The sequence below is a fragment of the Streptomyces sp. NPDC005302 genome (assembly GCF_040607345.1).
GTDB lineage: Bacteria > Actinomycetota > Actinomycetes > Streptomycetales > Streptomycetaceae > Streptomyces.
Genome location: NZ_JBEXGN010000010.1, coordinates 55,396 through 113,066, shown reverse-complemented (window position 1 = coordinate 113,066; position 57,671 = coordinate 55,396). Strand labels below are relative to the sequence as shown.

General features: G+C 72.9%; 30 protein-coding genes and 1 pseudogene (2 of these 31 only partly in view). 14 read left to right on the top strand and 17 right to left on the bottom strand.

Features of this window, described 5'->3' with window-relative positions; all coding sequences use genetic code 11:
• The 3 genes from ABZT74_RS17275 to ABZT74_RS17265 form a co-directional block, all read right to left on the bottom strand.
• Positions 1-1,357, bottom strand: partial view of an ABC transporter ATP-binding protein gene (locus tag ABZT74_RS17275; protein WP_356435770.1) — the 5' portion only. Its footprint begins 494 nt before the window's first position; only the first 1,357 of its 1,851 coding nucleotides appear in the window; the start codon lies at positions 1,355-1,357; its stop codon lies beyond the left edge, outside the window.
• Positions 1,354-3,048 (bottom strand): ABC transporter ATP-binding protein, encoded by a 1,695-nt coding sequence (locus ABZT74_RS17270; protein ID WP_356435767.1) that lies wholly within the window; start codon positions 3,046-3,048, stop codon positions 1,354-1,356. The genes ABZT74_RS17275 and ABZT74_RS17270 overlap by 4 nt, the downstream gene beginning before the upstream one ends.
• A gap of 152 nt (positions 3,049-3,200) precedes the next feature.
• On the bottom strand, positions 3,201-4,559 hold the full coding sequence (locus ABZT74_RS17265) for a SidA/IucD/PvdA family monooxygenase (protein WP_356435764.1): 1,359 nt from the start codon (positions 4,557-4,559) through the stop codon (positions 3,201-3,203).
• 85 nt (positions 4,560-4,644) lie between these two features.
• On the opposite strand from ABZT74_RS17265, the gene ABZT74_RS17260 reads away from it, so the two are divergent.
• Positions 4,645-5,592 (top strand): methionyl-tRNA formyltransferase, encoded by a 948-nt coding sequence (locus ABZT74_RS17260; RefSeq protein ID WP_356435761.1) that lies wholly within the window; start codon positions 4,645-4,647, stop codon positions 5,590-5,592.
• 62 nt (positions 5,593-5,654) lie between these two features.
• Positions 5,655-6,482, top strand: a complete 828-nt coding sequence (gene argB / locus ABZT74_RS17255) for an acetylglutamate kinase (protein WP_356436099.1) — start codon at positions 5,655-5,657, stop codon at positions 6,480-6,482.
• Positions 6,483-6,575: 93 nt separating this feature from the next.
• On the opposite strand, the gene ABZT74_RS17250 is transcribed toward argB, so the two are convergent.
• The 3 genes from ABZT74_RS17250 to ABZT74_RS17240 are packed head-to-tail and all read right to left on the bottom strand — an operon-like array spanning position 6,576 to position 9,601.
• A complete protein-coding gene (locus ABZT74_RS17250) occupies positions 6,576-7,457 on the bottom strand; it encodes an ABC transporter ATP-binding protein (RefSeq protein ID WP_356435758.1) in 882 nt (293 codons plus the stop codon).
• Between the two features lie 4 nt (positions 7,458-7,461).
• Entirely contained in the window at positions 7,462-8,574 is a 1,113-nt protein-coding gene (locus tag ABZT74_RS17245; protein ID WP_356435755.1) for an iron chelate uptake ABC transporter family permease subunit, read from the bottom strand.
• A 1-nt stretch (position 8,575) separates the two neighbouring features.
• Positions 8,576-9,601 (bottom strand): iron chelate uptake ABC transporter family permease subunit, encoded by a 1,026-nt coding sequence (locus tag ABZT74_RS17240; protein ID WP_356436095.1) that lies wholly within the window; start codon positions 9,599-9,601, stop codon positions 8,576-8,578.
• 189 nt (positions 9,602-9,790) lie between these two features.
• Between ABZT74_RS17240 and ABZT74_RS17235 the strand changes: the two genes are divergently transcribed.
• The 4 genes from ABZT74_RS17235 to ABZT74_RS17220 all read left to right on the top strand — a co-directional run bounded on the left by ABZT74_RS17235 (position 9,791) and on the right by ABZT74_RS17220 (position 34,183).
• The gene (locus tag ABZT74_RS17235) at positions 9,791-32,050 is read left to right on the top strand and encodes a non-ribosomal peptide synthase/polyketide synthase (RefSeq protein WP_356435752.1); all 22,260 of its coding nucleotides are present in this window, start codon (positions 9,791-9,793) and stop codon (positions 32,048-32,050) included.
• A gap of 111 nt (positions 32,051-32,161) precedes the next feature.
• Positions 32,162-32,377, top strand: a complete 216-nt coding sequence (locus ABZT74_RS17230) for an MbtH family protein (protein ID WP_355876299.1) — start codon at positions 32,162-32,164, stop codon at positions 32,375-32,377.
• 7 nt (positions 32,378-32,384) lie between these two features.
• Positions 32,385-33,959, top strand: a complete 1,575-nt coding sequence (locus ABZT74_RS17225) for an amidohydrolase (protein ID WP_356435749.1) — start codon at positions 32,385-32,387, stop codon at positions 33,957-33,959.
• Complete coding sequence (locus ABZT74_RS17220; RefSeq protein ID WP_356435747.1) at positions 33,956-34,183, top strand: hypothetical protein; 228 nt, start codon at positions 33,956-33,958, stop codon at positions 34,181-34,183. Before ABZT74_RS17225 ends, ABZT74_RS17220 begins: the two co-directional genes overlap by 4 nt.
• On the opposite strand, the gene ABZT74_RS17215 is transcribed toward ABZT74_RS17220, so the two are convergent.
• Positions 34,159-34,332 carry a hypothetical protein gene (locus ABZT74_RS17215; protein WP_356435744.1) on the bottom strand — a complete coding sequence of 58 codons (174 nt, stop codon included), beginning with the start codon at positions 34,330-34,332 and terminating at the stop codon, positions 34,159-34,161. The genes ABZT74_RS17220 and ABZT74_RS17215 overlap by 25 nt on opposite strands.
• A 326-nt stretch (positions 34,333-34,658) precedes the next feature.
• Positions 34,659-35,237, bottom strand: a complete 579-nt coding sequence (locus tag ABZT74_RS17210) for a hypothetical protein (protein WP_356435741.1) — start codon at positions 35,235-35,237, stop codon at positions 34,659-34,661.
• Between the two features lie 92 nt (positions 35,238-35,329).
• On the opposite strand from ABZT74_RS17210, the gene ABZT74_RS17205 reads away from it, so the two are divergent.
• Positions 35,330-35,827: an NUDIX domain-containing protein gene (locus ABZT74_RS17205; RefSeq protein ID WP_356435738.1), complete on the top strand. Its 498-nt coding sequence runs from the start codon at positions 35,330-35,332 to the stop codon at positions 35,825-35,827.
• Positions 35,828-35,851: 24 nt separating this feature from the next.
• On the opposite strand, the gene ABZT74_RS17200 is transcribed toward ABZT74_RS17205, so the two are convergent.
• A complete protein-coding gene (locus ABZT74_RS17200) occupies positions 35,852-36,733 on the bottom strand; it encodes an alpha/beta hydrolase (RefSeq protein WP_356435735.1) in 882 nt (293 codons plus the stop codon).
• Positions 36,734-37,001: 268 nt separating this feature from the next.
• Between ABZT74_RS17200 and ABZT74_RS17195 the strand changes: the two genes are divergently transcribed.
• Together ABZT74_RS17195 and cynS are read left to right on the top strand one after the other, a co-directional pair.
• Positions 37,002-38,984, top strand: coding sequence for a BTAD domain-containing putative transcriptional regulator (locus tag ABZT74_RS17195; protein ID WP_356436093.1), 1,983 nt, complete (start codon positions 37,002-37,004; stop codon positions 38,982-38,984).
• 192 nt (positions 38,985-39,176) lie between these two features.
• Positions 39,177-39,619: pseudogene (cynS, locus tag ABZT74_RS17190) on the top strand (cyanase).
• Positions 39,620-39,763: 144 nt separating this feature from the next.
• On the opposite strand, the gene ABZT74_RS17185 reads toward cynS, so the two are convergent.
• The 6 genes from ABZT74_RS17185 to ABZT74_RS17160 form a co-directional block, all read right to left on the bottom strand.
• Positions 39,764-42,172, bottom strand: coding sequence for a glycoside hydrolase family 3 N-terminal domain-containing protein (locus ABZT74_RS17185; RefSeq protein WP_356435732.1), 2,409 nt, complete (start codon positions 42,170-42,172; stop codon positions 39,764-39,766).
• Positions 42,169-44,103 (bottom strand): cellulase family glycosylhydrolase, encoded by a 1,935-nt coding sequence (locus ABZT74_RS17180; protein ID WP_356435729.1) that lies wholly within the window; start codon positions 44,101-44,103, stop codon positions 42,169-42,171. The genes ABZT74_RS17185 and ABZT74_RS17180 overlap by 4 nt, the downstream gene beginning before the upstream one ends.
• 71 nt (positions 44,104-44,174) lie before the next feature.
• Positions 44,175-45,221: a LacI family DNA-binding transcriptional regulator gene (locus ABZT74_RS17175; RefSeq protein WP_356435726.1), complete on the bottom strand. Its 1,047-nt coding sequence runs from the start codon at positions 45,219-45,221 to the stop codon at positions 44,175-44,177.
• On the bottom strand, positions 45,218-46,045 hold the full coding sequence (locus ABZT74_RS17170) for a carbohydrate ABC transporter permease (protein ID WP_356435722.1): 828 nt from the start codon (positions 46,043-46,045) through the stop codon (positions 45,218-45,220). Before ABZT74_RS17170 ends, ABZT74_RS17175 begins: the two co-directional genes overlap by 4 nt.
• Positions 46,046-46,061: 16 nt before the next feature.
• On the bottom strand, positions 46,062-47,003 hold the full coding sequence (locus ABZT74_RS17165) for a sugar ABC transporter permease (RefSeq protein ID WP_356171608.1): 942 nt from the start codon (positions 47,001-47,003) through the stop codon (positions 46,062-46,064).
• 52 nt (positions 47,004-47,055) lie between these two features.
• Positions 47,056-48,345: an ABC transporter substrate-binding protein gene (locus tag ABZT74_RS17160; protein WP_356435720.1), complete on the bottom strand. Its 1,290-nt coding sequence runs from the start codon at positions 48,343-48,345 to the stop codon at positions 47,056-47,058.
• A gap of 1,159 nt (positions 48,346-49,504) precedes the next feature.
• Between ABZT74_RS17160 and ABZT74_RS17155 the strand changes: the two genes are divergently transcribed.
• From ABZT74_RS17155 to ABZT74_RS17145, 3 genes are all read left to right on the top strand, one after another.
• Positions 49,505-52,552 carry a glycosyl hydrolase gene (locus ABZT74_RS17155; protein WP_356435717.1) on the top strand — a complete coding sequence of 1,016 codons (3,048 nt, stop codon included), beginning with the start codon at positions 49,505-49,507 and terminating at the stop codon, positions 52,550-52,552.
• A 280-nt stretch (positions 52,553-52,832) separates the two neighbouring features.
• On the top strand, positions 52,833-53,261 hold the full coding sequence (locus tag ABZT74_RS17150) for a DUF5959 family protein (protein ID WP_356435714.1): 429 nt from the start codon (positions 52,833-52,835) through the stop codon (positions 53,259-53,261).
• 116 nt (positions 53,262-53,377) lie between these two features.
• On the top strand, positions 53,378-53,527 hold the full coding sequence (locus ABZT74_RS17145; RefSeq protein WP_356435711.1) for a hypothetical protein: 150 nt from the start codon (positions 53,378-53,380) through the stop codon (positions 53,525-53,527).
• Positions 53,528-53,565: 38 nt separating this feature from the next.
• On the opposite strand, the gene ABZT74_RS17140 is transcribed toward ABZT74_RS17145, so the two are convergent.
• A complete protein-coding gene (locus ABZT74_RS17140) occupies positions 53,566-55,074 on the bottom strand; it encodes a hypothetical protein (protein ID WP_356435708.1) in 1,509 nt (502 codons plus the stop codon).
• Positions 55,075-55,456: 382 nt separating this feature from the next.
• On the opposite strand from ABZT74_RS17140, the gene ABZT74_RS17135 reads away from it, so the two are divergent.
• Positions 55,457-56,695: an MFS transporter gene (locus ABZT74_RS17135; RefSeq protein WP_356435705.1), complete on the top strand. Its 1,239-nt coding sequence runs from the start codon at positions 55,457-55,459 to the stop codon at positions 56,693-56,695.
• Between the two features lie 35 nt (positions 56,696-56,730).
• On the opposite strand, the gene ABZT74_RS17130 is transcribed toward ABZT74_RS17135, so the two are convergent.
• Entirely contained in the window at positions 56,731-57,339 is a 609-nt protein-coding gene (locus tag ABZT74_RS17130) for a TetR/AcrR family transcriptional regulator (protein ID WP_356435702.1), read from the bottom strand.
• Positions 57,340-57,505: 166 nt separating this feature from the next.
• On the opposite strand from ABZT74_RS17130, the gene ABZT74_RS17125 reads away from it, so the two are divergent.
• Positions 57,506-57,671: the 5' portion of a DUF1801 domain-containing protein gene (locus ABZT74_RS17125; protein ID WP_356171621.1), read on the top strand. 287 nt of this gene lie beyond the right edge of the window; 166 of the gene's 453 nt are visible here — the first part of the coding sequence; it begins with the start codon at positions 57,506-57,508; its stop codon lies off the right edge, out of view.

Below are 57,671 nucleotides of genomic sequence, written 5' to 3'. Positions count from 1 at the left end.
GGTCCTCGGCGAGCGGCCCGGCGAAGACGTGCGTCTCCTGGGTCACCAGCGCGACCGGCAGCCCGCCGTCGGGGAGTCCGGAGCCGGCCAGCCGGACCGAACCGCCGGTCGGCCGGTGCACGCCCGCGATGAGTTTGGCGAGGGTCGTCTTCCCCGCGCCGCTCGGCCCGACGAGGGCCACCCGTTCCCCGGTGCGCAGCGTCAGGTTCACGTCCCGAAGGACGGGCCTTCCGGGCTCGTAGGCGTGGTGGAGGCCGGTCACGGTGACCGTGCCGGGCTCGTCGTCCGCGGGGCCGGGCTGCCCGGGAACGGCGGCCGCGGGTCCGGCCTCGGAGGGCTCCGGGTCCGCCACTCCGACGATCCGGTTCAGCGCGGCGGTGGCGGTCTGGGCGTCGTCGAGGAGCACCAGAGCCGAGTTCACCGGCGTGAACAGACTGTGGAAGTAGAGGGCGGCGGCGGTCGCCGTACCGATGGACACGGATCCGGCGCGGACCAGCAGGAACCCGGTGACGAGGACGGCGGCGAGCCCCGAGTACTCCGCGATGTGCAGCCGGTTGTAGAACCGCAGCACCAGCTTGACCCCGCGCATCGTCAACTCGACGGCCGCGGAGGAGCGTTCCGTCACGTGACCGGTGTGCTCCTCCTCCAGCCGGTACGCCCGTACGGTGCCGGCGCCGGAGATGGTGTCGAGCAGTTGCTGCTGCTGGGCGCCGGTGGCGACGCGCTCCCGGGCGTACAACGGCACGGCGTTGCGCAAATACCAGCGCGCGGTGTGTGCCTGGACGGGTACGGCGACGAGGGCGGCCGGCAGGAAGCGCCAGTCGAGTGCGGTCATCGCCGCGAGGGTGAGCACGATGGCCAGGACGGAACGGGCCAGTTCGGGCAGCGCGGAGCGGACGGCCTCGCCCACCCGGGCCACGTCCCGCGTGACGCGGGCGTTGAGGTCTCCCGTACCGGCCTTCTCGACCTGCTCCAGGGGCAGGCGCAGGGCCCGGTCCACGAACAGCTCGCGCAGCCGGGCGAGCACGCTCTCGCCGAGCTGCGACACCAGGGACAGCCCGAGCGCGGTGGTGCCGCCCTGGACGAGGGCGACCACGACCAGCAGGACGACCGGCAGAGTGAGATCCCCGGGTGGCCGCCGGTCGGCCACGAGGTCCACCATGTGTCCGAGCAACGGCTGGACGAGCAGCCCCACCGCGGTGGCCGCGACCATCGTCGCGAAGGAGCCGAGCGCCAACCGGCCGTACGGCCGCGTGAGTTCCCGCACGGTGGCGCGGGTCCTGGCCGGGGTTGCGGTGGGAAGGAGCTCTCGGGCGGTCATGGCTTCCTCGTTCCGGTCCGCCGTGGTGCCGCTCATGTCAGTACCGCCGAGCGGTAGATCTCGTGGCGCCGCACCAGCTCGGCGTGCGGGGCCGTGTCCGTGACCCGGCCGTCGTGGACGAGCGCCACCCGGTCGGTGACGGCGAGGAGGGCGGGACTCGTCGTGACGAGAACGGTGGTGCGGCCCTTGCGGAGGTCGCGGATGCCGGACGCGATACGGGCCTCGGTCACGGTGTCGACCGCCGTGGTCGGTTCATGGAGAACGAGGACCGGCCGGTCGGCCGCCAACGCGCGTGCGAGGGCGACCCGTTGGCGTTGCCCGCCCGAGAGGGAGCGGCCCTGTTCGCTGACCGCGGTGTGTTCGCCGTCCGGGAGGGTCTCGGACACCTGGGTCACCCCGGCCGCGCTCATCGCCGGTTCGGGGGTCGCCGCGTCGGGGGCGGCGGCGGTCACGTTGCCGCGGACGGTGCCCTCGAAGAGGTCCGCGTCGTGTTCGGCGACGAGTACGGCCGTACGGATGCCGGCCGGGTCCAGATCGCGCAAGGACACGCCGTCCAGTTCGACCGATCCGGCGTCGGGGTCGACCTGGCGGCTCAGGCAGCGCAGCAGATCGGCGGCGTCGGCGGGGTCGGTCGCGACCACGCCGAGGAGTTCGCCGGGGGCGACGTCCAGGTCGACGCCCCGCAGACCGCCGTGCCGGAGTCCGGTGAGCCGTACGGCGCCGCGTACCGGGTTCGGCAGCGGACCGCCGCCGGCGGTGACGGCGGGCGCGGTGGCCAGTACCTCCGCGATGCGGGTGGCCGAGGCGCGGCCCTGGGCGAGTTCGGCGTTGACCCAGGCGAGGACTTCCAGAGGGCCGATGAGGAAGAGGGCGAGACCCACCGCGGAGACCAACTGGCCCAGGCTGATGCTGCCTTCGGCGGCCAGCCGTCCGCCGACCAGGGCGACGGCGGCGATCAGGCAGCCGGTCAGCGCGAGGACCACGCCGCTCTGGAAGGCCTGCGCGCGGGCGGCCCGCAGGGTGGCACGCAAGGAGTCGCGGCTGGTGGCGCGGTAGCGCTCGATCGCAGCCGACTCGCCGCCGATGCCCTTGAGGATGCGCAGCCCTGCCACCAGGTCGGCGGCGATGGCCGAGGCGTGTGCGGCCTGTTCCTGCTCGGCCTCGCTGCGGGTCTCCAGCGGCTTGCTCAGCAGGTGCCCGAGCCACAGCAGTACCGGAGTGCCCACGAGGACCACGAGGCCGAGGGGGACCGAGGTGCGCAGCAGCACGACCGCGCAGGTCGCGATGCCCACCAGCGCCGCGAACCCGAGCGTGAGGGCCATGTTGACGGCGCCGACCCGCTTGGCGTCCTCGGTGGCGATGTTGGCGAGCGCGCCGGGCAGCCTGCCCTTCTCGGCGCCCCCGCCGGGGTTCAGGACCCGGCGGACGAGGGTGACGCGCAGGGAGTGTTCGGCGCGCACGGCGGCGAGTTCGCCCGACCACGCGCCGATCCGGAAGCTCACGGCCAGCCCCGCGTAGACCGCGGCGAGGACCCCGAGCCACAGGACGAGGGCGCCGGTGTCGGACCTGGTGACGGCGCGGTCGATGACGACGCCGATGAGAGCGGGGACGAGGGCCTCGCCGATCTGGTGCCCGGAGCCGAAGAGGGCACTGAGCGCCACCCGTCCGCGCTGTTCCGTGACCGAGGCCCTCAGGACGCCGCGCCCCGACGGATGTGCAGCACTCATCCATACCCCTCCGGGAAAGGACGCTGAAAACTTAGGTGAGGCTACCTTAAGTTGGAGCTGAGGTCCTGTGGGGGAGGGAAAGGGATCGCCCCCGCGCCGGGAGGGGCGGCACGTGGGGCGATGCCGTCCCTCCCGATTCCAACTGCTTTCGCCTATGCGGCGGTTGGGGTGGGGCGGTCGGTCCGCGCGGCCGCGTCGCCCGCGCGGTGGGCGAGCAGTGAGTCGAGGATCTCGCCCGAACGCACGGCCGTGGTGGACAGCAGGGTGGAGGTGAGACCGTGCGTGTGCTCGGTCGCGCCCTGCACGTAGATGCCGGCCGTCACCTCGGGGGTGAACTCGACCCGGTGGTCCCTGCCGACGAGGACGGCGTCCTTGTCGTCGCGCAGGCAGAGCTTCGAGGCCCGGCCCAGCAGTGCGTCCAGGTCCCGGGGGCGGTAGCCGGTCGCGTGGACGAGCAGGTCCGAGGAGATGATCTCCCGTTCTCCGGTGGGGAGATACTCCACGGTGACGTCCAGCCGGTCGTCCCGGGCCTGTACGTCGCGGATGCGGGAGACGTTGCGCAGCAGCAGCCGTTCCCGGCCGAGGACCTTCTCGCGGTACATGGTGGCGTACAGCGACTCGATGAGGTCCATGTCGACCACCGAGTAGTTGGTGCTGCGGTGGTAGTCGACCAGCGACTGCTTCACCTCGGGGGCGGACCGGAAGTAGACGTCCACCGCCTCCGGGTCGAAGATCCGATTGGCGAACGGGCTGTCGTCGGCCGGGGTGTAGCCGTACTTCGCGAAGACCGCGCAGATCTCGGTGTCCGGGAAGGACCGGTGCAGGTAGTCGACCGCCTCGGCACCGCTCTGTCCCGCGCCGAGCACCAGGATGCGGCCGACCGGGGCTCCCGACTCGGCCAACTCGGCCACACGAGGCACCAGCTCGCTGTTGTGCCAGACGCGGTCCGACAGCGCGGTACCCGGCGGCAGATGGGGTTCCAGTCCGACGGCCACCGAGATGTTGCGGGCCCGCCGGGTCACCGTGCGCTCCGGTGATCCGGGTACCCGGCTCGTCACGTCGAACCAGCGGACCTCGCCGTCGTCGGACGTCACCGGCTCCACCGCGAGCACCTCGGAGTCGTAGCCGACGAGGTGCGCGAGCCGGGCCGCTGCCCACTCGAAGTACTCGTGGAACTCGATCCGCAACGGGAAGAGCGTCTTCGCGTTGAGGAAGTCCACCAGCCTGCCGCGTTCCCGCAGGAAGCAGAGGAACGTGAAGTCGCTGGTCGGGTTCCGCATCGTGACGAGGTCCTTGAGGAAGGACACCTGCATCGTCGCGTCGTCGATCAGCATGCCGCGGTGCCAGCCGAAGGAGGGCTGACGCTCCAGAAACTCCGCGCGGATCCGGTTCTCGGGTGTTGCTCCGGCGTTGTGCTCCTCAATGGCGATGGCCAGTGCGAGATTTGACGGTCCGAAACCGATCCCGATCACGTCATGTATGGCGTCAGGTTCGTCGTGCAGTGCGTTCACCGCAACTTCCCTTCCCTTGGGCGCCCCTGATGGTAAATAAGGTTAGCCTTACCTTGCAATGGTGGTCTCCAAGAGAGGATCGACTATGCGGGTCGTCATGTTCGGCTACCAGACCTGGGGGCATCGCACGCTCCAGGCTCTGCTGGAGTCCGACCACGAGGTGGTTCTGGCGGTCACCCACCCCAAGAGCGAGCACGCCTACGAGAAGATCTGGGACGACTCCGTGGCCGACCTCGCCGATAAGCACGGCATCCCGGTGCTGCTGCGCAACCGGCCCGACGACCCGGAACTCCTGGCCGCCCTGCGGGCCGCCGAGCCCGACATCATCGTCGCCAACAACTGGCGCACCGTGCTGCCGCCGGAGGTCTTCGACCTCCCTCCGCACGGCACGCTCAACATCCACGACTCGCTGCTGCCGGCCTACGCGGGCTTCTCGCCCCTCATCTGGGCGCTGATCAACGGCGAGCGCGAGGTCGGCGTCACCGCGCACCGGATGAACGCCGAACTCGACGCGGGTGACGTGCTGTTGCAGCGGGCCGTCCCGGTCGGCCCCGCGGACACCGTCACCGACCTGTTCCACCGCACCGTGGACCTGATCACGCCCGTGGTGACCGAGTCCCTCGACCTGATCGCGTCCGGCCGGGCCCACTGGATACCGCAGGACCGCAGCCGCGCCAGCTTCTTCCACAAGCGGTCCCCGGCGGACAGCCGGATCGACTGGACATGGCCCGCCGAGGACCTCGAACGTCTGGTGCGCGCCCAGTCCGACCCGTACCCCAACGCCTTCACCCACCACCGGGGGGAACGCCTGCGCATCGTCGAGGCGTCGGTGTCACGGGGCTGCTACGGCGGCACCCCGGGACGGATCTTCATCCGTGAGGGGGACGGGATCGTGATCGTCGCCGGCGCGGAGACCCGCAACGGCCGGCTGCGTGGGCTGCTGGTCCGACGCGTGCGCACCGAGGACGGCACCGAGCACGCGGCCACCGACTACTTCCGGACCATGGGCGGCTACCTCACCGCCCGTCCGTGAGCGCCCTGCCCGGGCTCGCCGACCGGACCGCGCCGGGGGAACGCCAGGAGGACCGGGAGCGACTGGAGGGCCTGGAGGGCCGCACCGTCGTCGTGAAGTACGGCGGCCACGCGATGGCCGACGAGCCGCTGCGGCGGGCCTTCGCCCAGGACGTCCTCACCCTGCGCCGCGGCGGTGTCCGCACCGTCGTGGTGCACGGCGGTGGCCCGCAGATCGGCGCCCACCTGGACCTGCTCGGCCTCAAGTCCGCCTTCCTGAACGGGCTTCGGGTCACCACGCCGGAGACCATGGACGTGGTGCGGATGGTGCTCTCCGGCAAGGTCCAGAAGGAGCTGGTCGGACTGCTCAACGAGGACGGCGCGTACGCCGTCGGCCTCAGCGGAGAGGACGCCCGCACGCTCACCGCCGTCAAACGGTTCGCCGAAGTGGGCGGTGAGCGGGTGGACATCGGCCTCGTCGGTGACGTGGCCCGGGTCAACACCGCTGTTCTCGGGCTGCTGCTGGAGCACCGGCACATTCCGGTGGTCTCGTCCGTGGGCCGGGGCGAGGACGGTCAGGTCTACAACGTGAACGCGGACACGGCCGCCGGAGCGGTCGCCGCCGCGCTCGGAGCCGACGCGCTGGTCGTCCTGACCGACGTGCCAGGCCTGTACGCGGACTGGCCGGACAGCGAGCGGGTCGTCGACCGGCTCGCCGCGGGCGAACTGGAGGGTCTGCTGCCCAGGCTCGCCGGCGGGATGGTGCCCAAGATGGAGGCGTGCCTGCGGGCCGTGCGCGCCGGAGTGGGAGCGGCCCGGGTGCTCGACGGCCGGGTGCCGCACGCCCTGCTCGACGGTCTGTCGGGCGACCGCGGGACCGGCACGACGATCGTGCCGGACGGGACACCGTAGGGGCTCGTCGGGACCGGTCGCGCGAGGGCGGGTACCCCGCGCGACCGGACGCGGGCACGCGCCTCTCCTCCCAAGGTGGGGAGGCGCGTGCGCTCAGTCCGCGCCCTGTGCCGCGGGCTCCGGGGTGAGGGCTCCGTGGTGCCGTCCCATGGGGATGACCAGCGGGGTGTCGCTGACCGGGTCCGTGGTGATGCGGCAGTTGAGATCGAAGACGTCCTCGACGGTCTTCACCGTGATGACCTCGGCGGGGGAGCCCTCGGCCACGATCCGCCCCGACTTCATGGCGACGACGTGATCGGCGTACCGGCAGGCCTGGTTGAGGTCGTGCAGCACCATCACGATCGTCCGGTGTTCCCGGCGGTTGAGGTCGGTGATCAGGTCCAGCACGTCGATCTGGTGGGCCAGGTCCAGATAGGTGGTCGGTTCGTCGAGGAGCAGTACCTCGGTCCCCTGCGCGACCGCCATGGCGATCCAGGCACGCTGACGCTGCCCGCCGGAGAGTTCGTCGACCGGCCGGTCCGCGAGGTCGGTCATGTCGGTGGCGGCCAGGGCCTGCCGTACGGCCTGCTCGTCCGCCCGCGACCACTGCCGCCACCAGGTCTGGTGCGGTGAACGGCCGCGGTTGACCAGGTCGATGACGGTGAGGCCCTCGGGTGCGACGGGGCTCTGCGGCAGGATGCCGAGCCGCTGGGCGAGTTCCCTGGACGGCATGGACTGCAGGGCCCGCCCGTCGAGCTGGACGCTCCCGGCGCGCGGTGCCATCAGGCGGGCCAGCGCGCGCAGCAGCGTGGACTTGCCACACGCGTTGGCACCGACGATCGCGGTGATGCGGCCCGGCGGCACGACGAGGTCCAGGCCGTCGACGACCGCACGGCTGTCGTAAGCCAGCCGCAGGCCGTCGGCTCGCAGGTCCGGGCCCGTGGCCGGCGTACGGTCGGTCGGCGGGGACTCCGCCGAAAGGGGATCAGCCGACATGGGATCAACCTCCTGAACCCGCGCGGTTGGCGCGGACGAGCAGCCAGAGCAGGATCGGCGCGCCGAGGACGCCGGTGACGATGCCGACCGGGAGTTCCGTGCCGGAGATGAGCGTGCGGGCGATGAGGTCGCTGCCGAGGACCACGAGGGCGCCGGTGAGCCCTGAGGCGACGGTGGGCGGCCAGGCGGTACGGGCCAGGCGCTGCGCGATCTGCGGGGCCGCGAGCGCGACGAAGGCGACGGGCCCGGCCGCGGCGGTGGCGAACGCGATCAGGCCGACGCCGGTGAGCAGGATGGCGAGGCGGACGGACTGGACCCGGGTGCCGAGGCCGGTGGCCACGTCGTCGCCGAGCTGGAGCGTGCGGAGCAGCCGGCCGAGCAGCAGCGAGGCCGGGAGCAGGACCGCCAGGGCGACGGCGAGGGGCCGGGTCTCGTCCCAGGTGCGGCCGTTGAGGTTGCCCACCAGCCAGCCGAGGGCGGCCTGTGCCTCGAAGCGCCCGCCCTTGGCCATCAGGTAGTCCGTGGCGCTCGCGCACATCCACGAGACGCCGATGCCGACCAGGATGATCCGGTAGCCGGTGGTGCCGCGCCGCCAGGCCAGCAGGTAGACGAGCAGGGCCGTGGCCAGGGCCCCGAACAGGCCGAGCGTCTGGGTGCCGAGGCCGGCGTCCCAGCCGAGCACGAGTCCCGCCACCACGGCGGTGCCCGCTCCCTGGGTGAGGCCGATCATGTCGGGGCTGGCCAGCGGATTGCGGGTCATCGTCTGGAACAGCGCGCCCGAGATGCCGAACGCGACGCCGCTGAGCAGGCCGACGAGGGCCCGCGGCAGCCGCAGGTCCTGGACGACGAGCACGGTACCGGGATCTCCGGCGCCGCCCAGGGCGCGTACGACGTCCGTGAAGGCGATCGGATAGTCGCCGATCGTCAGGCCCCAGCAGAACAGCAGGAAGGTGCCGATGCCCAGGACCATGCACAGGGCGACCAGACGGGGCCGCACGATCCCTGAGACGGGCGGGACGGTGAGGCGATAGGCGCGGAACTCCGGAGGAAGGGACAGCGGGAGAGAACCGGCTTGTCCGGAACGGGAGTTGACGGTCCGTGCCGCGGGCTCGGTCATGTCACACCTCCGCCAGGCGCTGGCGTCGGACCAGGGCGATGAAGAATGGGCCTCCGATGAAGGCGACGATCACACCGGCCTGGACCTCGGTGGGCCGGGCGACGATCCGTCCGACGATGTCCGCGGTCAGCAGCAGACAAGGGGCCAGCACCGCGGAGAGCGGCAGCAGCCAGCGGTGGTCGGGGCCCAGTCCCGCGGAGCGGGCGAGTACCCGGGCGATGTGCGGGACGACGAGCCCGATGAAGACGACGGGGCCGATGACCGCGACAGCCGCGCCGGTGAGGAGAGTGACCGCGGCGACCCCCTGGAGCCGGACCAGCCCCAGCCGTCGCCCGAGCGATGCCGCCACGTCGTCGCCGAGCGCGAGGCTGTTGAGGGCCGGGGCGCAGGCCAGCGCCAGCAGCGTGCCCACCGCGAGGAACGGCAGGATCCGCCAGACGGTGGCGGCGTCCTGGTCGGCCATGGAGCCCGCGGACCAGAAGCGGTAGCGGTCCAGGGCGTCCGGGTCGGTGAGGGCGATCGCGCTCGTCAGGGAGGACAGCATCGAGGTTACGGCGATTCCGGCGAGAGCCAGTTTCACCGGGGTCAGACCGGACCGGCCCAGCCTGCCGAGGACGTACACCAGCACGCTCGCCGCGAGGGCCCCGGCGAAGGCGAACCAGACGTATCCGTAGAACGACCCGAACCCGAAGACCCCGACGGCCACCACGATGGCGAAGGAGGCGCCGGCGCTCACGCCGAGAACGCCGGGGTCGGCGAGCGGATTGCGCGTCAGTGCCTGCATCAGCCCGCCCGCCAGGCCCAGTGCGGCGCCGGCCGCGAGCCCCAGCGTGGTGCGGGGGACCCGTGCGGTCCAGACGATGTTGTCGACCAGCCGGCTGGGCGCGTGACCGAACAGCGCCCGGACCACCTCGTCCAGCGGGATTCCGGCCGCGCCGACGGCGACCGACAGCAGACAGAGCACGATCAGCACGGTGCTCAGCGACGCCACGAGAAGGACCGGGCGGACGTGCTTGCCCCCGGTCACCTTGCGGTCTCCAACGGCCAACTCCCTTAGGTTAGGCAGACCTTAATCGTAGTGGGCGAGTGGGGGATCGCCGAGACCAGGGCCTTTTGGTTAGGTAATCCTTACCTTAGTATGGCCGCGGTCCTCCGGCTCGAGCCGGTTCCGCGCATTCGGAAGGCACGGTCACCTGTGTCCGGTAGCGAAGATCGTGTGTCTGGAGTCGACGACGGTGTGGCGGCGGCGTACTGGCGCCGGCGGCTCGACCCGCTTCCCCAAGAGGCAGTGCTGCCCGTCGACTTCCCCTACCCGGCGGGGCCGGGCGGCGAGCGCCGTGTCCTGAGCCGGGTGCTGGCGTGCACGGCCGACGAGGCGACCCTGCTGTCCGCCTTCGTGGCCCTGCTGCACCGCTACGGCGGAGCGCACGACATCACCGTCGGGTACGACGGACTCCCGGTCAGGGTGGGGCTCGACGGCGCCATCGACTTCTCCGCGTTGGTGGATCGGGTGACCGCCGCGATCACGGAGGCGCGTGCCCATCGCGTCGAACTCCGCTCGCTCGTGGCCCAGTTGCACCCGGAGCCCACCCGGGGCGGCGGGCTCCTGTTCAACACGGAGTTCCGTACGGACTCCTGCGCGACGGCCGGGCTGGAGACGGCGCCCGCCGGACGAGCAACCACCCCGCTCGACCTGACGCTCGAAACGGCCGTGGACGAACTGAGGCTGACCTACCGTCATGATCTCTTCGAGGACGGCACGGCGCATCGCGTCGCGGACCACTTCACGACCTTGCTGACCGACGCTCTCGCGCGGCCGCACACACCCGTCGGCGAACTCGAACTGCTCGGCACCGAGGAGCGCCGGCGCGTCCTGGAGGAGTGGAACGACACCGGCCACGACGTCCCGGTCCGCACCTGGCCGGAGATGTTCGCCGACCAGGTACGCCGGCGCCCGGACGCCGTCGCGCTCGTCTTCGAGGACACCCGACTGACCTACGCCGAACTCGACGAGCACGCCAACCGTTTGGCCCACACCCTGATCGCACGGGGCGCGGGACCCGAACGCGTCGTGGCACTCGCGGTGCCCCGCTCCGCCGAACTGATCATCGCCGAGGTCGCGGTGCTCAAGGCGGGCGCCGCGTATCTCCCCGTCGACACCGACTACCCGGCCGACCGCATCTCGTACCTGCTGGCCGACGCCGGACCCGCCTGCCTGATCACCACCGCGGACGTGACCGCCGACATCCCGCCGTGCCCGGGCATGGACCGGATCGTCCTCGACGAACCGTCCACCATAAAGGAGTTGGCCGCCGGGCCGGCCCACGACCCGGGCCCCGCCGACCGCGGACCGCTGGAGACCACCGGCGCCGCCTACGTCATCCACACCTCCGGATCCACCGGCCGCCCCAAGGGTGTGGTGCTGAGCCACGCGGGCGTCGCCAAGCTGGTGGCCACCCAGACGGAGCGGTTCGGGATCGGCCCCCACAGCAGGGTTCTCCAGTTCGCCTCACCGAGCTTCGACGTCGCCTTCTGGGACCTGTGCCTCGGCCTGCTATCCGGCGGCCGGCTCGTCGTCGTCCCCACCGACCTGCGGGTGCCCGGCGCGCCGCTCGCCGACTACGCACACGCCCACGGCATCACCTTCATGATCCTCCCGCCGGCCCTGCTCGCCGCGATGCCCGAGGACGTCGAACTCCCGCCCGCCACCCTGCTCGCGGGCACCGAACGGGTATCGCCCGAGCTCGTCGGCCGCTACGCGCGCGGCCGGATGATGTTCAACGCGTACGGCCCCACCGAGGCCACCACCAACTCCACCCTCGGCCTGTGCGACCCCGACACCCCCGCCGGCACCATCGTGCCCATCGGTGTCCCCGACCCGGGCACCCGCGCCTACGTCCTGGACGCCCGGCTGAAGCCCGTCCCCGCCGGCGTCGCGGGCGAGCTGTACCTCGGCGGCGCCGGACTGGCCCGCGGCTACCTCGGACGGCCCGACCTGACCGCCGAGCGCTTCGTCGCCGACCCCTTCGGAGAACCCGGCGAACGGCTCTACCGCACCGGTGACCTCGTGCGCTGGAAGGCCGACGGGCGCCTGGAGTTCCTCGGGCGCGCCGACTCCCAGGTGAAGATCCGCGGCTTCCGTATCGAACCCGGCGAGATCGAGTCCGTTCTGCGCGCCCATCCCGCGGTCGACCAGGCCGCCGTCGTCATCCGCGAGGACCGGCCCGGCGACCGCCGACTGGCCGCCTACGTCGTGCCCTCCCTGGAGACCGGGGCGGGACGGGACGGCAGCGAGCAGGTCCAGGAGTGGAAGGACCTCCACGAACTGCTCTACGCCGCGGCGGGGTCCGAGGGCGACCAGGACACCTCCACGGCCGGCACCGACCCGTCCGCCACCTTCCGCGAGAACTTCGCGGGCTGGAACAGCATGTACGACGGACTGCCCATCCCCGTCCAGGAGATGAGGGAGTGGCGCGAGGCGACCATCACCCGCATCGGGGAACTGTCCCCCCGCCGCGTCCTGGAGATCGGTGTCGGCAGCGGACTGATCCTCTCCCGCGTGGCGCCCGGCTGCGCCGAGTACTGGGGCACCGACCTCTCCGAGGAGGCGGTCCGTGCCCTGCGGACACAAGTGGAGGCGGTGGACGGACTCGCCGACCGGGTCCGGCTCGACGCCCGCCCCGCCCACGACACCACCGGACTGCCCCGCGGCCACTTCGACACGATCGTCCTCAACTCCGTGGCGCAGTACTTCCCCGGTGCGGACTACCTCGCCGAGGTGCTCCGCGCCGCCGGACGACTCCTCGCGCCGGGCGGCAGCCTCTTCGTCGGCGACGTCCGCAACGCCCGCCTGCTGGGCTGCCTGCGCGCCGCCGTGGAGACCCGCCGTGCCACCGACCCCCAGGACCGCAAGGCCCTGCGCACCGCAGTGGAACGGTCCATGGCCTGGGAGGGCGAACTCCTCCTGGACCCCGACTTCTTCGCCGCCCTCGACGGTTTCGACGCCGACATCCGCGTCAAGCGCGGCAGCCACCACAACGAACTGACCCGGTACCGCTACGACGTCGTGCTGCGCAAGCGCTCCGACACCGCCACGACGGCCGGACCGGACGCACCCGGCGTCGCCGCGACCCCCTGTGTCGTCGCCTGGTCCGAACTGCGCGGACTCGACGCCCTCGACGCCCTGATCGCCGGCGGCCGGGCACCGCTGCGCGTCACCGGTGTGCCCAACGCCCGGCTCGCGGACGACCTGGCCGCCCTGACGGCCCTCGACGACAGCAGCCGCACCCCCGCGCCCACCGACGCCCCCGACCCGGAGGCCTTCCACGCGCTCGGCGCCCGGCACGGCCACAGTGTCTCCGTCACCTGGAACGGCACCTCCGGCGACGGCAGCCTCGACGTGCTGATCGCCCCCGGCGGAACCCCGCTCGCCGGACGCTACGAGCCGCACGGCACCGTCCCGCGGGCCAACCGCCCGGCCCCCTTCCGCGATGTGAACTCCCTGATGAAGGGCCTGCGTTCGTACGTCGCCGGGCAGCTCCCCGAGTACATGGTCCCCGCGGCGCTCGTGCCCCTCGACCGCCTCCCGGTCACCCCCAGCGGCAAACTCGACGCCGCCGCGCTGCCCACCCCCGACTACGCCGCCCTCAGCTCGGGCCGCCCGCCGCGCGACGCCCGCGAGGAGTCGCTGTGCGCCGCCTACGCCGAGGTGCTGGGGCTTGACGCGGTCACCATCGACGACGACTTCTTCGCCCTCGGCGGCGACAGCATCACCGCCATCCAGCTCCTCGTCCGGGCGCGCAGGACGGGACTGCGCCTGACGTCCCGCGACGTGTTCCGGCACCGCACCGTCGCCGCGCTCGCCGAGGGCGCGGTCGAGCGGACGGAGCGCACCGCCGCAACGGACGACGCTCCGCTGCTCGGCCTGACCGGGAGCGAACGAGCCGCGCTCCAGGGCGAGCACCCCCTCGCCGTCGAGGACACGCTCCCGCTGAGCCCGCTCCAGGAAGGCTTCTACTTCCACTCCGTGGTGGACGGCAACGGCCCCGACACCTATGTCGTGCAGCAGGCACTCGACCTCACCGGACCCCTCGACAGCGACCTGCTGCGCCGGGCGGCCCAGCGCGTCCTGGCCCGCCACGCCCCGCTCCGCTCCTGCTTCCGCCCGCTCCCCGACGGCAGGCCCGTGCAGATCGTGGCCACCGGAGTGGACCTCCCCTGGCGCGAGGTGGACCTCTCCGCCCAGGACGCGGAGGTCGCCGCCCCGCTCGCCGACGCCGTGGCCGCCGACGAGCGCGCCCGCCGCTTCGACCTCGCCCGGCCGCCGCTGATGCGCTGCGCGCTCGTCCGTCTCGCCGGCGGCCACAGCCGGCTGCTGCTCACCTTTCATCACATCGTTGCTGACGGCTGGTCCCTGCCCGTGCTGCACCGGGAGCTGATGGCCTCCTACGGAGACACACCGGCCGACCTGCCCGAGGTCGCGTCCTACCGCTCGTACCTGCGCACGCTGGCCGGAGCCGACCGCGACGCGGCACGCGAGGCCTGGCGCGCCGCCCTGACCGGGATGGAGGAACCCACCCGCCTGGTGGCCACGCCCGCCGACGGCCACCCTGTCGAACCCGCGCAGGTCCGTGTGGAGCTGTCCGAACGGGTCACCGCCCGGCTCACGGCCCGCGCGCGCGAACTGGGCGTCACGCTCGGCACCGTCGTGCAGGGCGCCTGGGGACTGCTGCTCGGCCGGCTCACCGGCCGCCAGGACGTCGTGTTCGGCACCACGGTCTCCGGCCGCGACGCCGAGGTCGAGGGCATCGAGTCCATGGTCGGTCTCTTCATCAACACCCTGCCGACCCGGTTCCGTTGGGAGCCGGCCGACCCCCTCGCCGCGCTGCTCGGCCGGCTCCAGGACGAGCAGTCCCGGCTGCTGGACCATCAGCACCTCGGCCTCGCCGAGATCCAGCGGCTCGCCGGACACGCGGGCAGCGGCGAACTGTTCGACACCCTCGTCGTGTTCGAGAACTACCCGGCGGCCGCCGGACTCGCCGATCCGTCCGGCACGGTCCGCCTCACGGGCCACGAGTTCCACGACACCGTCCACTATCCGCTCGCCCTCATCGTCAAGCCGGGCCGCCGGCTCGACCTGCGGCTCAAGCACCACACCCAGCGCCTCGACACCGAAGCCGTCCGGAGCGTCGCGGACCGGCTCACCCGCGTCCTGCGGGCTCTCGCCACCGACCCGGGACAACCCGTCGCCGCCCTCGACCTGCTGTCGGCGGGGGAGCTGGCCGAGGCGCACCCGGCCGGCGCCGGCGTCCACGTCCCGGACGGAACGCTCGCCGGCGCCTTCGAGGCCCAGGTCGCCCGTACCCCCGACGCTGTCGCCGTCGTCTTCGAGGGCCGGACCCTCAGCTATCGCGAACTCAACCTCCGGGCCGACGAGTTGGCGAACCGGCTGCGCGCCCGTGGTGCCGCGCCGGACACAGTCGTCGCGGTCGCCGTACCGCGCTCCGCCGACCTCATGACCGCCCTGCTAGGCGTGCTCAAGTCGGGCGCCGCCTACCTCCCGGTCGACGTGGACTACCCCGCCGACCGCGTCACCCACATGCTCGCCGACTCCGGAGCCACCACGGTCGTCACCACCACCGGCACGGCACCGGGCCTGCCGTCGGTACCGGGTCTCACCGAGCTGCTCGTCGACGCCCCGGCCGACGAGGCTCCCGAGGGCCCGCCGGTACCGGCGGGCCCCGACGACCCGGCGTACCTGATCTACACCTCAGGGTCCACCGGCCTGCCCAAGGGCGTCGTCGTCACCCACCGGGCCATCGTCAACCGCCTGGCCTGGATGCAGGGCCAGTTCGGTCTGGCCGCCGACGACCGGGTGCTCCAGAAGACCCCGGCCAGCTTCGACGTCAGTGTCTGGGAGTTCTTCTGGGCGCTGTGCGAGGGCGCCGCCGTCGTGCTCGCCCGGCCCGACGGCCACCGCGACCCCGCCTACCTCGCCGGCCTCGTCCGCGAACAGGGCGTCACCGCCCTGCACTTCGTGCCCTCGATGCTGGAGGCCTTCCTCCAGTCCGAGGAGATCACCGCCGACGCCGACTGGGCGGCCTCCCTGCGCCAGGTGTTCAGCAGCGGTGAGGCACTGCCCGGCGCTGCCGCCGCCCGCTGGCACGACCTCACCGGCGTCCCCCTGCACAACCTGTACGGGCCCACCGAGGCCGCCGTCGACGTCACCCACCACCGGTTCGACGGCACACCCGGCACCACCGTGCCCATCGGGCGCCCCGTGTGGAACACCGGACTCCGGGTGCTCGACAACTGTCTGCGGCCGGTGCCCGCGGGCGTGCCGGGCGAGCTGTACCTCACGGGCGTCCAGCTGGCGCGGGGTTACCACGCGCGGGCCGCGCTGACCGCCGAGCGGTTCGTCGCCGACCCCTACGGCGGTCCCGGCACGCGCATGTACCGCACAGGTGACCTGGTGCGCCGCCGCGCCGACGGCGTCGTCGAGTACCTGGGGCGCACCGACCGTCAGGTCAAGATCCGCGGCAACCGCGTAGAACTCGGCGAGATCGAGGCGGCGTTGACGCGTGACCCCGCCGTCGCGCAGGCCGCCGTCGCGGTGGCGGACGCGGCCCTCGTCGCCTACGTCGTCCCCGCCCGCGACGCCGCCCCCGACCCCGCCGGCCTGCTCGCCACGCTCGCCGCCTCGCTGCCCGCGCCCATGGTGCCCGGCGCCTGTGTCGTGCTGGACGCCCTCCCACTGACGCCGAGCGGAAAGCTCGACCGGGCCGCCCTGCCCGCCCCGCGGACGGTGCGGGCCGAGGTGCGCGCCCCGCGTGACGAGCGCGAGCGCGCCCTCACCGAGATCTTCGCGGCGGTCCTCAAGCTGGACGAGGTCGGCATCGACGACGACTTCTTCATGCTCGGCGGCGACAGCATCTCCTCCATCGGCGTCTCCAGCCGCGCCCGCCGGGCCGGACTGGACCTGAACCCCCGCGACGTGTTCGAACACCGCACGCCCGCCGCGCTCGCGGCCGCCGCCGCCGCCGCCGCCGCCGCCGTCGGAGCCGAGCCGGCCCGCGCCCTGCGCTCCGCCTTCGCCCTCACCCCCGAGGAGACCGAGCGCGTCCACCGGCTCAGCCCCGGCCCGGTCGAGGACATCTGGCCGCTGGCCCCGCTCCAGGAAGGGCTCTTCTTCCACTCCACGTACGACGACAGCGCACTGGACGTCTACACCGTCCACGAGTCCTTCGACTTCGCGACCCCGCTGGACGCGGAGCGGCTGCGCACCGCCGTCCGGGTGCTGCTGGCACGCAACCCGAGCCTTCGCGCCGGATTCACCAGCGACGGACTGCGCCAGCCGGTGCAGTTCATCGTCCGTGACCCGGAGATCCCTCTCGAAGAGGTCGACCTCTCGGGTCTGACGGCCGCCGAACAGGACGTCCGGCTGGCCGAGTTGATGGACGCCGAACGCACCCGGCGCTTCGAGCTGACCCGCCCGCTCCTCTTCCGCCTGCTGATCGTCCGGCTCGGCGCCGCCCGAGGAGACCGCCTGGTCGTCGGCCGTCATCTGCTGCTGTGGGACGGCTGGTCGGCCTGGATCTTCCTCGACCAGCTCTTCGCCCTGTACGCGTCCGACGGCGACGCCGCCGGCCTGCCCGCACCCGGCTCGTACCGCGACTACCTGACCTGGCTGGAGGCACAGGACACCGAGGTCGCGACCGGAGCCTGGCGCACTGCGCTCGCCGCACTCGACGAGCCCACGCTGCTCGCCGCCGCGGACCGGGGCCTCGAACCGGACATCCCGGAGCGGCTCGACGCGGTCCTCGCGCCGGAACTCGGCGAACGGCTGCGGGACGCCGCCCGGCGGCACGGCCTCACCCTCAACTCGGTGCTGACCGCCGCCTGGGGCCTGACCCTCGCCTCCGCCACCGGACGGACCGACGTCGTCTTCGGCACCACCGTCGCCGGCCGCCCGAGCGAGGTGCCCGACATCGAGCACGTCATCGGCATGTTCCTCAACACCGTCCCCGCCCGCATCGCCTACGACCCCGCCGAGCCGGTCCTCGACCTGCTGCGCCGTGTTCAGGACGAACGCCTCGCCGTGATGCCCTACGAGTACCTCGGTCTCGGCGTCCTCCAGGCGGAGACCGGCCACCGGCGGCTCTTCGACACCCTCTTCGTGCTGCGCAACAGCGACACCGAGGAACGCCTCGCCGAACTGGCCGAGCGGCACGGCGCCACCGCCGTCGCCAACGTCGACGCCACGCACTACCCGGTGAACCTCGTCGTCACCCCCGGGCAGCGCATCCAGGTCATGCTGGCCCACCGGCCCGACGTGGTGGACCGCCCGCGGGCCGAGGCACTCCTCGACCGCTTCACCCTCCTCCTCGAACGGCTCGGCCACGACCTGCACGCCCCCGTGGGCGGACTCGATCCGCTCCTGCCCGCCGAGCACGCGGCGCTCACCCGGGAACGCGCCGCGAGCCGAGTCCCCGTACCCGAGGACACCGTCGCCGACCTGCTCACCACCCAGGCCGCCGCGACCCCCGACGCCGTCGCCCTCGTCTTCGGCGGCGCCACCCTCACGTACGCCGAACTGGACAACCGCATCAACCGGACGGCCCAGCTCCTGCTGGCCCGCGGCGCAGCGCCCGAGCGGGTCGTCGCCCTCGGCCTGCCCCGCTCACTCGACATGGTCGTCGCCCTGTTCGCCGTCCTGCGCACGGGTGCCGCGTACCTGCCGCTCGAACTCGACCACCCGGACGACCGGCTCGCGACGATGCTCGACGACGCCCGGCCCGCCCTGCTGCTGTCCACCGGCCCGGTCTCCGCGCGTCTCACCGGGGCCGCGCCCGACACCCCCCGCGTCCTGCTGGACGACCCCGCCGTGGTCGACGAACTTGCCCTCCTCCCTGCCGACTTCACCCGCCGTGCGTTCAGCCTGGAGCACCCGGCGTACGTCATCTACACCTCGGGCTCCACCGGCCGGCCGAAGGGTGTCGTCACGCCGTACCGCGGTCTGACGAACATGCAGCTCAACCATCAGCGGGAGATCTTCGCCCCCGCCATCGCCTCGGCCGGCGGCCGGCGCCTGCGGATCGCCCACACGGTCTCCTTCGCCTTCGACATGTCGTGGGAGGAACTGCTCTGGCTGGTCGAGGGGCATGAGGTGCACATCTGCGACGAGGAGCTGCGGCGGGACGCCGAGGCCCTGGTCGCGTACTGCGAGACGCACCGCGTCGACGTCGTGAACGTGACCCCCACCTATGCCCATCTCCTCATGGAGCAGGGCCTGTTGGAGGGACACCGCCCGCCGCTCGTGCTGCTCGGCGGCGAGGCGGTCTCGGAGGCGGTCTGGAACCGGCTCCGGGACACCGACGGCACATACGGCTACAACCTGTACGGCCCCACCGAGTACACGATCAACACACTCGGCGGCGGCACCCTCGACAGTGCCAGCCCGACGGTCGGCCGCCCCATCCGCGGCACCCGGGCCCACATCCTCGACGCCTGGCTGCGGCCGGTGCCCGAGGGCGTGCCCGGCGAGCTGTACATCGCGGGGATCGGCCTGGCGCGCGGCTATCTGGACCGGGCGGGACTGACCGCGGAGCGCTTCGTGGCCGACCCCTTCGGAGCACCCGGCGAGCGCATGTACCGCACCGGCGACCTCGTCCGCCGCAACCCGGACGGCAACCTGGACTTCCTCGGCCGCACCGACGACCAGGTCAAGATCCGCGGCTACCGCGTGGAACTCGGCGAGATCGAGACCGCCCTCGCCCAGCACCCCCGGGTCGCCCAGGCCGCCGTTCTCCCGCGCGACGACTCGACCGCCCCCGGCACCCAGCGCCTCATCGGCTACGTCGTGCCCGCCGAACGCTCCGGCGAGGAACAGCGGTCCGTCGCCGAGGCGCACGTCGGGGAGTGGCAGGACGTCTACTCCGACGAGTACGAGCGGATCAGCACCGCCCTGTTCACCGAGGACTACGCCGGATGGGACAGCAGCTACGACGGACGGCCCATCCCCTTCGAGGAGATGAGCGACTGGCGCGAGCAGACCGTCGCCCGCATCCGTGAACTGCGCCCGCGCCGCGTCCTGGAGATCGGGGTCGGCTCCGGTCTGCTGCTCTCCCGGCTGGCACCCGAAGCCGAGGCCTACTGGGCAACCGACTTCGCCGCCCCCGTGATCCGCAAGCTCGGCGAGGACCTGCTGCGCGACCCGGAACTGGCCGCGAAGGTCGAGCTGAGCTGCCGGCCCGCCCACGACACCGACGGCCTGCCCGAGGCTTTCTTCGACACCGTCGTCATCAACTCCGTCATCCAGTACTTCCCCGACATCGGCTACCTCGCCGAGGTCGTCGAAGGCGCCATGCGGCTGCTGAAGCCCGGGGGCGCGCTGTTCGTCGGCGACGTCCGCAACCCGCGGCTCGCCCGCACCTTCCACACCGCGATCCAGCTCACCCGGGCGGCGCCCGACGCCGACCCCGAGGCCGTGCGGAAGGCCGCCGAACGCGGTCTGCGGCTGGAGAAGGAACTCCTCGTCGACCCGGACTACTTCACCACCCTCGGATACGGCGTCGACCTGCGCACCAAGCGCGGCCACCACCACAACGAACTCACCCGGCACCGCTACGACGCCGTCCTCTACCGCGAGGGAGCCGACCCCATCGACCTCGGGGCGGCCCCGGCCGTCGCCTGGTCCTCCGATGTCGGGACTCTGCTGCGGGAGGAGAACCCGGAACGCCTGCGGGTCACCGGTGTGCCGGACGCCCGTACGGCCGGAGAGCTGGCCGCGCAGCGCGCCCTCGACCAGGGACGACACCCCGGCAGTCCGGCCACCGACGGGGGAGTGGACCCCGAAGAACTGCACACGCTCGGCGCCTCGCTCGGATACCGGGTGCTCGCCACCTGGTCACCCGAACTCGGCCACTACGAGGCAGTGTTCGTCCGAGAGACACCGGACGATCGTGCGGACCCGGACCCGGACCCGGACCCGGACGCGGCCGAGACGCGATTCGACGGCATGGCCCGGCGGGCCCGGGTGACCGCGGGGCTGTACCGGCCGGGCGGCGGGGAACCGCCGTACGCCAACGCCCCGACGGCGGCCCGTGACGCGGACGCTCTGATCCGGCGGGTCCGCGAGGACCTGAAGACGCGGCTGCCCGATTACATGGTCCCCGCCGCCTTCGTCACCCTCGACCGGCTGCCCATGAACGACAACGGCAAGCTGGACGTGCGCGCGCTGCCCGACGCGGAACCCGCCGTCGCGCTCGGCACCGGACGCGGCCCGCGTACCCCGCAGGAGCAGGTGCTCTGCCGTCTCTTCGCCGAGGTGCTCGGGCTGCCCGAGGTCGGCGCCGAGGACGCCTTCTTCGATCTGGGCGGGCACTCCCTGCTCGCCACCCGGCTGATCAGCCGGGCCCGCACCGAGCTGGGCGCAGAACTGGCCATCCGCGACCTCTTCGAGGCGCCCACCCCCGAGCTGCTCGCCGCCCGCGCGGACAGCGGTCGTCCCGCACGGCCGGCCGTCACGCCCGTCGCCGACCGGCCCGACCGCATCCCGCTCTCCGCCGCCCAGCGCCGCCTGTGGCTGGTGGAGCGGATCACCGGCGGCGGTGTCGCCTACAACTTCCCGCTCGTCTTCCGCCTGCGCGGCCCCCTCGACATCACCGCGCTCCGCCGGGCCCTGTACGACGTGGTGGCCCGTCACGAGTCTCTCCGCACGGTCTTCGGGGAGCACGACGGCGAGCCCCACCAACGCGTCCTATCTGTCGAAGAGGCGCGGTTCCCGTTCGCCGTCAGGGACTGCGCGGAGACCGAACTGCCGGCGCTGATCGAGGCGGCCCAGCGGAACCCCTTCGACCTGGCGACCGAACTCCCCCTGCGGGCAACGGTGTTCCGTCTCGCGGCGGACGCGGCGGACGCGGGCGGCGCGGATGCCGCACGTCCCGTTCCGGGACCGGCCGGGAACGCGGACGTCACGGAAGACGGCTCGTACGACGACTGTGTGGTCGCCCTCGTGCTGCACCACATCGTCACCGACGAGTGGTCCGACCGGCCGTTCCTCGCCGACCTCGACACCGCCTACACGGCCCGGGTCTCCGGCACCGAGCCCGGCCTCGCGCCGCTGCCCGTGCAGTACGCCGACTACACGCTCTGGCAGGCCGGCCTCCTGGCGCAGGTCGGCGAGCGGCAGCTCGACCACTGGACGCGGGCCCTGCGCGGCCTGCCCGACGAGCTGACGCTGCCCCTGGACCGGCCGCGCCCCGCCGCCCCCAGCGGGCGCGGCGCCACCCTGCGCCGGGAACTTCCCGGCGAACTCGGCGAGGCACTCAGGACACTGGCCGGGACGACCGGCACCAGCATGTTCATGCTGTTCCAGGCCGCCACCGCCGCGCTGCTCCACCGGCTGGGCGCAGGCGACGACATCCCCCTCGGCGCTCCCATCGCGGGCCGCACCGACAGCGCGCTCGACGACCTGGTCGGCTTCTTCGTCAACACGCTCGTCCTGCGGACCGACGTGTCCGGGGTGGAGCTGACCTTCCGCCAACTGCTGGCGCGGGTCAAGGAGTCCGACCTCGCGGCCTTCGAGCACCAGGACCTGCCCTTCGACCGGATCGTGGAGGCCCTCAACCCGCCCCGGGTGGCCGGCCGCAACCCGCTCTTCCAGGTCATGCTCGGCTACCACCACCGTCCCGACGGCGACCCCGACCTGCTGGGTCTGCCCACCGAATGGTCCGACATGGACACCGGCACGGCCAAGTTCGACCTCGACTTCACCTTCGTCGACGAGGGAAGCGGCGGGCGGGTGGCCCTGCTCCTGGAGTACGCCACCGATCTGGTGGACCCGGACACCGCCGCACTCCTCGCCGAACGGCTCGTGCTGCTGCTGCGCCGGATCACGGACGCTCCCGACCTGCCGCTCACGTCGCTCGACCTCCTCACGGAGGACGAGCGCTCCGCCGCCACCGGCGCCTGGAACGACACCGCCCACCCGGTGGAGACGCGCGCGGTGCCCGAACTCCTCGCCGCCACGGCCGCGGCACACCCCGACCGGACCGCCCTGGTCACCGTCGCCGGATCCCTGACCTTCGCCGAACTGTCCGCCCGCGTCGACGCCGTGGCCGCCGTGCTGCTCGCGCACGGCGCCGGCGAAGGTGCCGTCGTGGCCCTCGCCCTGCCCCGCCACGCCATGGTGCCCGCGATCCTCGGGGTGCTCCGCGCGGGCGCCGCCTATCTGCCGCTCGACCCCGACCTCCCGGTCCAGCGGCTGGAGTTCATGCTCGGCGACGCGGCACCGGTCTGCCTGCTGACCACCGCGGAGCTGAACCACCGGCTGCCCGAGCACGCCGGACTTGAACGGCTGCTCCTCGACGGCCCGTCGCCGACCGGCGACGAGATCCCGGCCACCGCGTACCACCCGCGGTCCGCGGCGTACACGATCTACACCTCGGGCTCGACCGGCGTCCCCAAGGGCGTCGTCGGCACCCACCGGGGCCTGGGCAACCTGTTCTCCTCCCACCTGCGCGACCTGATCGCACCCGCCGTCGAGGACACCGGCCGCGAGGTTCTGCGCGCCGTCCACGCCGCCTCCTTCAGCTTCGACGGATCCTGGGAACCGCTGCTCTGGCTGCTCGCCGGACACGAACTGCACATCGCCGACGAAGCCACCATGCTCGACCCGGCCGCCCTGCTCGCCCTGCTGGACGACCGCGGCATCGACTTCGTCGACCTCACCCCGACCTATCTGCGCGAACTGGTCCACCACGGGTTCCTCGCCCCCGGCAGCCGCGTCCCCGCGGTGCTCGCGGTCGGCGGAGAGGCCACCCCGGCCGCGCTGTGGCAGCGACTCGACGCCCTGCCGGGCACCGCCGCCCACGACCTGTACGGGCCCACGGAGTGCGCCGTCGACGCGTACGGCTGGCACGGCGGCGGAACCGGCCGCGCGGCGTGGGCCGCACCGCTCGACAACATCCGCGCCCACGTCCTCGACGACCGGCTGCGCCCCGCGCCCGTGGGCGTGCCCGGCGAGCTGTATCTCGCCGGCGAGGGCCTGGCCCGCGGCTATCTGGGCCGCCCCGCCCTCACCGCCGAACGTTTCGTCGCCGACCCGTACGGCGGGCCCGGCACCCGCATGTACCGCACCGGCGACCTCGCCCGGCGCCGCCGCGACGGCACGCTGGAATTCCTCGGCCGCGCCGACGAGCAGGTCAAGCTGCGCGGCTTCCGCGTCGAACTCGGCGAGATCGAGTCCGCCGTCACCGCCCACCCGTCCGTCGCCGCCGCGGCCGTCGTCCTCCGTGAGGACACCCCCGGCACCTCCCGTCTCGTCGCGTACGTCGTCCCCACCGGGTCCGGCGTCACCGACCCGGCGGAGCTGCGCGCCCACCTCGCCGCCGGACTGCCCGAGCACATGCTGCCCGCGGCCTTCGTGCCCCTCGCCGCGCTGCCCCGCACGATCAACGGCAAGCTGGACCGTGCGGCCCTGCCCGCGCCCGATCTCGCCGCTACCACCGGTGGGCGGCTGCCGCGCACCCCCCGCGAGGAGGTGCTCTGCGAACAGTTCGCCGCAGTCCTCGGCGTGGAGCGCGTCGGCATCGACGACGACTTCTTCGCGCTCGGCGGACACTCCCTGCTCGCCATGCGTCTCGTCAGCCGCGTCCGCGCCGCCCTGGACGCCGAACTGTCCCTGCGTACGGTCTTCGACGCACCGACCGTGGCCCGCCTCGCCGCCCGCCTGGACGAGGCGCGGACGGCGGCCCGCCCCGCCCTGACCGCCCACCGGACCCGGCCCGAGCGGCTGCCCCTGTCGTCCGCCCAGCGCCGTCTGTGGCTCCTCCACCAGGTCGACGGACCCACGTCCGCCTACAACATCCCCGCCGCCTGGCGGCTCACCGGCACCCTCGACCGCGCCGCTCTCGAAGCGGCGCTGGGCGACCTCGTCACCCGGCACGCCACCCTGCGCACGGTCTTCCCCGCCGACGCCGACGGTCTGCCCCACCAGCACATCCTCGAACCCGGCCGGGCGCGGGTGACCATCGCCACCGAGCCCGCCGACCGGCTCGCCGAGGCCGCCGCCAGGCCCTTCGACCTCGCCACCGAACCGCCCCTGCGCGTCACCCTGTCCGAGACCGGTCCAGACGAGCACATCCTGCTGCTCGTGCTGCACCACATCGCCACCGACGAGTGGTCCGACCGGCCGCTGCTCGCCGACCTGGGCACGGCCTACGCTGCCCGTACCGCCGGACACGCACCCGACTGGCCCCCGCTCCCGGCCACGTACGCCGACTACACCCTCTGGCAGGAGGAACTCCTCGCGGCCGACGGCGCGGGCCTGCTCGCCCACTGGACCGAGCGGCTGCGCGGCCTGCCCGAGGAACTCGCCCTGCCCACCGACCGGCCGCGTCCCCGCGAGTCCGGCCACGCCGGCGGCACCGTCGGCTTCACCCTCTCCCCGGAACTGGAACGGTCCCTGCGGGAACTGGCCCGCGCGGAAGGCGCCAGCATGTTCATGGTCGCCCAGGCCGCCGTGGCAGCCCTGCTGCACCGGCACGGTGCGGGCGACGACATCCCGCTCGGCGCACCGGTCTCCGGGCGCTCCGACGAGGGACTGGAAGGCCTGGTCGGCTTCTTCGTCAACTCCCTGGTGCTGCGCACCGACCTGTCCGGCGCCCCCGGCTTCACCGAACTGCTGCGCCGGGTGCGCGAGACCGACCTCGCGGCCTACGACCACCAGGAACTGCCCTTCGAGAAGCTGGTCGAGGCCCTCAACCCGCGGCGCTCGCTGGCCCGGCACCCGCTCTTCCAGGTGATGGTCGTCCACCTCGGCGAGCCCGGCGGCACCCCGAGCCTGCCCGGCCTGACCGTCCGGCGCGAACCGCTCGGGCAGCGGAGCGCCAAGTTCGACCTCAGCTTCGACTTCGTCGAACAGGGCGAGGGCGCGGGCATCCAGGGCTGGATCGAGTACAGCGCGGACCTCTTCGACCACGGCACCGCCGAGCAGCTCGCCCGGCGCCTGGTCCGGCTGCTGGAACAGGTCGCCGCCGACCCCGGCCGTCCGGTACGGGACCTCGACGTGCTGGACCAGCCCGAGCGGACGCTCGTCGTCGAGCGGTGGAACGACACCGCGCACGAGGTACCGTCGACGACCCTCCCGGAGCTGTTCCGTGCCCAGGCCGCCCGGACCCCCGACGTGCCCGCGCTGATCTTCGGCGAACAGTGCCTCTCCTACGCGGAGTTGGACGAGCGGGTCGAGCGCGCCGCCCGCGTCCTCGCCGGCCTGGGCGCCGGCCCGGAGCGCACGGTCGCGGTCGCGCTGCCGCGTTCCGCGGACCTCGTCGTCGCCCTCCTCGCGGTCCACCGCACCGGCGCGGCCTACCTGCCGCTGGACGCGGACCACCCGCCGGAGCGCATCGCCCTCATGCTGGAGGACGCCCGCCCGGTGTACGTCGTCGACGGCCCCTTGCCCGACGGAACCGAAGGTGAACTGCCTGGCTCCTACGACCCGTTGAGCGCGGCCTACGTCATCTACACCTCCGGCTCCACCGGCCGTCCCAAGGGCGTGGTGGTGCCGCACGAGGGGATCGTCAACCGTCTGCTGTGGATGCAGGAGACGTACAGGCTGACCTGCGCCGACCGCGTCCTGCAGAAGACCCCCTCCAGCTTCGACGTGTCGGTGTGGGAGTTCTTCTGGCCCCTGATCACCGGGGCCGCCCTCGTCGTCGCCCGACCGGAGGGACACAAGGACGCGGCCTACCTCGCCGCCCTGATCGAGGAACAGGCCGTCACCACAGCCCACTTCGTCCCCTCGATGCTCCGCGCCTTCCTCGACGAACCTGCGGCCGCCGGGTGCACCGGGCTGCGCCGTGTCCTGTGCAGCGGCGAGGCACTGCCCGTCGACCTGGCCGACCGGTTCCACGCCCTGCTCCCCGCCGAACTGCACAACCTGTACGGCCCGACCGAGGCGTCCGTCGACGTCACCGCCGCACAGGTGGGGCCCGGCGCCAACTCCGTCCCGATCGGGCGCCCGGTCTGGAACACGCGCCTGTACGTCCTGGACGACGCGCTGCGCCCCGTACCACCGGGCGTGGCGGGGGAGTTGTACCTGGCCGGCGTCCAGCTCGCCCGCGGATACCTCGACCGTCCGGGCCTGTCCGCCGAACGCTTCGTCGCCGACCCGCACGGCGCGCCCGGTACGCGCATGTACCGCACCGGCGACCTCGCCCGGTGGACCGCGACCGGTGAGGTCGAATACCTCGGACGTACCGACGACCAGGTCAAGATCCGCGGCTTCCGCGTCGAACCGGGCGAGATCGAAGCCGCCCTCACCCGCCACGACACGGTCGCCCACGCCTCCGTCGTCGCTCGCGAACAGCGGCTCGTCGCCTACGTCGTGCCGGCCCCCGGGCGGACGCCCGACCCGGCGGAGCTGCGCGCCCACACCGCCTCCGTCCTGCCCGAGCACATGGTCCCGGCCGCCGTCGTCCCGCTCGACGCGCTGCCGCTCACGCCGAACGGCAAACTGGACCGGAAGGCCCTTCCCGCACCCGACTTCGCGGCCGCCACCACCGACACCCGGCCGCGCACCCCGCGCGAGGGAGTCCTGTGCGCGCTGGTCGCCGACGTCCTCGGCCTGGAACGCGTCGGTGTGGAGGACGACTTCTTCAGCCTGGGCGGCGACAGCATCGTGGCCATGCAACTCGTCGCGAGGGCCCGGGCCGCCGGCCTCGCGATCAGCCCCCGCGACGTGTTCCGGCACAAGACGGCCGCCGCGCTCGCCGCTGTCGCCGCCGATCCGGAAGACGCCGCGGACACCTCCTCCGACGCCGAACTGTTCACCGCGATCACCGACGCCGAGCGTGCCGAGATCGCCGCGCTCGGCGCCGCGGAGGTCCTGCCCCTGTCGCCTCTCCAGGCGGGCCTGCTGTTCCACGCGGCCTTCGACTCGGGCGACGACGGACCCGACGTCTACACCGTGCAGGTGTCCCAGGACCTCGAAGGCCCGCTCGACACCGACCGGCTCCGCCGCGCGGGCCAGGCCCTGCTCGACCGCCACGGCAACCTCCGAGCGGGCTTCCGCTACCTCTCCTCGGGCCGTCCCGTCGCCGTCGTGCCGCGCACGGCCGTCCTGCCCTGGCGGCACATCGACCTCTCCGAACTGGACGAGAGCGCCCGCGACGAGCGGTGGACCCGCTGCCTCTCCCAGGAGCGGCGCCGCTTCGACCCCGCCGAGCCGCCGCTCATCCGCCTGATGCTGGTCAAGGTCGGCCCCGAGGCACACCGCCTGGTCCTGTCCCATCAGCACCTGCTGCTCGACGGCTGGTCGGTGCCCCGGCTGACCCGCGAACTCTCGGAGTCGTACGCGGGCAAGGGACTCCCCGCCCCGACGCCGTACCGCGACTACCTGGCCTGGCTCGGCCGCCAGGACGCCGAAGCCTCCGCCGCGGCGTGGACCCGGGCGCTCGACGGGCTGGAGGAGCCCACGCATCTCGTCCCCGCCGACCCCCACCGCACCCCGGCGGTGCCCGCGACGCGCACCACCCTGCTGACCCCGGACCTGACCGACGCCCTCACGGCCCTCGCCCGCGCACGCGGCCTCACCCTCAACACCCTGGTCCAGGGCGCCTGGAGTGTCCTGCTGGGCCGGCTCACCGGACGCACGGACGTCGTCTTCGGCGCCACCGTCTCCGGACGGCCACCGGAACTCGCCGGGGTGGACTCGATGATCGGTCTGTTCATCAACACCGTGCCGGTACGGGTCCGGGTCGACGACCGGGAGCCGGCGGCCGCGTTCCTCGACCGCCTCCAGGACGAGCAGTCGCAGCTGATCGCCCATCAGCACGTCGGCCTGTCCGACATCCAACGGCTTTCGGGCCTGGGCGAGTTGTTCGACAGCCTCGTCGTCTTCGAGTCCTATCCCGACGCCGGAGGTCCCGGGCCCGGTGCCGACGACGGGCTGCGCGCCGAGACGCGCGACCACCAGGACTCGACGCACTACCCGTTCACCTGGGCCGTCGAGCCCGCGGAGCGGCTCACGCTCACCGCCGAATACCGGACCGACCTGTTCACCCCGGCGCTGGTCGAGCGGATCTGCGCCGCGATGGTGCGGCTCTTCGAGGCGATGACCGCCGACGTCGCACAGCCCCTCGGCCACGTCGACCTCCTCACCCCGCACGACCGCCACACCGTCCTGGAGACCTGGAACGACACCGCACGGCCCGTCGTCCCCGGCACACCGGCGACCGTCCCCGCCCTCTTCGAGGCACAGGTGGCCGAGGCACCCGACGCGATCGCCGTCGTCGCGGGACCCGTCACCTGGACCTTCGCGGAGCTGAACGAGCGCGCCAACCGGCTCGCCCGGGTACTGGCCGAACACGGCGCGGGACCCGAGGAGATCGTCGCCCTGTCCCTGCCGCGCACGGCGGACTTCCTGCTCGCGATCCTCGCGGTGATGAAGGCGGGCGCGGCCTATCTCCCGGTCGACGCGGACCTGCCGGCCGAACGCGCCCTCGCCATGCTCGACGACGCCCGCCCCCGTCTCGTCCTCACCACCGAGGCCCTGGCCGCGCACCTCCCGGACAGCGGCGTGCCCCGGCTGGCACTGGACGCGGCGGACACCGTCGCCCGCACGGCGGCCCAACCAGGCTGCGACCCGGCGGCGGGGCCCGACCCGGACCACCCGGCCTACGTCATCTACACCTCCGGCTCCACCGGCCGCCCCAAGGGGGTCGTGGTCTGCCACCGCAGCGTCGTCAACCTGTTCCACAGCCACCGGCGCACCCTGCACGACCTCGCCAAGGAGACCACCGGCCGGCGCCGGCTCCGCGTCGGCCACGCGTGGTCGTTCTCCTTCGACGCCTCCTGGCAGCCGCAGCTGTGGCTTCTCGACGGGCACGCCCTGCACGTCCTCGACGACGAGACCCGCCGCGACCCCGAGCTGACGGCCGAGGCGATCCGCTCCCGGGAACTGGACTTCATCGAGGTCACGCCCTCCTTCCTCGCCCAGATGGCCGACACCGGCCTGATCAAGGACGGCGCCTGCCCGCTCGCGGTCGTCGGCGTCGGCGGCGAGGCCGTGCCCGACGCCCTCTGGAGCGAGCTGGCCGCTCTTGAGTCCACCACCGCGTTCAACCTCTACGGACCCACCGAGGCCACCGTCGATGCGCTCGCCGCCCGTGTCGGCGAGAGCGACCGTCCCCTGGTGGGCCGCCCGGTCGGCAACACCCGCGCCTACGTGCTGGACGCGGCACTGCGCCCCGTGCTGCCGGGCGTTCCGGGCGAGTTGTATCTCGCCGGGCAGGGACTGGCCCGTGGCTACCTCGGGCGCCCGGACCTGACCGCCGACCGGTTCGTCGCCGACCCCTTCGGCCCGCCCGGCACCCGGATGTACCGCACCGGCGACCTCGCCCGCTGGAGCGAGGACGGACAGCTCGACTATCTCGGGCGCGCCGACGACCAGGTCAAGATCCGCGGCTTCCGCGTCGAACTCGCGGAGATCGAGGCCGTACTGGACCGTCACGAGCGGGTCGGGCAGGTCGTCGTCGTCGCGCGCGAGGACCGACCCCGCGTCAGGCAACTGGCCGCCTACGTCGTTCCCGCCGAGGGCGCGCCCGACCCGGACCCGGTGGCCCTGCGCGCCCACGTGGCCGCAGCGCTCCCCGACTACATGGTCCCGGCCGCCGTGCTGGTCCTCGACGAACTGCCGCTGCTGTCCAACGGCAAACTCGACCGCAAGGCCCTGCCCGCCCCCGAGTTCACCCTCGCGGCCGGCGGCAGGGGACCGGAGAACGACGTGGAACGCGCCCTGTGCGCCCACTTCGCCGACGTCCTCGGACTTCCCGAGATCGGCGCCGAGGACGACTTCTTCGCCCTCGGCGGCGACAGCATCGTCGCCATGCAGCTGGTCAGCCGGGCGCGCGCCGCCGGGCTACGGGTCACTCCACGCCAAGTGTTCCAGCACCGCACGGTCGCGGCACTGGCCGCCGTCGCGGCCGAGCTGGGACCGGACGCCGGAGTCCCCGCGCACGACGACGGCTCGGGCACCGTCCCCCTGACGCCGATCATGCACGCACTGCGGGAACTGGGCGGCCCGATGGCCGGGTACCACCAGGTGGCGTTCGTCCAGACGCCCGCCGCCCTGGACCTGGCCACCCTGCACGTCGTCCTCCAGGCGGTGACCGACCGGCACGACCTGCTGCGGGCGCGCCTGGAGCGGACCACCACCGCCGGCGCCGAGACGTGGTCGCTCCAGGTACCCGCGCCGGGCGCCGTCGACGCGGCCTCCTGGCTCGTGAGGGCGGATGTCGCGGGCGCCGACGACAGCGCGCTGCGCGCCGCCGTGGGCGAGCACGCCCGCGCGGCCCAGGACCGGCTCGACCCGGACGCCGGGCGCATGGTGCAGGGCGTCTGGTTCGACGCCGGCCCCGGCGCCCCCGGCCGGCTGCTCCTGCTCGTCCACCACCTCGTTGTCGACGGCGTGTCCTGGCGCATCCTGCTGCCGGACCTCGCCGCCGCCTGGCAGGACGCCTCCGAGGGCCGCACGCCCGCCCTCGCCCCGGTCGACCTGTCGTTCCGCCGCTGGTCCCGGCTGCTCGCCGCACGCGCCGCCGACCCGGCCCGCGAGGACGAACTCCCGCTGTGGACCGCGATCCTGGCCGCCGCCCCGCCGCTTCCCACCACCCGCCCGCTCGACCCGAACCTCGACGTCACCGCCACCTCGCGCAACCTGTCCCTCACTATGCCCGCCGACATCACCGCGCCGCTGCTGAGCCGGGTGCCGAGCGTCCTCGGCGCGACCGTCAACGACGTCCTGCTCACCGCACTCGCGGTGGCCGTCACCGACTGGCGGACCCGGCGCGGGGAGGACGGCGACAGCACCGGCGGGGTGCTCGTGGACCTGGAGGGCCATGGCCGGGAGGAGGAACTCGCGGGCAACGCCGACCTGTCGCGTACCGTCGGCTGGTTCACCAGCGTCGTGCCCGTACGACTCGACCCGGGTCCCGTCGACTTGGCCGACGCCTTCGCCGGCGGACCCGCGCTCGACACGGCACTCGCACGCGTCCGGGACCACCTCGCCGCCCTGCCCGCCGCCGGCGTCGGCCACGGCCTGCTGCGGCACCTCAACCCGGCCACCGGACCCGCCCTCGCCCGACTCGGCGCCCCGCAGGTCGAGTTCAACTACATGGGCCGGTTCGGTGTCCCCGAGGCCACCGACTGGTCGTACGCCCCCGAGGACGACGCCGCCGACCTGGACGGCGATCCGGACATGCCGCTGTCCCACGCCCTGACCGTCAACGCCCTGACCGAGGACCTTCCCACCGGTCCCGAACTGTCCGCCCACTGGACCTTCGCCCCCGGCGTGCTGCCCGAGGAGTCGGTCCAGGACCTGGCGGACACCTGGTTCCGCGCACTGCGGGCCCTGGTGACCCGCGCCGGCGCACCCGTCGCCGGGCAGCGGCCCCGCGACACCACGGGGACACCCTGACGACCGTCCCCCCGACACATCCACTCTCCCTGCCCCTGGCTTCCAGCCATTCATGCCGACCCGGCCTGTCGACCGGACAGGACCGATCCGAGAGACCGTGAGGAAGACCTGATGACCAACCCGTTCGAGAACCCCGAGGGCCTCTACCGCGTGCTCGTCAACGACGAGGGCCAGTACAGCCTGTGGCCCGACTTCGTCGACGTGCCCGCCGGCTGGACCGTCGTGCACGGCCCCGGCCCGCGCCGCCAGTGCCTGGACCACATCGAGAGCAACTGGACGGACATGCGCCCCAAGAGCCTCGTGGAGAGCATGCGGCGGACGGGCTGACCCGGCGATGCTCTGTACGCGACTGACGAACGCGCGGTTCGTCACCATGGACCCAGGCCGCCCCGTCGCCCACGACCTCGGCATCTGGCGGGGCCGGATCGTGGGCCTCGACGAGGAGGTGACCTCGCTACCCGCACGCCGGGTGGTCGACCTCCAAGGCGCCACCGTGCTGCCCGGGTTCATCGACAGCCATGTCCATCTGGCCTGGACCGGCTTCAAGTCGGGCACGCCGAGCATCGCGTCCCGCACCACCGTGGAGGAGGTGCTCGACGTCGTCGCCGGGGTCGCCGCGCGGGTCCCCGACGACGGCTGGGTGCACCTCGCGGGGTACGACCAGCGGGTTCTGGGGCGCCATCTGACCGCCGTGGAACTCGACAAGGCGGGCGCCGGGCGCAAGGTGTTCCTGATGCACGACTCGGGACACGGCTGTGTGGTGAGTACCGCCGTCCTCGACCTGCTCCCCGCCGGGATCGCGCACGAGGACGGCTTCCTCGCCGAGGGGGCGATGGGCGCGGCCCGGGCCCTGCGGCTCCCTCACTCCCAGGAGGAACTCGCGGGCGCGATCGGCAGGGCCGCGCGGGACTGTCTCGCGGAGGGGGTGACCGCCGTCGCCGAAGCCGGCATCGGCGGCGCGCTGTTCGGACACAGCCCCGTCGAGCTCGGCGCCTATCAACTCGCCCGTGACAAGGACGCCTTGCCGCTGCGGGTCCAACTGATGGTGGCCGCGGACCGGCTGCACGAGGTCGCCGCGCACGCGTCCGACGGCATCCCACGCGCCCTCGACCTTGGCCTGCGCACCGGGTTCGGAGATGCCTGGCTGTCCGTGGGAGCGCTCAAGATCTTCACCGACGGCGGCATGATGGCGCGCACCGCCGCCCTGAGCAGCCCCTACGAAGGCCTCGACCACGCGGGCCAGTTGCAGGACGACCCGGAGCGGCTTGCCGCGACCGTCGTCGACGGACACCTCGCGGGGTGGCAGCTGGCCGTCCACGCCATCGGCGACCGGGCGGCGGATGTCGCCCTGGACGCGCTGGAACACGCCCAGCGCCTGCGGCCGCGCCCGGACGCGCGGCACCGGATCGAGCACGCGGGCCTGATCCGGCCCGACCAGCTGGAGCGGTTCGCCCGGCTCGGGGTGATCGCCGTGGTCCAGCCGAACTTCCTGCGCTCCTTCGGCGACGACTACGCCGCGATCATGGGGGCCGGCCGGGCGCCCTGGCTCTACCGGGGGAGGGGCTTCCTGGAGCACGGCATCACGCTGGTGGGCAGCTCGGACCGGCCCGTCACCGACGGATCACCGCTGCGGGCCGTGCAGTTCATGGTCGAGAGGGCCTCCGGGTCGGGGCGGACGATCGGCCCGGACGAGGGCATCACGGTGGACGAGGCACTACGCGCCTACACCGTCGCCGGAGCGTTCGCCTGTCGCTGGGAGGACAGCCTGGGCAGCCTGACGCCGGGGAAGTGGGCCGACCTCGCCGTGCTCGCGGACGATCCGCGGTCGGTCGAGGTATCGCGCATCGGGGACATCGAGGTGGTCGCGACGTACGTCGCCGGCCGGGACACAGCGGAGGCGGCGGCATGAGCGCATGGACCCACGACACCGGTCACCAAGCGGAGTTGGGGGAGTCGCCGGACCCGCTGAGGTGGGTGATCTGGCACACCGCGACGGGGACGCTGGTCTTCGACCGGGACATCAACGGCCCGCTCGGGATCGACGACGAGGCGGTGCTGTGCGAGGTCCTGGGCAGCATGCGCGCCGCGGGCGTACCGGAGAGCGACGACTATCCGGGCCGTCCCTGCTCCTGAACCGGGCTCACACCCTGGCCCCGCGAGGTCCTGCCGTGCAGCAGTTCGCGCAGCAACTGGTCGGTGGTGCACACGACGCCGGTGCGCGCGACCCAGCGCAGGGCCATGGCGTGGTCCTCGGCGCTGAGGCCGGCGATCGTGTCGGCCACGACGGCTGAGCCGCCCTGGCCCCGTCTCGCCGGCGACCGCGCCTGCGTCCTGGCCACGACGAGCACTCCCGGCATACCCACGTCAGCTCTCGCAGGCGGTCCGCCTGGTACGTCTGGGACCTGGCCCGTCGCGAGAACAGCCGATGGATCGTCTCCCGGGAGCCGCGAGCCGGGAGCCGGGGGAGACCAGCACCGCGATCAGCTCCCCCCGGGGGCGGCGCCGCGAACTCGTACGCTTAGTAACGGACTTCGCCCTGCTCACGCGGGAGAACGACGAGGCGTGCGGGCCGGTCGGAGCGGCGCCGGGCGGGGTGCCGACGCGACGGCTATCCGTTGAACGGGTCACCGTCGACCTGAAGGAGGCGATACCCGTGTCCGTACGAGACTCCGCTCCGGCGCGCGGACTTCGGCGCCCGATTGCGGCGGGCCGCCAGGATGAGCGCGTTCACCTCCGGACGCCGCCTGCGCGCCTCGTCCAGCCGGCGGCGTGAGACACCGACGCGTGCCGCCGCGGCTCCCACCGCGGCACCCGAGCGGATGACGGTGAGCAGCGTGCGCAGTTCGAGCGGGGTCAGCGGGACCGGCTTCTCCTCGCCGTGCCCGTTCGACCCGCTCAGGGCGCTCGCCGCGGACATGGCCTCCGCGAACGAGGGTTCCAGGGCCTGCCAGTTGAGCAGCAGGCGTTCGGGGATGCCGGCGGCCGCCGCGCATCCGGCGGCGTCGATCCCCAGGGCGGCCGCCCGTATGGCCTCCGCCATGCGGGTCAGGGTCTCCTCGCGGAGGTTCGGCTCGCGTCCGAGGGCCGCGAGGAGCTCCTCGTCGAGCCGGGTCCGCGCGTCGAGGTGCGCCAGGACGTCGTCGGCCCAGGCGGCCAACGGAGCATCGGTGTCGGTCGCTTCATCCACCCATCCAATATTAGGTTAGGCTCACCTAAGTGTATAGACAGGGGTGTCGTCCCCCGATCGACACCGCTCTCGCCTTCTGGGAGGGTGAGGTGATGCGGACTCCCAGGCAGGCGGCCAGAGTTGCGGTGCTGGATCCCGCCGGCGCTGTGTTCATGTTCCGGTACGACAACGCGGAGGTCGGCGTCCACTGGGCACTCCCCGGCGGCGGAATGGACCCCGGCGAGACACCGCTCCAGGCCGCGCGGCGCGAGCTGCGCGAGGAGACCGGCTGGGACGACATCCCCCTCGACGGCACGCTGTTGTGCCGGTGGGAGCACGACTTCACCAGAATCGGTGTCCCCGTGCGGCAGCACGAACACATCTTCCTCACCCGCGGCCCCCGCCGGGATCTGACCGGCGAACTCGGCTCGGCGCACGAGGCCGACGGAATCCTCAGGGGACGATTGTGGCCGCCGGACGAGCTGTCGGCGGCCACCGAGGCGCTGTGGCCGCCGCAACTCCCCGACCTGCTGGCCGCCGTACGACGCGGCCCGCCCACGACACCCGTCGACCTGGGCTTCGTTCCCCAGGGTCCCCCCACCACGGCCTGACGGCGACGCGCAGGTGAGCCGGTGTCAGCGCTCGCCGAGCGCCCGGATCTCGGCGCTGATCAGCTCGGGGTCCTCCTCCGCCATGAAGTGCCCGCAGTCCACCGTGCGGTGGCGCAGGTCCGGCGCCCAGGCACTCCAGAGCTTCTCGGCCCGGAAGCCGAGCGCGGCACCCCAGTCCTGCTGGAGCACGGTCACGGGCATGGCCAGCCGGTTGTCCGCGGCCCGGTCGGCGCTGTCGTGGTCGATGTCGACGCCGGCCGAGGCGCGGTAGTCGGCGACGATCGACGGCACCGCCGCGGCGCAGGCGTCGAGATAGTGGCGGCGGACGGCGGAGGGGACCGCGCCCGGGTCGTTGGCCCACACGTCGAGGAAGTGGCCGAAGAACGCGTCGGGCGCGCCCTCGATCAGCCGCTCGGGCAGGCCGGGCGTCTGAGCCATCAGGTAGAGGTGGAAGCCGACCGCGGCGGACACACCGTGCAGCGCGTCCCACATGTCGAGGGTCGGCAGGACGTCCAGCACCGCGACGCGCGCCACCGCCCGCGGATGGTCCAGGGCGGCGCGGAAGGCGACGAGCGCGCCGCGGTCGTGGCCGGCCAGCACGAAGCGCTCGTGGCCCAGCTCCGCCGCGAGACGGACGACGTCGCGCGCCATGGTGCGCTTGGAGTACACCTCGGGACCGGTCTCGACGGGCTTGTCGCTGGCGCCGTAGCCACGCAGGTCGGGACAGATGACCGTGTGGTCGGTGGCGAGGTCCGCCGCGACGTGCCGCCACATCAGATGCGTCTGCGGAAAGCCGTGCAGCAGCACGACCGGCGCCCCGCTGCCGCCGACCGCCGCGTGCAGGGAGACGCCGTCGTCGACCCGCACGCGGCGCTGGGCGAATCCGGGGATGCTCAGGGGTGTCACAACAGCTCCAGGTGCTCGTGGCAGGGTGGAGGTCCGGGCCGGACGACCGGGCGCGGACACGTCGCGCGCCGATCGGCCCGGAACCGGACCGCCGGGTTCGGGTCCGTCCGGGATCTCCCGGACGTCCTCCAGGCTGCGGGTGCCGGATCAGCGATCGATGAGCGAGTTCTCCGGCCTCGGGTTCGGGGGCTCGCGGAAGGGCTGTTCGGTGGGTGTGCGGTTCGGACTGCTGGGGCCGGTGGCGGCCTGGGACGACGAGGGTGCCCCGATGCCGCTCGGCGCCCCGCGCCACCGCGAGGTGCTGGGCAGGCTTCTGGTGGCCCGCAACCGCGTCGTACCGGTCGACCGGCTCGTCGCCGACCTCTGGGAGGACGAGCCGCCGAAAGGTGCCGTCGGAGCCGTACGCACCTTCGTCGCGGCCCTCCGTCGCGCCCTGGAACCCGGGCGCCCCGCACGCCGGCCCCCGTCGCTGCTCGTCACCCAGGGCCCCGGCTACGTGCTGCGCGTGAGCCGCGACGCGGTGGACGCGGGGCGGTTCGAGGAAGCGACGGTGCGGGCCGGCGCCGCCGCCCCGCACACCGCGGTCGCCGTATGGAGCGAGGCGCTCGCCCTGTGGCGGGGACCCGCACTGGCCGATTTCCCGCAGGCCGGCTGGGCCGCCCCCGAGCGGGCGAGGCTGGAGTCGCTGCGGCTCCGGGCGATCGAGGGGCGGGCCGACGCGCTGATCGCCACGGGGGCCGCCCGCGAGGCGGTGCCGGACCTGGAGTCCCACGTCACGGCGCACCCCTGGCGGGAGGACGGCTGGGTCCTGCTGGCCACCGCCCTCGACCGCTCCGGACGGCGTGGCGACGCGCTGGCCGTACTGCGACGCGCCCGGCAGACCCTCGCCGACGACCTGGGAATGGACCCCGGCCCGGCCCTGGCCCGGGCGGAGGAGCGGATCCTGAGGGGCGCGACGGACGCCCGGACAGCGGACCCCGTCGGCTCCGGCGCTGCCGACGGGGTGTGGGGGCGGGCGGCCGCCGCCTGGGAGCGGTCCGTGCCGGCCCGGTCACGGGCGCGGCTGCACGCCACCGCCGGCCTGCTGCGCGAGCTGGCCGTGACCGGGGCGGAGGGTCTGGAGGAGGCACGCGAGCACCGCGGAGCCGTCGTCGCGGCGGCAGACGCCACCGGCGACGTGGACCTGACCGCCCGCGTCATCGGCTCCTACGACGTCCCGGCGGTGTGGACCCGCGCCGACGACCCGGACGACGCCGCCGCGCTGGTGCGGGCCGCCGCCCGCAGCGCCGCGAAGCTCGGCCCCGACGCCTCGCCCGCGCTACGGGCGCGACTGCTGTCGGTCGTGGCGGTGGAGTCGCGCGGAGACGCAGCCGCCGACGGACCGCTCCCGCATGCCGGTACGGAGCCGACGGCCGAACCCTGGCGGGCGCGCGCCGAACGGTCCGCCGACGAGGCGGTCCGGCTGGCCCGCGGGCTGGGGGACCCCGCGCTGCTGGCCTTCGCCCTGAACGGCGCGTTCATGCAGGCCTTCGGCAGCTGCGGCCTGGCCGCACGGCGCGCGTCCCTCGGCGGCGAACTGACGGCCCTCGCCGCCGGACACGGCCTGCCCAGCCACGAGATCCTGGGGCGCCTCGTACGCGTCCAGGCACTCGGCGCCCTCGGCCACCTGACGCCTGCCGACGAGGAGGCCGACGCCATCGACATCCTGGCCGACCGTCATGAGCGCCCACTGGCAAGGGTGTTCACCTCCTGGTACCGGTCCCTGCGCACCTGCGAGACCGACGGCTGGGAGGCGGCCCGGCCGCTCTACGCGCGGGCGCTCGCGGCCACCGCGGACTGCGGCATGCCCGGCCTCGCCCTCGGCGCACCCGCGCTGGTCGCCCTCGTGCCGGTCATGCGCGGCGAAGAACTCCCCCGCCCCGGAGCCCTCGACGCCACGGACCCCGGCCCGTACGAACCATGGGTGCGGCCCCTGCTCCTGGCGGGCGAGGGCGAGACGGAGCAGGCCCGCCGGGCGCTCGCCTCCGCCCCGAGACCACCCCACGACCTGCTCCAGGAGGCCCTGTGGTGTCTGCTCGCCCGGGCGGCCGCGGCCGTCGGACACGCCGGGGTTCTGCGCCGGTCCAGGGACGAACTCGTCGGCGCGGCAGGGGAGTACGCGGGTGCGGGCAGTGGGCTGGTCTCCTTCGGCCCGGTCGAACGGCACCTGCGCGCCGCGGACTCGGCCCTGCGCGACCTCGACGGACGATGATGACCGGGGTGCACGGCCGCGCGCGACCGGCGCCGAAGGAGTCCGTGACAGCCTCAAGTGGCAGGCGGTGAAGCCCAGTTCAGGGGCCGGATTCCGAAGTAGCCCGTCGTATCGCGCCATTGTCGGGGCGGGAGCCGACTCCTACGGTGGGCGGAGTGTCGCGAGGAGCGCGGTCCGGGAACGGAGACATGCATGCTCAGCAAGCACGAAGCGGCCGAAGCCGTCCGGCAGGCCAAGGTGAGGACCGGGGTCACCTGGGCGCAACTGGCGGAGGCCGTCGGCAAACCGCTCGCCTGGACCACGGCGGCCCTGCTCGGCCAGCACCCTATGGACAAGGACTCGGCGTCGACGGCCGCGGCGCTCCTCGAACTCGGTGACGACGCGGCCCTCGCCTTCCAGCTCCAGCCGACCCGGGGGGCCCTGGACGCGGCCGTCCCCGTGGACCCGACGATCTACCGCCTCTACGAGGTGGTCCAGGTCTACGGGCCACCATCAAGGAACTGATCCACGAGCAGTGCGGCGACGGCATCATGAGTGCCATCAACTTCCGGCTCGACGTCCGCCGCGTTCCCGACCCCGCGGGTGACCGCGTCGTCATCACCCTCGACGGGAAGTATCTCCCGTACCAGTGGTGACTCCTTCCACGAGTTGCCGCACCTCTGACCGCCGTCACGGCGTACGCCGTCGGCGGCCAGAAGTCCGGCCGTGCCTGTCGCTCCCACACCGGCCACCGGTTGCGGCAGCCCCGGACCGCACGCCGCCCCGCACGCCGCCCCGCGTCATCCCGAGGTGGGGCCGATCTCGAGCCGGGCTCCACGGGTCCGGTCCGAGGAGGGCCCCGTCTCCAGGGCGACCACCCCGGCCTCGACCACGGGTTCGTGGTCCCGGCCCACCGACGCCAGCGTGTCGGGGCCGATCTCGAACACCGCCTCCGCCTCGGTCCCCGGCGCGATGTCGAGCCCCACGAATCCGCGCAGCTCCCGGATCCGCGGCCACGCCGTACCGCCGGACAGCCTGCGCATGTAGAGCTGCACCGTCTCGTGGGCCATTCGGGCGCCCGTGTTGCGGACCGTGACCCGGCAGACGAGCCGCGGCGCACCCGCGGTGACCCGGTCCCGGGACAGCCGGGGCGGGCCGTATTCGACGGTGGTGTACGACAGGCCGTGGCCGAACGCGTGCCGTGCCTCGGCGCTCTGGTCGACATAGCCGCGGTACCGGTGGTCCTTGGCGTTGTAGAACACGGGCAGGTGCGCGGCGGAACGCGGCACCGACACCGGCAGCCGGCCCCGGGGCTCGGCGTTGCCGAACAGCACGTCGGCCACCGCGCGGCCACCTCGGGGACCCGGGTACCAGGCGCTCAGCAGGGCCCACGTGCTGGTCCGGGGAGCGGGGACCGCGTGCGGGCGGCCCTGCACCAGGACCACGACGACGGGCGTGCCCGTGGCGGACACGGCGTCGAGCAGCGCCCGTTGACCGATCGGGAGCGACAGATCGGCGAGGTCGACGCCCTCGCCGCAGGTCATGCCCGAGGGCGGTCCGGACCCGGCGAGCGCCGCGCCGTTCGTGTCGAAGACGGTGTCCCCGGAGCGGGCGCTCGACCCGCCGAGGACGAGCACGGCGACCTCCGCGGCCGCCGCGAGCGCGGCGGCCGAGTCCACCTGCGAGACGTCGTCGCCCACCAGGGCGCACCCCTCGGCGTACGTGACCTCCGTGCCCGGCGCCGCCGCCGCGCGGATGCCCTGGAGGACCGACACACCGGTGCCCGGGCGCTGCGGTGCCGTGTAGTCGCCCAGCAGTGGGGCGACGGCGTCGGCGTTCGGGCCGAGCACGGCGATCCGGCGCGTGCCGGGGGACAGGGGCAGGACATCGCCCTCGTGCACCAGGAGGGTGACCGAAGCACGGGCGACGCGCTCGCCCAGACCGGCCAGGTCGACCGGTCCTGCCACGTCCCCCGGATCGGCCGGCATCCCCGGACCGGCCAGGTCACCCGGTGCGTCCGAGCCGCCCGAACTTCCTTTGCCGGCCTGCCCCTTGAGTGCTGGTCCGGCGTGCAAGGCGCCCGAATCCACCGAGGCCGCCGGCTCGTCCTCGAACAGTCCGAGCCGGAACTTCAGCGACAGCACGCGCGTCACCGCCGCGTCGAGCCGCTCCTCCGTGACCAGTCCGCGGTCGACCGCCTCGGCGAGACGCGCGAACGAGGCGTCCCACAGGCTCAGATCGCAGCCGGCGTCGAGCGCACGGGCCCCGGCGGCCACCGGATCGCCGGTGAGCCGGACCAGCCGGTCGATCGCGCCCCCGTCCGCCATCACGATGCCTTCGAACCCCCAGCGGTCACGCAGTACCTCGGTGAGCAGATACCGGTTCGCGACACAGGGCACGCCGTCGAACTCGTTGTAGGCGGCCATCACCCCGGCCGCGCCCGCCGACACACCCGCCCGGGCCGCGGCCAGGTGGATCTCGTGCAGCTCCCGGGCACCCAGTTCCGTGGCGGCGCTGTTGCGCCCGCCGACCGAGGCACCCTGCCCCGCGAAGTGCTTGAGCACCACGCCGACCCCGGACGACCGTGCGCCCTCGACCAGCGCCCCGGTCATCCGGGCCGCGAGGTACGGGTCCTCGGTGAAGCACTCCTCGGTACGCCCCCAGCGCGGGTCCCGCACCACGTCGAGGGCGGAGACCAGGGCGAGGTGCGCACCCCGCGCCCGCAGCTCCGCCGAGGCGCCGGCCACCGCCTCCGCGTACAACGCCGGATCCCAGGTGGCGCCCACCGCCAGGTTCACCGGCAGCACCGTCCCGTCGAGGGCCTGATGGCCGTGCGGCATCTCCTCGACCAGCAGCACCGGAATACCGAGCCGCGTGGTTTCGCGCGCGTGCCGCTGCACCTCCCGGGCCATCCGGGCACCGTCGTGCGCGTCGAGACCGTCCACGAAACCCACCCCGGACCAGGGGTCGGCGCGCTGGAGTCCGTACAGGGCGCCCATGCCGCCGAAGGCGCTCACCTCGTCGCGGAAGGTGTCCGTGAGCCGGTGGCCGTCCGGGGTGCGCTCGTACGCGTGCCAGCCGTACAGGCGCTGGTTGACCTGGCCGACCTTCTCGGGCAGCGTCATCCGCCCCAGCAGGTCGCGGACGCGTTCCGCCACCGTGGCGGACGGATCGCGGTACAGGGGACCGCGGTAGGCGGGGGAGGTCATCGCAGTTCCAGGACCGCGACGCCGTAGCCGTCGATCGTCACATCGGTCACCGCGGCGCCGGACCGCAGGTCGTGCAGCGTGCCGTCGCTGACGGGGGACACGGTGAGGGGCTCGGGGCTCTGGCTGACGAGCCAGACGAAACGACGGCCGTCGGTGTGCGCGAGGACGTCGGCCGCGACGTGCGGATCGGCGACCGTGACCGGCCGGCGAACGCCCGCCACCTCCGCCAGCGCCGCGTACAGCCGGTGCGTCCCGTCCGGGTTCGCGTGCGCGGTGCGCGCGGCCATGTGCTCCAGCGGATAGGTGGCGAGGACCGTCCGGCCCGCGCCGCTCTCGTTCACCAGCAGGGCGGGACGGCCGTGCGCGTCGACGGCGACGACCCGGGCCCCGCGCGGCTCGACGGGCAGATAGGCGCGGCTGTCCTCGTTCCCGGCCACCGGCAGGCGCAGCACCTCGCCCGCGCGCAGACCGCCGAAGTCCTCGGTGAACGTCATCTCCAGCACGTCGTCCAGGATCGGTTCGGCCACCCCGTACGACAACTGGAGCTCCACGCCGAACAGTCCGTCGAGGTCGTCGAACCAGGGGCCGCGGGTCGCGGGGTGCTCGCCGGAGCAGAACGACAGGTAGACGGTGGCGCCCGCCTCCGCCCGTCGGCCGAGTTCCCGGCGGGTGCGGGTGGTGAGTTGGCGGGTGGCCGGCAGCAGGTAGAGCGAGGCGTCCCCGGGCAGGCGGTCGGCCTCGCGGGTGAACGCCACGGGCAGGTCGGCGGCGCGCGCTGTGACGTAACTCTGGTGCAGGGACGTGAAGATCAGCGGCCGGTCGGCGGGCCTGCTGTAGGGGTATCCGCGTTCCAGGAAGGCGGGCACGACCAGCGCGGTGTCGGCGTCCACGCGGGCGCAGCCGGCGAAGTCCACGGCGCGCAACACGTCCGCGAAGGCGGCGAGTTCACGCAGCGGCTCCTTCGGGGCGCCGGTGGAGTCGGTGATCCCGAAGTGCATCTCGAAGGGGTGGTGGTCGTAGGGGGACTGGTCCCAGAGGTCGTCGTAGTCGGTGTTGTTCCAGGCGATCCAGCCGGTGGCTCCGCCGAGCAGCGAGTTGTGCAGGGTCTGGCGGTAGTGGACGCCCGCGTTGCGCGCCGAGACCGTGTCGGTGGAGACCCCGAACTCCTCCAGCACGACGGGCTGTCCGGTCACCGCGGCCAGCTCGCACTCGAACGCGGCCCGGTAGTGCTGGCGCGGCCGGTCGGTGTCCGAGCGGTACACGTGCGGGCCCACGAAGTCGACGTACTCCGCGGTGTCCCGCAGCGAGAAGCCGTTGTCGCGGCCCGTCACCTCGATGCCCCAGGCGCCGTCGCCCAGGGACACCGGCTGCGTGGCACCCGTGGCGCGCACCGCGTTGCACATGGACTGGGCCCACGCCGTCACCACGTCCGAGGAGGGCGGGTCCACCTGGTAGACGCGTCCGTAGCCCGGCATCTCGTTCGTGATCAGCCAGCCGGTGACCGCCGGGTGGTCCTTGAAACGGCGGGCCATCCGGGACACGAACCACGCCTGACGGCCGACCATCCAGACGTCCTCGTACAGATCACGGCCGCCCCGCCACGCCGGGTCCCAGTTCTCCCCGGACATGTGCCCGACGATGAACGTGGGCACGGTCCCCATGCCCGCCTCCTGGTGGGCGTCGAGGAAGTCCTCGAAACGCTCGCACAGTTCGTCGTCGATCCGGTGCGGCTCGGGGTGGAAGTCCGGCCAGTAGAAGAACGACCGGGTCATCGTCAGCCCGTGGTCGCGGAGCACGCCGAGTTCCTCACGGACGGTCTTCGGGTCGTAGTTCCGCCACATCAGCGGACCGCCGGTGCGGGACCAGAAGTTGGCACCGAGCCAGGGCAGGACGGTGGAGTCGTGGGTGAGCTGGGCGCTGTGGCGTCGCATGGTCCTTCTCAATGGTTGCGGGTGCGTGGTGCGGCTCCGCCGCCCGCGGGCGGCGGAGCGTGGTGGTGCTGTCAGCCGGCGGGCGCCGGCCCGGTGGACTCGCGGACCACCAGTCGGGGGCGTCCGGTCAGCGGGGTGTCCTCGACCTCCTCGCCGCACAGGGCGAGGAGCATGCGGGCGGCCGCCGCGCCGACCTCCTGGACGCGCTGGTCCACGGTGGTCAGCCGCGGGTGCAGCCAACTGCCGAGCGGCAGGTTGTCGTAGCCGACGACCGACAGGTCGCGCGGGACGCTCAGCCTGGCGCGCTGCGCGGTGCCGACGCCGCAGACGGCCATGGAGTCGTTGGCGTAGACGACCGCGGTGGGGCGGCCGCCGGCGTCGAGCAGGGCCTGCGTCGCCGCGACCGCGGACCGCTCGGTGAAGTCGGTGTGCAGGACGGCGAAGGGGCGCAGCCCCGCCGCGCGAAGCGCCGTCTCGAAGGCGGCCCTGCGCAGCCGGGTGTGCTGCAGTTCCGCGGGCCCCGCGACATACGCGACACGCCGGTGCCCTAGACCCAGCAGGTGCGCGACGACCTCCGCGATGCCCGCTCCCTGGTCGAGCAGGCCGACCCGGGGGACGACAGCCCTGCCGTCAGGCGATCCGAGCAGGACCGCGGGCAGCCTCAGCCGGGCCAGCAGCGCGGGCCGCGCGTCGTCGTCGCGCGCGTCGGTCAGCACCGCCCCGTCCACCCGGCCCTCGGCGGCGAGCCGCTCGTAGAGAGCGTGCTCCTCCTGCGGGCCGCTGACCAGGTGCAACAGCAACCCGTAGCCCCGCGGCGCGAGTTCGCCCTCTATGCCGGTGATCAGCTCGCTGAAGTGCGGGTCCGCGCCCAGTACGTCGGTGGGCCGCCGGACCACCAACGCCAGGCTGCGCGTACGCGCGTTGCGCAGGGCTGCGGCGGGGGCGCTGGGCGACCAGCCCAGCTCCAGCGCCGCGTCGAGGATCCGACGCCGGGTCGCCTCCGAAAGACGGCCCTTGTGGTTGAAAGCCTGCGAGACCGCGGCGGTCGACACACCGGCCGCCGCGGCGACGGCCTTGATGGTGGGACGCCGTCCGGTCCCCTCGGTGGACGCCGTCACATCTTCACCGCCCCGCTGACCAGGGCCTGCTGCATGCGCTTCTGGAGGATCGTGTAGACGACCCAGACCGGGATCAGCGTCAGGACGGTGCCCGCGGTCAGTACCCCGTAGTCCGTGCCGGTGATCGACTTCAGGGTCGGCAGTGCCACCTGGACCGTGCGCTGCGAGGGGTCGGGACCGATGATGACCAGCGAGTACAGGTACTCGTTCCAGAAAGTCAGGAAGTTGAGCAGCAGCACGGTGGCGATACCGGGCAGACACATCGGCGTGTAGATGTGCCGGAGCACGGCGAAGGTCGACGCCCCGTCCAGCCGCGCGGCCTCCTCCATCTCCCGGGGGATGGTCCGCATGAACTGGACGAGGATCACCACGGACAGCGGCATCGCGGTCGCCGGCAGGAACAGCACCATGAACGTCCGGGTGTGGAACAGCCCGGTCGCCGCCGCGAGCAGGAAGGTCGGGAACAGCGCCGCGAACGTGGGGATGAGGAACCCCAGCGAGAAGACCCGCTCGATCACCGCGGCCGACCGACCCGTCGACCGGGCGATCGCGAACGCGGCCGGCACGGCGAGCAGCAGGGTCAGGGCGAGGGAGAACAGCGTCACCACGGCCGAGTTGAGGACCGACAGACCCAGGTCGGCGCTGTCGAAGGCGGTCCGGAAGTTGCCGAGACCCAGCGACGTGGGCGGCGCCATGGGATGGGCGAAGATCTCGTCGTTGGTCTTGAACGCCGAGGCGAGGAAGTAGTAGAGCGGTATGACGAGCAGCACCGCGTACGTCCACACCAGGACGTGGGCCGGGAGCCAGCGCTTGCCGAGCTTCATTCTGTGCTGCTCCGAATCAGTAGGTCTGGCGGAAGACACGGCGGATCGCCAGGAGGCCGACGAGGCCGGCGAGGAAGAGGACGACACCGACGGTCTGGCTGTAGCCGAGGTCCGCCGCGATGAACGCCTTCTGGTAGACGAGGAACGACAGTGTGGTGGACGAGGTCCCCGGGCCGCCCTGCGTGAGCAGCAGCACGTGCTGCGCCGAGCCGAACAGCGTCCACAGGAACTGGAGCATCGTCACCACACCGACGTAGTCACGGATCACCGGGAAGTGGACCGCCCACATGGTGCGCCAGTGACCCGCCCCGTCCAGCTGGGCCGCCTCGCCCAGCTCGTCGGGCACGCTGCCCAGCCGCGCGGCGAACAGCACCGCCGTGAATCCGATACCGCCCCAGATGTCCAGGGCGATCAGACAGCCCAGGGCCGTCGAAGGCGACGCCAGCCACGCGTCGGTCAGCGAACCGAGGCCCAGCCCCTGCAACGCGCCGTTCGCCAGGCCGTCCGGCGACAGGGCCGCGTAGAAGACCATCGCCTTCGCCGGCGTCGAGATCAGCCCGGGTATGAACAGCAGATAGCGGATCACCCGGTGCCCCGGCGGCCGTTGCGCCACGTAGTAGCCCAGCATGTACGCGCACACGATCATCACCGGCAGCGCGACGGCGAGCTGGACCGCGGTGTTGCGCACCGCGTCCCAGAACACCGGATCGGCGAACACCGTACGGACGTTGTCCAGCCCGGCGAAGGACACCGGTTGCAGCATGCCCGGCCAGCGCAGCGCGGCGATCACGAAGATGGCGAGCATCGGCCCGACCATGAACACGAGGTACCAGACCAGTGCGGGCACGGCGAGTACGGTGCCGCCCTGCCGGGTGGCGCGGCGGGCCGCGGCAGGAGGAGAGGGCGGTGCGGGGCGGCGGGCCGCCGTACCGTCCGGTGTCGTCGTCAGCGTCGTCATGCGGTGACTCCCGGGGACTGCTCGGCGGAAACGATGGAGGCGGGCGGCCGGCTCATGCGGACCGGTACGCGGCTTCGAGCGTGGCGCGGACCCGGGCCGCGCTCGTGCCGCGGGTGAAGGACGTACTGGTCGCGGTGATCAGCGGCTGCGCCGCCGCCGGTGGCACGTACACGTCGGGCAGCAGCACCTGGCTCACCTCGGAGCCCAGCCGCTGTGCCGCCGCGACCAGCGGGAAGTCACCGCTGACCGCGTCCGTGCGCAGCGCCATGTCGCGGCCGCTCTCCTTCACGAAGCGCGCCACGGTGTCCTCCCGGTACATGAACCGTAGGAACTTCTCCACGTGTTCGATCTTGCGGACGCCGTTCGGGCTGATCCAGAAGCCGATGAGGGTGAAGGCGCGGATGATGGTGGGGCGTTCGTGGGCCGACCTCTCGGCCAGCGGCCAGCCGCCCACCTCGGTGTGCCGGGCCACCGCCTCCGGCACCTTCGCCAGTGCGGAGGACATCGCCGACTGGATCGCCGCGGAACGGGTGTTGTACTGCGTGGTCATGGAGTCGGACGTCAGACCCTGGGCCTTGTCCGCGAACACGCCCGCGTCCCGCAGGTCCACGAAGTACTGGATGCCCTCACGGGCGCCCCGGCCGGAGAAGTCGCCGGTCGTGTAGACGTGCCGGGCCTCGTCCTGGGAGAGGAACGTCTGGATGATCTGGGCCATGAGCTTCTGCCCGGTCCAGTCGTTGCCGCCGACGGTGACCGGAGCGATTCCCTTGGCCCGCAGCTTGCGGGCGGCAGCGACGAGCTGGTCGCCCGTGGTGGGTATCTCGTCGACGCCCGCCCGGTCGAGCAGCGCCCGGTTGTAGGCGACCGGCCAGTTCGTCGCGAAGTAGGGGAAGGCCCGCAGCCGGTCCTTGCTGTCGGTCCAGGCGGACAGCGCGATGGGCTGGACGCGCTCGCGGAGCCCCCAGGAGTCCAGATACGGGGCGACGTCCACGGTCGCGTCGACGTCCGTCCAGGCCAGCGTCTTGTCGTAGAGGTTGACCATGACGACGTCGGCCTCCTTACGGGCCAGCCGCGAGGTCTCGTAGACCTGGCCGAGGTCGTCGCCGTTGACGAGGTTCTTGACCTTCAGACCGGGGTTCTCCTCGCGGAACCGGTCCAGGGCCGACAGATAGGTGGGGGAGCCCGGCGCGGTCGTGCCGAGCTGCGTGTGGATGACGAGGGTGTCCGGATCGGAGTCCGCCGAGGCCAGTGACGAGCAGCCGGACAGAGCGGGCAGGGCGGCGGCCGTAGCCAGGCCGGAGCCGGCGGCGAGAAGGCCGCGCCGGGTCAGCGAAGAGCGCACAGCGGTTGTCTCCAACCAAGCGGTTAACGACTGGTTAATCGATGTACCTCGAAAGGTGCGAGGACTTTAGGAGGCGAACAGGCCGGGGTCAAGGGTCGGACGATCACGCGAACGGGCCGATGGCGGCGCCCCGACGCACTTCCTGCCGGGAGGGCGGGCGCTGAGGCTCGGCCCCGCTCGCCCCGGGCCTCCCCTCAAGTGCGTCCCGGGTGAGCGGACTTCGCGCACCCCGCGGCTGGTAGGTGGAGCGACCGCCCGCCCGAACCGCGCGGGCGAGGCCGCGCGCGGGCCTCCACGGAATGAGACCGGCGCGGACGGCGCACCGGCCACCCGCCCCGGTCGCGTATCCGCGCGTTGCGGGCCAACTCCCCAAATCGGTCGGCTCGCCGCGAGCGGTGATGATTCGGATATACGTCGGGAGCACTCCCGCGCGCCGGGCCTCTGAGGGCCCCACGGACACGAACACGCCTGGTGAGTACGGCGCGTCGGGGGTCCGCACCGGTGCGGAGCATACGGCGGGTCGCGTGCCTGACCTGTCCGGGACGAGGGGCCTGTCGACTCAACGACACGGCGCTCCCCGCACGCGGGACAGGGCGGCACGCCCGAGGGTGACACCTGCGCGGCCTACGCCGCCTGTGCCGCCTGCGCCGCCTGCGCGGCCTACGCCGCCTGTGCCGCCTGTGCCGCCTGTGCCGCCTGTGCCGCCTGTGCCGAGGCGGGGAGCGGCGCGGGCATGCCGCACCGCGGGGTCCGGGGCCGGCACCCTCGGCCGACTGCGGGACTGCGGGACTGCGGGACTGCGGGACTGCGGGACTGCGGGACTGCGGGACTGCGGGACTGAGGGACTGCGGGACTGCGGGACTGAGGGACTGCGGGACTGAGGGACTGAGGGACTCCGGGACTGGTCTGCGGATTCCGGGCCGGTTCCGGGCGTGCGGGATTCCGAATTCCAGGCCGGTTCCGGGCGTGCGGACGCTGTGTCCACCCTGGTCCGGGGCGAGCCCGCCGGGCGCCTCGCTCTCCTTGTCCGGGCCCCTCGATCCCGGGGTGATCGTGTTCCCTCTCTTGACCGCGGCCGAATCGCAGGCTTAGCGTTCCGGCGTCGATACGGATTGAAACGATTCAATCACTCGAACCTCTCCCGGAATTGGGGCGCACCATGGATGAACGCACGCCGCGACGAAGCGGACCGGCCCGGCGTACGGCGCTGGTCGCCGGGCTCGGGGCAACGGTCCTGAGCGCGCTGCCCGGAGTGGCCACAACCGCCCAGGCCGCCACGGGCAGCGGGGCCAAGGGAGCGCCGACGACCGGGCCGGCGGGGGTGGAGCACGCGGCGACGGCCGACTGGTTCGCGAATCCGCCGCGCTCGGTGCGCCCCAAGTTCCGCTGGTGGTGGCCCGACGGTCTGGTGGACCCGGACGAGATCGCCCGTGAGATCGACCAGATCGCCGACGCGGGCTTCGGCGGCATGGAGATCGCCGCCGTCCACCACAGCATCAAGGACAAGTCCGTGCTGGACACCGAGCACCACGGCTGGGGCAGCAGACCCTGGCGGGACGGTGTGGAGGCCGCGTTGAGCAGAGCCGCCCGGCGCGGGGTGACCATCGACCTGACGCTCGGCCCGAGTTGGCCCGTCGCGGTCCCCGGTGTGACGCCCGACGACGACATGGCCGCTCAGGAACTCGCCTACGGGCGGCTCGCGCTGGCCGCCGGTACCCGTTACGAAGGGCCCGTCCCCGCCGCCGTCCACGAGCCCGAGTTGGGCGTCACCCGGCAGACACTCGTCGCCGTGCAGGCAGCCCGTGTCGACGCGGCGAACTCCACCCGCAAGGAGACGGGCCTCGACCTGGACAGCGTCCGGGATCTCAGCGCTCTGGTCAGCGACGGCGCCCTGGCCTGGACGGCGCCCGGGGACGGCGACTGGGTCCTGATCTCGTACTGGCAGCGCGGCTCCGCCCAGCAGCCCGAGTCGGGACCGCACGCGTCTCCGGCGGCGTACGTCGTCGACCACTTCAGCGCCGCGGGCACCGGTGCCGTGACCGACTTCTGGGACCGGGCGATCCTGACGTCCTCCCTGCGGCGGCTTCTGCGGGCCGCGGGCGGGGCGTTCTTCGAGGACTCCGTGGAGTTGGAGACCGACGGACTGACCTGGACGTCACGGCTCCCGGAGGCCTTCGAGAAGCACACCGGACGCCCCCTGCTGCCGTACCTGCCGGCGCTGGTGCTGGACAAGAGCAACCAGGTCTTCGCCTTCGAGGCCCAGCTCACCCGGCAGATCCGGCACGACTTCTGGGAGACGGTCTCCGGCCTCTTCAACCGGCATCACCTCGGCGCACTGCGGGACTGGGCGCACGCCCTGGGCATGCGCCTGCGCTCACAGCCGTACGGCCTCCAGACGGACGCGATCGCCTCGGCGGCCCTGCTCGACATCCCCGAGGGCGAGTCCCTCGGCTTCAAGAACCTCGACGACTACCGCTGTCTCGCGGGCGGCCGTGACATGGCCGGCCACACGATCCTGTCCTGTGAGGCGGGCGCCTACAACGGCACCGCCTACAGCACGACGTGGGACCGGTTCCTGCGCACCATGGGCGGCGCCTACGCGGCCGGCGTCAACCAGACGGTCCTGCACGGCTTCTCGTACGCCACCGCACCCCAGGTGGCGTGGCCCGGCTTCGCGGCCTTCAGCCCGTACAACGGCACCGCCGGCTACGGGGAGTCGTGGGGGCCGCGCCAGCCCACCTGGAAGCACGTCCCGGACATCGCCGACTACCTCGGGCGGTTGCACCGGGTGCTGCAGAGCGGTACGGCCCGCGCGGACGTGGCCATCTTCCGGCAGACCGGATACACCGCCACCGGCATCGGAGCCTCCTGGTTCACCGCGACGGGCGTCCCGCTCGGCTGGAGCCACCAGTTCCTCAGCGGCCCCCTGCTCGATCTGCCCGGCGCGACCGTCCGGCGGGGCCGACTCGCACCCGAAGGGCCCGCGTACAAAGCCCTGTTCGTCGAGGGCGACTTCTTCTACGGCTCCACGCCCACCCTTTCGGTCGACGACGCCCGCAAGATCCTGGCGTTGGCGCGCGCCGGACTGCCCGTCGTGCTGCTCGGCGCCTTCGACCAGGGTCTGACACCCGGCGTGCCCGCGGACGGCGAGACCACCGAACTCCGCGACGCCCTGGGCTTGTTGCTCGCCCTGTCGAACGTCGCGCTCGTCAGCGACAAGGCGGCCGTCGGAGACGCGCTGTCCCGGCTCGGCGTCACGGCGGACGCCCGCTACGCCACGTCGTCCACCCTTCTCAACGCCCACCGCGCCACCGACGAGGCGGACTTCTACTACTTCTGCAACGGCAAGCACGCGGAGACCGTCAAGCCGCCCGTCGCCGCGATCGACCACGAGGTCACCCTGCGCCGTACGGGACCGGGCACTTCGGTTCCCTATCTGCTCGACCCGTGGTCGGGAGAGGCCGTCCGGCTCGCGCGGTACACCCGGGACGGCGACGCCTTCACCGTGCGGATCACGCTGCAGCCGGGGGAGTCGACGATCATCGCCCTGGGGCGCACCGGACTCTTCGGCGACCGGCACGGCTCCCTGCCGAGCGTCGTCGACACCGATGCCGATCAGGCCCTCTACACCACGGCGGGCCTGGCCGTCCGGGCCGGCGCGCCCGGTACCTACACGACCCGGCTGGACCGCGGCCGGCCTGTCACCACGACGGTCGGGGCCGTGCCGGCCGCCGTCGCCCCGACGCACTGGCGCCTGGACGTGGACGACTGGCGACCGGGCAACAGCGCCACGCGCACGGAGCACGTCACCGTCTCGGTCACCCTCGACGCGTTGCAGCCGTGGTCGGCGATCCCCGAACTCGCCGACAGCGCGGGCATCGGCCGCTACCGCACCACCGTCGACCTCCCCTCCGACTGGACGTCCGTCCACGGCGCCCGGCTGGAACTCGGCCAGGTCAGCGACACCTGCCGGGTGACCGTCAACGGCCGCCGCCTGCCGCCGGTCAGCCGGCTCAACCCGGTCGTCGACCTCACCCCAGGCCTGCTGCACCGCGGCGCGAACGTGATCGAGGTGGAGGTCGCGACCCCCCTGATCAACCGCCTCCGGGCGGCCCAGCCGACCGTCTTCGGCGGCACGGCCCGCCAGGACCACGGCCTGATGGGCCCGGTCCACCTGACGCCGTACGCACAGACACGCGTGTCCTGAGGGGACCCGTCCAGGGGTACCGGCTCGGCGGCGGCGACGGTACCCCTGGAAGCGCAGCCTCGGCCCACGGTCCGCGCACACGTCCCTGTTGCGAAGCCGACGAGGCCCAGGCCGAACGGTGCGCGCCGGCAAAACTCACAGCCCATGCCCGCAAGCTCGTCGTCCATCACGTCGGACCGGAAGAACGGCAGACCGCCCCGGGGACCCCTGACGAAATGGGGTGGCACACGCACTCCGCCGGGGCGACGATCCCTCGGTACGCACCGATGAAGGGGAAGCCATGGGCGACATCGCTCCGAGGGTGCTCATCTCCCTCGCCGACGACGAGGGGAACAGTGTCACCGTCAACGTCCTGGGGCGTAACCCCAGGTGGGCCGCCGGGCTCGATGCCGAGATCGTTGTCGGGACGCCCTTCGTGTCGGGCCGCTGTTACCTGGCGTTGTCCGTCGCGAAGCTGGAGAGTTGGTCCGACGCGCTGGACAGGCTCGACGCTGGTGAGGATGTCGGCTGGATGGAGATGAGCAGGGGAGCGTCCCTCTTCATCCAACTCGCTGGTGAGCGCGACTGTCCGGAGGTGGTCGTGGAGGACGAGTCAGGATCCATGGTCACCGTCCGCGTGCCGATCTCCCTCCCCGACGACTGGATCGCCGACCATCGACGGCGGCTGCACGAGCTGATGGATCATTGGGTTCCGGTGCTCTCGGCGTAGGCGGTCAAGTCCGGCGGGCGGAGACCCGGACGGCATCCGTGAGGAACGGGGAACCTGAAGGCGCCGGGTCCCGAAAACCTCGTGACCCAGGCTCGCGCCCGGTGCACCATGCCCCTGTGCGTCATCACCTCCTGTGCGGCCTGGCCGCCAATCCGCCCCTGCCGCCCGACACCTCCGTGGCGGCAGCCGCGGCGGCCAACCCTTCACTGCCGTCGGCGGTCATGCGGCGGCTGCTGGAGTCGGGTGGCCGGCCGGTGTCGGGTTGAGGGGACGGGTTGCCGTGGTTGGTTGATGCCCGCGCCGGTCAGTAGCTGTAACTCGTCGTATACGCACACTCGGTGTACACGTACCCCGGCCGCAGCTTCGCCGTGTCCGAGGCCGGCGTCTTGCTTGTCGCGGTGTGCGACTTGTGGACGAAGTAGGTGGTGCCGACGGGCAGGTGGATGGTTTTCTGCGGGTAGTTCCTGCCGCTGTCGCTGCACGGCTTGAAGCCGATGGTGATGGTGCTGCCGAGCGAGTAGGCGGAGCATTTCCCGCAGGCTTTGAGGGTGAAGCTGCCGGTCACGGGTCCGGTGTAGAGGACCGTGATGTCGTCGGGGCTGTCGTTCTTGACCGTCACGGCGATGCTGCCGCCCGAGGCCGTCCCCGGCAGCCGCTTGCCGGCGGCCGGCACTGTCTGGGCCACCTCGGCGGCGATGGCGATCTTCCGCGCGCGGGCCCGGTTCCTGTCGTGCGGGTTGCTCTTGGCGAAGTCGTTCATCGTGGTGACGGCCTCGCTGTACTTCGCGTCCTTGTACTGGTCCACCCCGCACGTGTAAGTACCCGAACTCGCGCTCCTCGCCGCCCTGTCGGCGTCCTTGCCGAAGGCGTCGTCGAGCCCGGCCTCCTCGCCGTGCAGCCCCCGCACCTGCGTACTGAGGCTCTCCAGATGCTCGACCGCCGCACAGGGGTCGTCACCGCCCACCGACTTGACCGACGTGTCGACCGCGTCCCGGACGGCGGGCTCCACCTTGCCCGCCTGCTCGGACTTCGGGAACGTGGACAGGAGTTCGCCGAACTGCGTCGTCCAGTCGCCCGTCCCGGCACTGAGCGACGTCGCCGCACAGGTGTAGAGCGAGGTGGCCAGCCGGTCGTCCGGCCAGGTGGTCAGGTCGCCCAGTTCCTTCCTGGCCATCGTCCGCGGGACCGTACGGAGGTACGTCAACGGCGGTACGGCGGCGCAGTAGTCCTTCTGCTCGTAGGGGGCGGCCACCGTGGCGTAGTACGTCCTGAGCCGGTCGGGGACGCGCCGGGCCGCGCGTGACCCCGGGTGGTCGTCGCTGAGCCCGTCGTAGACGGCGAGGGCGCGGCGGTAGTCGGCCTCGACCGTCCGGAACGGCTGCTTCCCGGACTGCGCGACCAGGTGGTCCGCCCGCTCCAGCCGGTCGAGGAGCATCTGTTCCGTGGCTTCGTCGCGAGCGTCGCCGTACAGGGCGACACCTCCGGCCGGGACGGCCAGCAGCACGATGCCGAGCACCGCCGCGATCAGGGCACTCGGCAGCAACGAGAGCCGCGTCCGCAGGCCGGCCGAGGCGCCGTGAGCGGCGGCGAGCAGGAGGAGGAGAACGTAGATCACGACCGCCGTGCCCGGGACGCCGTCCGGGTCCGCCGGCAGGGCCACCAAGAGCAGGACGGCCGTCGCGACCCAGCACACGGCCATCAGGACCCAGCGCCGCAGGACGGCGTAACCGAGCCCGAGACCCGAGAGGTTGAGCAGTGCCACGGCGACGGCCCGCCACGGGTCGGCCGGGGCGGGCGGCGGTGCCGTCGGCATCGGTGGAACGACGAAGTGGTCACCTGATCCGTGCTGATCCCAGGACATGACGTTCCCCCCGTCAATCACGCCCGATGTTCCAGGACTTGTCAGCGTACGGTCAGTCGGCGAGCGGCGACAGAGGGTGCGCTGCCGTGTGCCCGCGTCGCCCGGCACCACCCACCCCGGCGGCCCCGAGCGTTTCAACCGGGGGTCACTTCGCGCCCCTTCGCGCTCGACGGGCGGACCGGTCGGACAGGTCGGACAGGGACGGGCCGGGTCGGGTCCGGTCGGATCGAGAGCCCCGGTCAATGGCAAGCCTCTTGCTCCTGCAAGTAATACGCAACAAGCTCTACGGGTCCTTACCTTCGGCATCTGCCGCCCTGTGACGTGGAGTTCCGCCATGCCCCGCCTCATCCCGGACACCGGACCGCAGCGTGTCCTCGCGTCCTCGAACTTCGTCTACACCGTCGGCAGCGGCCTCTATCTGACCGCCGGCGTCCTGTACTTCACGCAGGCCGTCCACCTTCCGGCCAGTCGGGTGGGACTCGGCCTCGCCATCGCGGGGATCGTCGCCCTGGGACTTGGTGTCGCGGTCGGTCATCTCGCCGACCGGTACGGAGCGCGCGGTGTGTACATGGCCACCCTCCTGGTCCAGGCCCTCACCACGGCCGCCTTCGTGCTTGCCGACAGCTTCTGGCCTTTCGTGCTCGCCGTCTGCGCGGCCACCGGTGCGAAGGCCGCGGGAACAGCCGCGCGCTCCCCGCTCATCAGGCACTACGGCGGAGCCCGGCCGCAGCGGTTCCGGGCCTACCTCCGGGCCGTGACCAACGTGGGTGTCTCCCTCGGCGCTCTCGCCGCCGGATGGGTCGTGCAGGTGGGCACCCTCACCGCGTACCAGCTCATGGTCATCGGGAACGCCGTCGCCTTCCTCGTCGCCGCTGCGCTCCTCTTCCTGCTCCCACCGGTCGCGCCAGTCGCCGAACCCGTTGGAGGGGCCCGCTGGAGCGCCCTCCGCGACCGTCCGTATCTCCTGCTCACGGCCGTCGACGGCGTCATGGCCATCCAGTTCAAGGTGCTCACCATCGCCATCCCGCTCTGGCTGGTCGGCGCCACCGAGGCCCCCCACTGGCTCATCTCGGGCACCATGCTCACCGGTACGGTCATGGTCGTGGCCCTCCAGGTGAGGGCAGGCCGCGGCGTCGACTCCCCGACGGCGGGCGGCCACGCCTACCGCCGGGCCGGGGTGGCGTTCCTCGTCTCCTGCTCGATGGTCCCGCTGGCCGCAGGCGTACCGGCATGGGCTGCCGCGACGCTGCTCATCGCCGCCGTCGTCGTCCACACGCTCGGCGAACTGTGGCACTCCGCAGCCGGGTTCGAAGTCTCCTTCGCCCTCGCTCCACCCCACGCGACCGGCCAGTACCTGGGAGTCTTCGGCCTGGGCGCGGGGCTGGCCGAGGCCGTCGGCCCGGCTCTCCTCATCGCGCTCTGCATCACCTGGGGCCGCCCCGGCTGGTACGTCGTGGGGGCGCTGTTCGCCGTGACGGGACTGTCCGCGCCGTTCGCCGTCCGCTGGGCCCAGCGCCACCGGAGCGGGCGTCCGCCGTCCCTCACCCGCGCGCGGACGGCCCGCGCCGCCTGACGTCTTCCGTGCCCCATCCGATGCCTGGCAGGTCGCTACGGGGCGCCGGCGGCCCGGCCCGCGGTCCCGTACGCGGCCATGAACATGTCCAGCAGGCCGTCGACGGCGGCCTCGTCGATCGGTCGTGCCGACAGCAGGCTGCGGTAGTACAGGGTGCCGCACAGCACCTCGGCCGCGAACTCCAGGTCCATGTCCGGGGCGAGTTCGCCCGTGTCCTGCGCGTGGGTGATCCGGTCGAGGGTGCTGCGCTCCACGGTGGCCAGGAACCGTTCGTGCAGCGTCGCCCGCAGGCCGGCGTCGGCCTGCGCCTCGGCGATGACCGCGCGGTACACCGGACCGATCGGAGGCTGGGAGAGTGCCTGCCCGGAGCGCAGGAACTGCTCCCGCAGATCCGCGCGGACGTCCCCCGTGTCGCGGTAGTCCAGGTCACTCGTCCACACCCGGCTGAGCGCGTCGAGCAACAGCGCCGCCTTCGAGGGCCAACGCCGGTAGATCGTGTGCTTCCCGACCCCGGCCCGTCGCCCGACCGCCTCGATGCTCAGGCCCGCGTAGCCGGACTCCGCCGCGAGGTCGAGGGTCGCCTTCAGCAGTTCCTCGGTGCGGACGGAACCCCGGCGCCGCGGTGTGGCAGGCGTGTCGGTCATGACAGCACTCTATCGACACGTGGCGTGCCGTTGACAACGGCGGTCACGGCGCACAGTATTCAGTCACGATCGGCACGGTACGTGTCGTTGCGTGTGATCGGCGGTGCGTCGGCACAGCGGACGCCCGCGATCCCGCCTCGTCGGATTCTCAAGGGGACGATCAGCCATGAGCGGTACCGAAAGCGGTAAGCACGGGGGATTCACGGCCGAGGAGCGGGCCGCGATGAAGGATCACGCCCAGGAGCTGAAGAAGGCGGCGCGGAGCGGCTCCCGCGCCGACAAGGCGGCCGAGGCGCTGCGGGACGTGCTCGCGAAGATCGCCGAGATGCCGG

What these genes read in the sequence shown, in the direction of transcription:
- ABZT74_RS17270 (WP_356435767.1), bottom strand. Translation starts at nt 3,048, where the DNA reads ATGAGTGCTGCACATCCGTCGGGGCGCGGCGTCCTGAGGGCCTCGGTC.
- ABZT74_RS17260 (WP_356435761.1), top strand. Translation starts at nt 4,645, where the DNA reads ATGCGGGTCGTCATGTTCGGCTACCAGACCTGGGGGCATCGCACGCTC.
- ABZT74_RS17250 (WP_356435758.1), bottom strand. Translation starts at nt 7,457, where the DNA reads ATGTCGGCTGATCCCCTTTCGGCGGAGTCCCCGCCGACCGACCGTACG.
- ABZT74_RS17245 (WP_356435755.1), bottom strand. Translation starts at nt 8,574, where the DNA reads ATGACCGAGCCCGCGGCACGGACCGTCAACTCCCGTTCCGGACAAGCC.
- ABZT74_RS17230 (WP_355876299.1), top strand. Translation starts at nt 32,162, where the DNA reads ATGACCAACCCGTTCGAGAACCCCGAGGGCCTCTACCGCGTGCTCGTC.
- ABZT74_RS17225 (WP_356435749.1), top strand. Translation starts at nt 32,385, where the DNA reads ATGCTCTGTACGCGACTGACGAACGCGCGGTTCGTCACCATGGACCCA.
- ABZT74_RS17220 (WP_356435747.1), top strand. Translation starts at nt 33,956, where the DNA reads ATGAGCGCATGGACCCACGACACCGGTCACCAAGCGGAGTTGGGGGAG.
- ABZT74_RS17205 (WP_356435738.1), top strand. Translation starts at nt 35,330, where the DNA reads ATGCGGACTCCCAGGCAGGCGGCCAGAGTTGCGGTGCTGGATCCCGCC.
- ABZT74_RS17195 (WP_356436093.1), top strand. Translation starts at nt 37,002, where the DNA reads ATGCCGCTCGGCGCCCCGCGCCACCGCGAGGTGCTGGGCAGGCTTCTG.
- ABZT74_RS17185 (WP_356435732.1), bottom strand. Translation starts at nt 42,172, where the DNA reads ATGACCTCCCCCGCCTACCGCGGTCCCCTGTACCGCGATCCGTCCGCC.
- ABZT74_RS17180 (WP_356435729.1), bottom strand. Translation starts at nt 44,103, where the DNA reads ATGCGACGCCACAGCGCCCAGCTCACCCACGACTCCACCGTCCTGCCC.
- ABZT74_RS17170 (WP_356435722.1), bottom strand. Translation starts at nt 46,045, where the DNA reads ATGAAGCTCGGCAAGCGCTGGCTCCCGGCCCACGTCCTGGTGTGGACG.
- ABZT74_RS17165 (WP_356171608.1), bottom strand. Translation starts at nt 47,003, where the DNA reads ATGACGACGCTGACGACGACACCGGACGGTACGGCGGCCCGCCGCCCC.
- ABZT74_RS17155 (WP_356435717.1), top strand. Translation starts at nt 49,505, where the DNA reads ATGGATGAACGCACGCCGCGACGAAGCGGACCGGCCCGGCGTACGGCG.
- ABZT74_RS17150 (WP_356435714.1), top strand. Translation starts at nt 52,833, where the DNA reads ATGGGCGACATCGCTCCGAGGGTGCTCATCTCCCTCGCCGACGACGAG.
- ABZT74_RS17140 (WP_356435708.1), bottom strand. Translation starts at nt 55,074, where the DNA reads ATGCCGACGGCACCGCCGCCCGCCCCGGCCGACCCGTGGCGGGCCGTC.
- ABZT74_RS17135 (WP_356435705.1), top strand. Translation starts at nt 55,457, where the DNA reads ATGCCCCGCCTCATCCCGGACACCGGACCGCAGCGTGTCCTCGCGTCC.
- ABZT74_RS17130 (WP_356435702.1), bottom strand. Translation starts at nt 57,339, where the DNA reads ATGACCGACACGCCTGCCACACCGCGGCGCCGGGGTTCCGTCCGCACC.